This is a genomic window from Campylobacter sp. (genome assembly GCF_052169515.1).
GTDB lineage: Bacteria > Campylobacterota > Campylobacteria > Campylobacterales > Campylobacteraceae > Campylobacter_A.
The window spans coordinates 57,672-114,424 of sequence record NZ_JBQNCH010000001.1 but is presented as its reverse complement, the minus strand read 5'-3'; the positions used below and the strand labels follow the sequence as shown (position 1 = coordinate 114,424).

60 protein-coding genes and 1 other RNA gene (2 of these 61 cut by a window edge) are annotated in these 56,753 nt (G+C 37.2%); 38 read left to right on the top strand and 23 right to left on the bottom strand.

What is annotated here, in order from left to right:
• Positions 1-225: the end of a phosphoribosyltransferase family protein gene (locus ACTTKV_RS00520; RefSeq protein ID WP_442548732.1), read on the top strand. 345 nt of this gene lie to the left of the window's left edge; 225 of the gene's 570 nt are visible here — the last part of the coding sequence; its start codon lies off the left edge, out of view; it ends in the stop codon at positions 223-225.
• A 96-nt stretch (positions 226-321) separates the two neighbouring features.
• Here the strand turns inward: ACTTKV_RS00520 and ACTTKV_RS00515 are convergent, their stop codons facing one another.
• The 11 genes from ACTTKV_RS00515 to murJ form a co-directional block, all read right to left on the bottom strand.
• The gene (locus tag ACTTKV_RS00515) at positions 322-960 is read right to left on the bottom strand and encodes a YggS family pyridoxal phosphate-dependent enzyme (RefSeq protein WP_442548731.1); all 639 of its coding nucleotides are present in this window, start codon (positions 958-960) and stop codon (positions 322-324) included.
• Entirely contained in the window at positions 957-2,066 is a 1,110-nt protein-coding gene (gene rseP / locus ACTTKV_RS00510) for an RIP metalloprotease RseP (RefSeq protein ID WP_442548730.1), read from the bottom strand. Before rseP ends, ACTTKV_RS00515 begins: the two co-directional genes overlap by 4 nt.
• Before the next feature lie 69 nt (positions 2,067-2,135).
• Positions 2,136-3,032 (bottom strand): hypothetical protein, encoded by an 897-nt coding sequence (locus ACTTKV_RS00505; RefSeq protein ID WP_442548729.1) that lies wholly within the window; start codon positions 3,030-3,032, stop codon positions 2,136-2,138.
• Between the two features lie 2 nt (positions 3,033-3,034).
• Positions 3,035-3,634 carry a CDP-diacylglycerol--glycerol-3-phosphate 3-phosphatidyltransferase gene (pgsA, locus tag ACTTKV_RS00500; RefSeq protein WP_442548728.1) on the bottom strand — a complete coding sequence of 200 codons (600 nt, stop codon included), beginning with the start codon at positions 3,632-3,634 and terminating at the stop codon, positions 3,035-3,037.
• Entirely contained in the window at positions 3,612-4,400 is a 789-nt protein-coding gene (locus ACTTKV_RS00495) for an enoyl-ACP reductase (RefSeq protein WP_442548727.1), read from the bottom strand. The genes pgsA and ACTTKV_RS00495 overlap by 23 nt, the downstream gene beginning before the upstream one ends.
• Positions 4,400-5,269 carry a 4-hydroxy-tetrahydrodipicolinate synthase gene (gene dapA / locus ACTTKV_RS00490; RefSeq protein WP_442548746.1) on the bottom strand — a complete coding sequence of 290 codons (870 nt, stop codon included), beginning with the start codon at positions 5,267-5,269 and terminating at the stop codon, positions 4,400-4,402. Before dapA ends, ACTTKV_RS00495 begins: the two co-directional genes overlap by 1 nt.
• Positions 5,270-5,295: 26 nt before the next feature.
• The gene (locus tag ACTTKV_RS00485; protein WP_442548726.1) at positions 5,296-6,537 is read right to left on the bottom strand and encodes a M16 family metallopeptidase; all 1,242 of its coding nucleotides are present in this window, start codon (positions 6,535-6,537) and stop codon (positions 5,296-5,298) included.
• A gap of 11 nt (positions 6,538-6,548) precedes the next feature.
• Positions 6,549-7,622 (bottom strand): quinone-dependent dihydroorotate dehydrogenase, encoded by a 1,074-nt coding sequence (locus tag ACTTKV_RS00480; RefSeq protein WP_442548745.1) that lies wholly within the window; start codon positions 7,620-7,622, stop codon positions 6,549-6,551.
• 53 nt (positions 7,623-7,675) lie between these two features.
• A complete protein-coding gene (locus tag ACTTKV_RS00475; RefSeq protein WP_442548725.1) occupies positions 7,676-9,400 on the bottom strand; it encodes an ABC transporter ATP-binding protein in 1,725 nt (574 codons plus the stop codon).
• Positions 9,393-10,787, bottom strand: a complete 1,395-nt coding sequence (cysS, locus tag ACTTKV_RS00470) for a cysteine--tRNA ligase (protein WP_442548724.1) — start codon at positions 10,785-10,787, stop codon at positions 9,393-9,395. Before cysS ends, ACTTKV_RS00475 begins: the two co-directional genes overlap by 8 nt.
• Positions 10,774-12,174, bottom strand: a complete 1,401-nt coding sequence (gene murJ / locus ACTTKV_RS00465; protein WP_442548723.1) for a murein biosynthesis integral membrane protein MurJ — start codon at positions 12,172-12,174, stop codon at positions 10,774-10,776. The genes cysS and murJ overlap by 14 nt, the downstream gene beginning before the upstream one ends.
• A 123-nt stretch (positions 12,175-12,297) precedes the next feature.
• Here murJ and ACTTKV_RS00460 point away from each other — a divergent pair, with 123 nt between their 5' ends.
• The 7 genes from ACTTKV_RS00460 to ACTTKV_RS00430 all read left to right on the top strand — a co-directional run bounded on the left by ACTTKV_RS00460 (position 12,298) and on the right by ACTTKV_RS00430 (position 18,762).
• Positions 12,298-14,229 carry a flagellar assembly protein A gene (locus ACTTKV_RS00460; protein ID WP_442548722.1) on the top strand — a complete coding sequence of 644 codons (1,932 nt, stop codon included), beginning with the start codon at positions 12,298-12,300 and terminating at the stop codon, positions 14,227-14,229.
• Positions 14,229-14,783, top strand: coding sequence for a Holliday junction branch migration protein RuvA (gene ruvA, locus ACTTKV_RS00455; RefSeq protein WP_442548721.1), 555 nt, complete (start codon positions 14,229-14,231; stop codon positions 14,781-14,783). Before ACTTKV_RS00460 ends, ruvA begins: the two co-directional genes overlap by 1 nt.
• 10 nt (positions 14,784-14,793) lie before the next feature.
• Positions 14,794-15,834, top strand: coding sequence for a D-alanine--D-alanine ligase (locus ACTTKV_RS00450; RefSeq protein WP_442548720.1), 1,041 nt, complete (start codon positions 14,794-14,796; stop codon positions 15,832-15,834).
• 64 nt (positions 15,835-15,898) lie between these two features.
• Positions 15,899-16,129 carry a type II toxin-antitoxin system Phd/YefM family antitoxin gene (locus ACTTKV_RS00445; protein WP_442548719.1) on the top strand — a complete coding sequence of 77 codons (231 nt, stop codon included), beginning with the start codon at positions 15,899-15,901 and terminating at the stop codon, positions 16,127-16,129.
• The gene (locus tag ACTTKV_RS00440) at positions 16,119-16,904 is read left to right on the top strand and encodes an alpha/beta fold hydrolase (RefSeq protein ID WP_442548718.1); all 786 of its coding nucleotides are present in this window, start codon (positions 16,119-16,121) and stop codon (positions 16,902-16,904) included. Before ACTTKV_RS00445 ends, ACTTKV_RS00440 begins: the two co-directional genes overlap by 11 nt.
• Positions 16,901-18,325, top strand: coding sequence for a Mur ligase family protein (locus ACTTKV_RS00435; RefSeq protein WP_442548717.1), 1,425 nt, complete (start codon positions 16,901-16,903; stop codon positions 18,323-18,325). The genes ACTTKV_RS00440 and ACTTKV_RS00435 overlap by 4 nt, the downstream gene beginning before the upstream one ends.
• Positions 18,322-18,762 (top strand): hypothetical protein, encoded by a 441-nt coding sequence (locus tag ACTTKV_RS00430; protein ID WP_442548716.1) that lies wholly within the window; start codon positions 18,322-18,324, stop codon positions 18,760-18,762. The genes ACTTKV_RS00435 and ACTTKV_RS00430 overlap by 4 nt, the downstream gene beginning before the upstream one ends.
• 12 nt (positions 18,763-18,774) lie before the next feature.
• Here the strand turns inward: ACTTKV_RS00430 and ACTTKV_RS00425 are convergent, their stop codons facing one another.
• A complete protein-coding gene (locus ACTTKV_RS00425; RefSeq protein ID WP_442548715.1) occupies positions 18,775-19,788 on the bottom strand; it encodes an HdrB C-terminal domain-containing protein in 1,014 nt (337 codons plus the stop codon).
• Positions 19,789-19,850: 62 nt separating this feature from the next.
• Here ACTTKV_RS00425 and ACTTKV_RS00420 point away from each other — a divergent pair, with 62 nt between their 5' ends.
• The 4 genes from ACTTKV_RS00420 to rnpB all read left to right on the top strand — a co-directional run bounded on the left by ACTTKV_RS00420 (position 19,851) and on the right by rnpB (position 22,953).
• On the top strand, positions 19,851-20,672 hold the full coding sequence (locus ACTTKV_RS00420; protein ID WP_442548714.1) for a thiamine-phosphate kinase: 822 nt from the start codon (positions 19,851-19,853) through the stop codon (positions 20,670-20,672).
• Entirely contained in the window at positions 20,650-21,774 is a 1,125-nt protein-coding gene (gene truD / locus ACTTKV_RS00415) for a tRNA pseudouridine(13) synthase TruD (protein WP_442548713.1), read from the top strand. The genes ACTTKV_RS00420 and truD overlap by 23 nt, the downstream gene beginning before the upstream one ends.
• A 60-nt stretch (positions 21,775-21,834) precedes the next feature.
• Entirely contained in the window at positions 21,835-22,452 is a 618-nt protein-coding gene (locus ACTTKV_RS00410) for a Type 1 glutamine amidotransferase-like domain-containing protein (protein WP_442548712.1), read from the top strand.
• Between the two features lie 174 nt (positions 22,453-22,626).
• Positions 22,627-22,953, top strand: an RNA gene (gene rnpB / locus ACTTKV_RS00405) — RNase P RNA component class A.
• Between the two features lie 14 nt (positions 22,954-22,967).
• Here the strand turns inward: rnpB and ACTTKV_RS00400 are convergent.
• Genes ACTTKV_RS00400 through ACTTKV_RS00385 form a run of 4 tightly spaced genes read right to left on the bottom strand, consistent with a single transcriptional unit; the run spans position 22,968 to position 25,727 of the window.
• Positions 22,968-23,195 carry a hypothetical protein gene (locus ACTTKV_RS00400; protein WP_442548711.1) on the bottom strand — a complete coding sequence of 76 codons (228 nt, stop codon included), beginning with the start codon at positions 23,193-23,195 and terminating at the stop codon, positions 22,968-22,970.
• Complete coding sequence (gene fliS / locus ACTTKV_RS00395) at positions 23,188-23,559, bottom strand: flagellar export chaperone FliS (RefSeq protein ID WP_035167483.1); 372 nt, start codon at positions 23,557-23,559, stop codon at positions 23,188-23,190. Before fliS ends, ACTTKV_RS00400 begins: the two co-directional genes overlap by 8 nt.
• A gap of 9 nt (positions 23,560-23,568) precedes the next feature.
• Positions 23,569-25,329: a flagellar filament capping protein FliD gene (gene fliD, locus ACTTKV_RS00390; RefSeq protein WP_442548710.1), complete on the bottom strand. Its 1,761-nt coding sequence runs from the start codon at positions 25,327-25,329 to the stop codon at positions 23,569-23,571.
• Between the two features lie 2 nt (positions 25,330-25,331).
• Complete coding sequence (locus tag ACTTKV_RS00385; protein ID WP_442548709.1) at positions 25,332-25,727, bottom strand: FlaG family protein; 396 nt, start codon at positions 25,725-25,727, stop codon at positions 25,332-25,334.
• Positions 25,728-25,846: 119 nt separating this feature from the next.
• Here ACTTKV_RS00385 and ACTTKV_RS00380 point away from each other — a divergent pair, with 119 nt between their 5' ends.
• The 14 genes from ACTTKV_RS00380 to ACTTKV_RS00315 all read left to right on the top strand — a co-directional run bounded on the left by ACTTKV_RS00380 (position 25,847) and on the right by ACTTKV_RS00315 (position 37,362).
• Positions 25,847-26,191, top strand: coding sequence for a hypothetical protein (locus ACTTKV_RS00380; RefSeq protein ID WP_442548708.1), 345 nt, complete (start codon positions 25,847-25,849; stop codon positions 26,189-26,191).
• Positions 26,188-26,754 carry a 16S rRNA (guanine(966)-N(2))-methyltransferase RsmD gene (gene rsmD, locus ACTTKV_RS00375; RefSeq protein ID WP_442548707.1) on the top strand — a complete coding sequence of 189 codons (567 nt, stop codon included), beginning with the start codon at positions 26,188-26,190 and terminating at the stop codon, positions 26,752-26,754. The genes ACTTKV_RS00380 and rsmD overlap by 4 nt, the downstream gene beginning before the upstream one ends.
• Before the next feature lie 69 nt (positions 26,755-26,823).
• Positions 26,824-27,876 carry a flagellar basal body P-ring protein FlgI gene (locus tag ACTTKV_RS00370; protein ID WP_442548706.1) on the top strand — a complete coding sequence of 351 codons (1,053 nt, stop codon included), beginning with the start codon at positions 26,824-26,826 and terminating at the stop codon, positions 27,874-27,876.
• Positions 27,876-28,175, top strand: coding sequence for a rod-binding protein (locus ACTTKV_RS00365; RefSeq protein ID WP_442548705.1), 300 nt, complete (start codon positions 27,876-27,878; stop codon positions 28,173-28,175). The genes ACTTKV_RS00370 and ACTTKV_RS00365 overlap by 1 nt, the downstream gene beginning before the upstream one ends.
• Positions 28,176-28,233: 58 nt before the next feature.
• A complete protein-coding gene (locus ACTTKV_RS00360; protein WP_442548704.1) occupies positions 28,234-28,437 on the top strand; it encodes a flagellar biosynthesis anti-sigma factor FlgM in 204 nt (67 codons plus the stop codon).
• Positions 28,438-28,450: 13 nt separating this feature from the next.
• Positions 28,451-28,882, top strand: a complete 432-nt coding sequence (gene flgN / locus ACTTKV_RS00355; RefSeq protein WP_442548703.1) for a flagellar export chaperone FlgN — start codon at positions 28,451-28,453, stop codon at positions 28,880-28,882.
• Positions 28,883-28,885: 3 nt separating this feature from the next.
• Positions 28,886-30,757 carry a flagellar hook-associated protein FlgK gene (gene flgK, locus ACTTKV_RS00350; RefSeq protein WP_442548702.1) on the top strand — a complete coding sequence of 624 codons (1,872 nt, stop codon included), beginning with the start codon at positions 28,886-28,888 and terminating at the stop codon, positions 30,755-30,757.
• Positions 30,754-31,521, top strand: a complete 768-nt coding sequence (locus ACTTKV_RS00345; RefSeq protein WP_442548701.1) for a TIGR02757 family protein — start codon at positions 30,754-30,756, stop codon at positions 31,519-31,521. The genes flgK and ACTTKV_RS00345 overlap by 4 nt, the downstream gene beginning before the upstream one ends.
• 66 nt (positions 31,522-31,587) lie before the next feature.
• A complete protein-coding gene (locus ACTTKV_RS00340; RefSeq protein WP_442548700.1) occupies positions 31,588-32,139 on the top strand; it encodes a superoxide dismutase family protein in 552 nt (183 codons plus the stop codon).
• A gap of 153 nt (positions 32,140-32,292) precedes the next feature.
• Entirely contained in the window at positions 32,293-33,054 is a 762-nt protein-coding gene (locus tag ACTTKV_RS00335; protein WP_442548699.1) for a TSUP family transporter, read from the top strand.
• Positions 33,055-33,119: 65 nt separating this feature from the next.
• Positions 33,120-33,803 carry a F0F1 ATP synthase subunit A gene (locus tag ACTTKV_RS00330; RefSeq protein WP_442548698.1) on the top strand — a complete coding sequence of 228 codons (684 nt, stop codon included), beginning with the start codon at positions 33,120-33,122 and terminating at the stop codon, positions 33,801-33,803.
• 163 nt (positions 33,804-33,966) lie between these two features.
• Positions 33,967-35,388: an Asp-tRNA(Asn)/Glu-tRNA(Gln) amidotransferase subunit GatB gene (gene gatB, locus ACTTKV_RS00325; protein WP_442548697.1), complete on the top strand. Its 1,422-nt coding sequence runs from the start codon at positions 33,967-33,969 to the stop codon at positions 35,386-35,388.
• A 31-nt stretch (positions 35,389-35,419) separates the two neighbouring features.
• Entirely contained in the window at positions 35,420-36,310 is an 891-nt protein-coding gene (locus tag ACTTKV_RS00320; RefSeq protein ID WP_442548696.1) for an NAD(P)H-dependent glycerol-3-phosphate dehydrogenase, read from the top strand.
• Complete coding sequence (locus ACTTKV_RS00315; protein WP_442548695.1) at positions 36,307-37,362, top strand: glycoside hydrolase family 3 N-terminal domain-containing protein; 1,056 nt, start codon at positions 36,307-36,309, stop codon at positions 37,360-37,362. The genes ACTTKV_RS00320 and ACTTKV_RS00315 overlap by 4 nt, the downstream gene beginning before the upstream one ends.
• A gap of 41 nt (positions 37,363-37,403) precedes the next feature.
• On the opposite strand, the gene ACTTKV_RS00310 is transcribed toward ACTTKV_RS00315, so the two are convergent.
• From ACTTKV_RS00310 to rarD (ACTTKV_RS00290), 5 genes are read right to left on the bottom strand one after another with little or no spacing between them, the layout of a single operon-like run.
• Entirely contained in the window at positions 37,404-38,627 is a 1,224-nt protein-coding gene (locus ACTTKV_RS00310; protein ID WP_442548694.1) for an McrC family protein, read from the bottom strand.
• A 2-nt stretch (positions 38,628-38,629) separates the two neighbouring features.
• Entirely contained in the window at positions 38,630-40,312 is a 1,683-nt protein-coding gene (locus tag ACTTKV_RS00305) for an McrB family protein (RefSeq protein ID WP_442548693.1), read from the bottom strand.
• A 53-nt stretch (positions 40,313-40,365) separates the two neighbouring features.
• The gene (locus ACTTKV_RS00300) at positions 40,366-40,818 is read right to left on the bottom strand and encodes a hypothetical protein (RefSeq protein ID WP_442548692.1); all 453 of its coding nucleotides are present in this window, start codon (positions 40,816-40,818) and stop codon (positions 40,366-40,368) included.
• Positions 40,811-41,698 carry an EamA family transporter RarD gene (gene rarD, locus ACTTKV_RS00295; protein ID WP_442548691.1) on the bottom strand — a complete coding sequence of 296 codons (888 nt, stop codon included), beginning with the start codon at positions 41,696-41,698 and terminating at the stop codon, positions 40,811-40,813. Before rarD (ACTTKV_RS00295) ends, ACTTKV_RS00300 begins: the two co-directional genes overlap by 8 nt.
• Entirely contained in the window at positions 41,682-42,569 is an 888-nt protein-coding gene (rarD, locus tag ACTTKV_RS00290) for an EamA family transporter RarD (protein WP_442548690.1), read from the bottom strand. Before rarD (ACTTKV_RS00290) ends, rarD (ACTTKV_RS00295) begins: the two co-directional genes overlap by 17 nt.
• A 144-nt stretch (positions 42,570-42,713) precedes the next feature.
• Here rarD (ACTTKV_RS00290) and ACTTKV_RS00285 point away from each other — a divergent pair, with 144 nt between their 5' ends.
• The 12 genes from ACTTKV_RS00285 (at position 42,714) to lpxD (ending at position 55,145) form a co-directional block, all read left to right on the top strand.
• Entirely contained in the window at positions 42,714-44,054 is a 1,341-nt protein-coding gene (locus tag ACTTKV_RS00285; protein WP_442548689.1) for a class II 3-deoxy-7-phosphoheptulonate synthase, read from the top strand.
• Between the two features lie 25 nt (positions 44,055-44,079).
• Entirely contained in the window at positions 44,080-45,042 is a 963-nt protein-coding gene (locus ACTTKV_RS00280; RefSeq protein ID WP_442548688.1) for an NAD(P)/FAD-dependent oxidoreductase, read from the top strand.
• On the top strand, positions 45,039-47,291 hold the full coding sequence (locus ACTTKV_RS00275; RefSeq protein ID WP_442548687.1) for a hypothetical protein: 2,253 nt from the start codon (positions 45,039-45,041) through the stop codon (positions 47,289-47,291). The genes ACTTKV_RS00280 and ACTTKV_RS00275 overlap by 4 nt, the downstream gene beginning before the upstream one ends.
• A complete protein-coding gene (locus ACTTKV_RS00270) occupies positions 47,288-47,995 on the top strand; it encodes a tRNA1(Val) (adenine(37)-N6)-methyltransferase (RefSeq protein ID WP_442548686.1) in 708 nt (235 codons plus the stop codon). The genes ACTTKV_RS00275 and ACTTKV_RS00270 overlap by 4 nt, the downstream gene beginning before the upstream one ends.
• On the top strand, positions 47,992-48,357 hold the full coding sequence (locus ACTTKV_RS00265; RefSeq protein ID WP_442548685.1) for a YkgJ family cysteine cluster protein: 366 nt from the start codon (positions 47,992-47,994) through the stop codon (positions 48,355-48,357). The genes ACTTKV_RS00270 and ACTTKV_RS00265 overlap by 4 nt, the downstream gene beginning before the upstream one ends.
• A complete protein-coding gene (locus tag ACTTKV_RS00260) occupies positions 48,336-49,601 on the top strand; it encodes a tetratricopeptide repeat protein (RefSeq protein ID WP_442548684.1) in 1,266 nt (421 codons plus the stop codon). Before ACTTKV_RS00265 ends, ACTTKV_RS00260 begins: the two co-directional genes overlap by 22 nt.
• Complete coding sequence (trpC, locus tag ACTTKV_RS00255) at positions 49,598-50,383, top strand: indole-3-glycerol phosphate synthase TrpC (protein ID WP_442548683.1); 786 nt, start codon at positions 49,598-49,600, stop codon at positions 50,381-50,383. The genes ACTTKV_RS00260 and trpC overlap by 4 nt, the downstream gene beginning before the upstream one ends.
• The gene (locus tag ACTTKV_RS00250) at positions 50,383-50,865 is read left to right on the top strand and encodes an HIT family protein (protein WP_442548682.1); all 483 of its coding nucleotides are present in this window, start codon (positions 50,383-50,385) and stop codon (positions 50,863-50,865) included. Before trpC ends, ACTTKV_RS00250 begins: the two co-directional genes overlap by 1 nt.
• Complete coding sequence (gene mnmH / locus ACTTKV_RS00245; RefSeq protein ID WP_442548681.1) at positions 50,852-51,853, top strand: tRNA 2-selenouridine(34) synthase MnmH; 1,002 nt, start codon at positions 50,852-50,854, stop codon at positions 51,851-51,853. The genes ACTTKV_RS00250 and mnmH overlap by 14 nt, the downstream gene beginning before the upstream one ends.
• Positions 51,854-52,030: 177 nt before the next feature.
• Positions 52,031-53,725, top strand: coding sequence for an acetolactate synthase large subunit (locus ACTTKV_RS00240; RefSeq protein ID WP_442548744.1), 1,695 nt, complete (start codon positions 52,031-52,033; stop codon positions 53,723-53,725).
• 5 nt (positions 53,726-53,730) lie between these two features.
• Positions 53,731-54,192 (top strand): acetolactate synthase small subunit, encoded by a 462-nt coding sequence (gene ilvN, locus ACTTKV_RS00235; RefSeq protein ID WP_223154204.1) that lies wholly within the window; start codon positions 53,731-53,733, stop codon positions 54,190-54,192.
• Complete coding sequence (gene lpxD / locus ACTTKV_RS00230) at positions 54,192-55,145, top strand: UDP-3-O-(3-hydroxymyristoyl)glucosamine N-acyltransferase (protein WP_442548680.1); 954 nt, start codon at positions 54,192-54,194, stop codon at positions 55,143-55,145. Before ilvN ends, lpxD begins: the two co-directional genes overlap by 1 nt.
• Positions 55,146-55,217: 72 nt before the next feature.
• Here lpxD and ACTTKV_RS00225 read toward each other — a convergent pair whose 3' ends face one another.
• Together ACTTKV_RS00225 and pta are read right to left on the bottom strand one after the other, a co-directional pair.
• Positions 55,218-56,411 carry an acetate kinase gene (locus ACTTKV_RS00225; protein WP_442548679.1) on the bottom strand — a complete coding sequence of 398 codons (1,194 nt, stop codon included), beginning with the start codon at positions 56,409-56,411 and terminating at the stop codon, positions 55,218-55,220.
• A gap of 1 nt (position 56,412) precedes the next feature.
• Positions 56,413-56,753, bottom strand: partial view of a phosphate acetyltransferase gene (pta, locus tag ACTTKV_RS00220; RefSeq protein WP_442548678.1) — the final stretch only. Its footprint extends 1,027 nt past the window's final position; the window shows 341 of its 1,368 coding nt (coding positions 1,028-1,368); its start codon lies beyond the right edge, outside the window — the gene reads right to left on this strand; it ends in the stop codon at positions 56,413-56,415.

The following is a 56,753-nucleotide window of genomic DNA, read 5'->3' as shown; positions in this document are numbered from 1 at the left end:
CACGCACTGCATGCAACCAGCAAGACCAGCTATAGTGGCAGGGATTTACAATTTAGACAAAATAACCCAAGAAATTTTAAAATCCTAAAAAAGATCACTACTCCAGTTATTTTAGTAGATGATATCGTAACTACTGGCACTACGATACTTGAGGCTAGAAATACTCTAGAAAAAGCTGGCGTAAAAGTACTTTTTGCCTTGGTTTTGGCTGATGCTAAACATTAAATTTTAATTTTTTCTCAAGTCTCTTTGGGCAGAAATTTACATACCTCCAGTAGTAATCTATTTCGTTAGCAGTAGGAGCATGCAAAAGTGATAAATTTATAGATAAAGCATAGTGCCAAGGCGAATCATATTTGAGCCGCATTTTATCGCTAGCTCGAAGTCACTACTCATGCCCATCGAGCAGATAGTTGCACCTTTTGGCTTTAGGCTCTCGTAAATTTTATAAGTTAGCTCAAAGCTCTTTTGAATCTCTTTTGGCTCATCCACATGCGCTCCGATACTCATCACGCCTCTTAGATTAATATTTTTGCACTCGCTTTGGATGCGCTCGTAAATTTCTAGCGCATTTGCTACGCTTACACCTTGCTTTGTATCTTCATTAGCCGAGTTTATTTGAAGCAATGTATCGAGCTTATAGCTGAGCCTTTTATCGACCTCTACTGCCCTTTCAAAGCTATCGCAGCTTTGCCAAAGTGTGGGCTTTAGACTTATCATTTGATTTATTTTGTTATTTTGCAAGCGGCCGATCATATGCCATTTTATATCAGTAAAATTTTGCAGTTCTAGCTCTTTTTTGGCTAGCTCTTGGACTCTGTTTTCGCCAAAATTTCTCTGTCCTTGTGCGTAAAGCTCTCTTACTTCAGCGCTTGTGACATTTTTGCTAACGGCGATTAGCGTCACGTCTTTGCCTAAATTTTCGATCTTTTCTAATAGCTCGTTTAAAACTATCATCATAAACCTCCGCTTAATCTCATAATGTCATTAAAAGTTGCAAGTACCATTATGCCAAGCAGCAGTGCCCAGCCGCAGTAGGTGAGCATGATGAGCACTCGCTCATTTACCTCGCGTCTAAAAATCAGCTCATATAGGTTAAAAAGTATGTGGCCGCCATCAAGTGCTGGGATAGGGAATAAATTTAAAACACCTAAATTTACTGAGATTAAAGCGACGATCGTCAAAAGCACGCCAAGACTTATTTTTGCGGCTTTTGAAGTGACATCAGCGATCTGCACGATGCCTCCCACCTCTTTTAGTGGTACGGCTCCACTTACTAGTTTGGTAAAGCTTTTAAAGATAAGCTTTGAGGCTTCGAGTGTCTCGTCATAAGCAAATTTTAGACTATTTAGGCCTGTATGATAAATTTTTACTACTTCGCCATTTGGAGAGATCCCGATCAATGGACGCTGCACCTTTTCATTAAATAGATTTACCGTCTCGCCTATCTTTGGTGTTAAATTTATGCTTAAAATTGAGCCGTTTCTATCTATCAAAATGGTGCTAGGCTCAAGTTTTACATTTTTACTGATCTCATCCCACTCGTTTATTTTTACGCCATTTATCTCTAAAATTTTATCATTCTTAGCTAGACCAGCATTCGCAGCTGCCGAGCCATCCGCTATATGACCGACGCTTGGTGCAAGCCTCTCAACGCCGATAAATCCAAGCAAAATGTAGATAAAAAAGGCCAAGATAAAGTTGAAAAACGGTCCTGCAAAAAGGATGTAAATTCGCTTTAGTGGACTTAGCACATTGTAGCTATCGGCATCGTAGTTTTTGGCCTTTGGGTCGGTGTCGTCTTGACCTTTTAGTTGTACGTATCCACCAAGTGGGATCGCGCTTAGACAGTAGTCGGTGCCGCCAACATTTTTGGTGTAAATTTTCTCGCCAAATCCGATACTAAAGGTGTTTACCTTTACGCCAAGCATTCTTGCTGCCAAAAAGTGTCCAAGCTCGTGAAAAAATATGAGAAAACTAATGGCTAAAACAGTCACTAAAAAATAAAACGAATACGCATAAAGCCCAAGGCAAAGCAGGGCCAGCGTGAAAAAAATGCCTTTCAAAACTTACCTTTTTTTGAAAAAATTGATGAGATTTTAGCCAAAGTTTATAAATTTACTCTCAAATGGTTTTTAGCTAAAAATTTCCCTTAGCCAAGATGTGACTTTACCTTTATTTAGACCTTTGCTTGCGCTTATATTGGTCATGTCTTTGTTGTCTATGTCAAAATTTATATGAAAATAAGACTTCACTTGGGTGATAAATGGCTTTAGATTTAAAATATCAGGGCGGAGCAAAGCATCACTTGGCAACTCTTGCAAAAAGCTCATACCGTCATCGTTAAAATTTATTCTAGCCCTTGGCACAGCGTCGTTTCTAAGCTCTATCTCAAATGTATGGTCATTTATAAAAGGGGCAAAAAGGCGAATTTCTAAGTGAAATTTACCGGCTAGCTCATCATCGCTTAGTCCTTGATTGCTAAACCAGTAGCCAAAATTTACAGCATTTAGTGAGATATTAAAATCATAAGGATCAGCAGGGCTTACGCCTATACTGCGCAAAAGCTCATATATAGGCAGTTTTGCTTGCAAGCCACCATAATAGTCATAAAGCTTGGCAAGTAGCGGATGTGTGCGGCCAGCCTTCTCTTGCAAGCGTAAAATTTCAAAGATGTATCTGTGTGCAAACGAGCGGTGCGATACCGAGCGAGTAGCTTGCATATTTAGATAGTCTAAAATGTCAAGGCTTTTTGAAAAGCTCATCGCACTCCAAATGCCACGCAAAGTCTCTACGTCGTTATCAAACGTATCAAATTTATCCGCATGGGTTTTGTCGTATTCTAAAGCGCAGCTTAATAAAAATTCATTTAGCTCAGGGCTGATTACAGCGCCAATTTTTTCTAAATTTTTAGCATCGTGATAAAAATTTGTGTTGATGATCTTTTGATTTAGTTTTTTAGCTTGTTTTTGCAGTGCTGGCTCTAATTTTGCAGTGCGTTCTAAAATGATCTCTTTTAATTCGTAGCTCAAATTTAGCTCTTTTTCATCGCTTTTATGTAGGCAAAAATGTACTCAAATCCAGAATAAAGCGTAAGCGCAACAGCTATCCAGAGCAAAAGCTCTCCACAAGGCCAGCTCATCAGTAAAAATCCAACCGCAAACATCTGCGAGACGGTTTTTACTTTGCCAGCCATCGAAGCTGCGACCTCGACGCCATCACTTGCCATCACGACACGAAAGCCGGTTATAAAAAATTCTCTTACTAAGATAAGATAGACAGCCCAAGCACTAGCCCTTCCAAGCATCATAAGGCCTAAAAATGCAGCAAGAATTAGCATCTTGTCTGCCAGTGGATCAAGGATCGCCCCAAGCTTTGTCTTTTGATCCCAGCTTCTTGCGATGTAACCGTCAAAAAAGTCAGTTACCGAGGCGATAACAAAAATAAGAGCTGCGAAGTAGTTTATCCAGCTCATGTGAATTTGCGTAAAAATTCCTGGCGCATTTACGAGCATAAAAAACATAAGCGGAGCCAACAGTATCCTAAAAAACGCTAAAGAATTTGGTAAATTTAAACTCACAAATATGCCTTTATGCTTAGAAATTTCACTCTCATTTAAAAGTCGTGCCACCATCTATTATAAATGTGTGCCCAGTCACCCAGCTAGCTTTTGGTGAACACAAAAATAGACATGCTCCGGCTAGATCGGTCGGCTGTCCCATGCGGTTTAGTGGGCTAAGTTTTGCTGTCATATCGCGCACCTCTTCGTAGTTGGTAAAGGCTCTTAGTGCGTCTGTCTCGATAGGGCCGCCACTTACGACGTTTACACGGATATTTTTCTCGCCAAGCTCGGTCGCAGCATATCTTGCCATCGCCTCAACGGCTGCTTTTGCTGTGCCGTGGCCTGCATAGTTTTCGATATAGACTAAATTTCCAGTAGAACTTAGGCTGATGATGCTACCACCACCCACTTTTTCCATGCGTTTTGCAGCTTCTTGAGTGCCTACGACAAAGGCATTTACTGTTGCTGTAAAGATATTGTTTATACCTCTTGGTTTTAGCTTCATAAATTTAGTGTATCCACCAGCTACCGCACGACCTGAAATGATCGCGTTTGAGATAAAAAAATCAATCCTATCAAAGTCCTCGTCTATCTTTAAAAATAGCTCTTTATAAGTTTCTGGTTCAAGGATATTTAGCGCATAGGCTCTGGCTTTTATCTTAAAATTTGCCTCAAGCTCTCTTGCTTGCTCATTTGCAAGTTCTTCGTTTGAGTTATAGGTAAATGCTATGTTTACGCCAGCTTTTGCAAATTCTTCAACTATGGCTCTACCAATACCTCTAGTGCCGCCACTGATAACTAGCGTTTTACCTTTAAATTCGTTTAGTGTGTCCTTCATTAAAATCCCTTTATTTCATAATTTTTTATTACTTCTTCGATTTTTTTAAAATTTTCTTTACTTGGTTTACAAAGTGGCAAGCGATACTCTAAAGAGTCGATGAGTCCAGCTAGATACATCGCCGCTTTGATCGGTATCGGATTGCTTTCGCAAAAGAGTGTTTTATTTATCGTGTATAGATTGTCGTTTATTAGTTTTGCTTTTTTGTACTCTTCGTTCATTGCAAGGTGCGTTAGCTGAGAAATTTGATCTGGTAATAGGTTTGCAGTGACTGAGATGACTCCCTTACCGCCGTTTGAGAGGATAGGGTAGTTGATTGCATCTTCGCCGCTGATGACTACTAAATTTGGCTCGTGAGCCAGTAGATCGACGCATCTATCGATACTGCCTGTAGCCTCTTTGATACCATAGATATTTTTGCACTCTTTAAAAAGTCTAAAAACGGTCGCTGGCAAGATATCCACGCCAACTCTGCCAGGGACATTATAAAGAAGTACAGGAATTTCAATGCTATTTGCAATGGCTTTATAATGCTCATAAAGTCCTTCTTGTGTTGGTTTGTTGTAATAAGGCGCAACTGAGAGGATGCCATCAGCTCCATGAGCTTGGGCAAATTTAGCGATACCAATAGCCTCGTGAGTGGCGTTGCTACCAGCACCAGCAAGCACTTTAACGTCTGTGCCCTTACATGCATCAACGGCTATTTCTATACAAATTCTATGCTCATCATGAGTTAGAGTTGCGCTCTCGCCAGTGGTTCCTACTGGTACGACTACATCGATGCCATGTTTTATCTGTCTTTTTATCAGTTTCTCAAAGCCAGCTTCGTCTAATTTTTGATTTTTAAATGGCGTAATGAGTGCCGTCATCGCACCTTGAAGCGAATTTTCCACATTTATTCCTTTTTTAAAATTATTGTCGTGCTAGTTTTTTCATTAAAATATCTATTTGCTATATCTTTTAAAAGTTTTGCATCAATTTTATCGATATTTTTTTCAAGTTCATAAAGTGGCTTTATGTCGCCTCTAGCAAGATACGAGCCGTATAAATTTGCAACCTTACTTGCACTTTCAAACGAATAGATAAAGTCGCTTTTGATTAAATTTTTAACTCGCAAAACATCGTTTTTGTCGATAGGTTTGCTTTTAATATCCTCTATAATCTTTAAAATTTCAGCCTCAACCGCAGTTGCCTCGACATCTGGGTTGCAAACTGCTAAAAATATAAATAAATTTTCATCGACACAACTCATATTGTAGGCGTAAATTTGATTTACAAGCATGAGCTCATCGACTAATTTTTGCTGTAAAACCGAGCTTTTGCCGGTAGCTAGATATTCACTTATCGCATTTAGACCTACTTGATCAGCATGCCTAAAGTCTGGAATTTTATAAGCGATCGCAAGCATTTGTGTTTGGCTATCTTTGTAGATAATGGCTCTTCTAGCTCCATCTTGTTCAGGTTCTTTACAGTGGGATTTTGGGATGGCTCTTTTGTTTTTTATTTTGGAGAAATTTTTCTTGGCTAGCTTAAATGCCTCATCCTTGTCGATGTCGCCACTTATCATTAAAATCGCATTTTTTGGTTGATAAAAAGTAGTGTGAAATTCTTTTATATCGTTAATATTCCAGTTTTCTATATCTTTTATAAAACCTATCGGAGTCCAGTGATATGGATGATAGATAAATGCGTGATTGTAGAGTCTAAAGTAGAGGTATCCCATAGGGTTGTTGTCTGTTCGCCACCTACGCTCTTCATGCACCACGTCTCGCTCTGGCTGAAATTCTTTGTCTTTTAGGCTTAAATTTTTCATAAGCTCAGCAAAAAGGCCAAGCGTTTTATCTAAATTTTCATTTGAAGCTTTTATAAAGTAGTGGGTGTAGTCAAAGCCCGTACTTGCGTTATTTACGCCACCAAAGCCCTTTACTATCTCGTCAAATTCGCCAGCACGTAAATTTTTGGTTGACTTGAAATTTAGATGCTCTAGCATGTGAGCTATGCCACTTTTGCCCATCACTTCATTTCTTGAGCCAACTTTATAAAAGACATCTACACTTATCACTTTTGAGCCAGGATTTACCGGCACGTGATAAATTTCAAGTCCATTTTCTAATTTTGTTTTATTAAATTTTATCAATCTTTTACCTTTTATTTTTTAACATCTATGCCGACTGCTTCGCTGATAGAAGCAAAGCCATCTCGCCTTAAAAGCTCTAAAATTTCTAAATTTATATCTCTTGCGATCATTGGCCCTTTAAAGATAAAACTTGTAAAAATTTGCACTAAATTTGCTCCCATTTTTATGCGCTCATACGCCTCTGCTCCGCTATCTATGCCACCACATGCTATAAGTGTGGTTTTGCCGTAAAGCTCATCTGCTATGGCCTTAAACATCTCTTTTGATTTCTGAGCGATCACTTTACCGCTTAATCCGCCAAAGTCTTTTAAATTTGACGAGTGAGAAAGCGTATAATCAACGCTTGTATTTGAGATAAGCACGCCGCTAGCGCCATTTTCTACTGCGCAGCTACAAAGCTTAATCGCATCTTCTTGGCTCATATCTGGAGCGATTTTAAAGATAATTGGTTTTTTAGTAAGTGGTAAAATAACGCTAAAAAGCTCTTTTATAAAATTTTCATCTTGTAATGCTCTTAAATTTGGTGTATTTGGTGATGAAACATTTATGACAAAAGTATCGCAAATTTCACTAAATTCTTTTACTAAAATTTCATAGTCTTTTATTGCATTTTCATTTGGAGTAATTTTATTTTTGCCGATGTTTGCCCAGATTGGTATGGTGAAAGGATATAGCTTTTTAACTCTATTTTTGATAGCTTCGCAGCCATCGTTGTTAAAACCCATCGCATTTTGGATACTCTCTTCGTCTATGAGCCTAAAAAGCCTTGGTTTATCATTGCCAGGCTGCGGTTTTGGTGTAAATGTGCCAAATTCTAAATACCCAAAGCCAAGTGCGGTAAGCGCCTCAAACATCGTGGCGTTTTTATCAAAGCCGCCAGCTATGCCAACTGGATTGTGATAGGTGCTTGAAAATAAATTTTGTTTTAATGCATTGTTGTCTATCACGCATTTATGTGCTAAAAAGCTTAGCGAGCCAGGAAAAATTTTATTTGCTCCGACCATTGCGACTTCAGCGATCTTGTGGGCAGTTTCAGGATCAAATTTAAAAAATATAGATTTTAAAGTATCGTAGTTTAAGCTCATTTTAACCTCTTTAAAATGCCTAAAAATTTGTGGAAATCTTAGCAAAAATCGCCTTAAACTAAGGCTTTACCTTTAAGTTTTGCATAAATTTCATTTCTCTTGCTAAGCTCTTCATCACTTCCAGTATCAACTATCCTTCCGTTGCTTAAAACCGCGATCTTATCAGCACTTTCAACCGTGCTTAAGCGGTGAGCGATGACAAAGATTATCTTTTTGCTTCGAAGGTTGTTTATAGCTTTTGTGATCTCTTTTTCGCTCTCATTATCAAGTGCTGAAGTAGCCTCGTCAAAGATGAGAATTTGTGGATTTTGATAAAGTGCTCTAGCTATAGCGATGCGCTGTCTTTGTCCGCCTGAAAGGTTTGTACCAAATTCGTTTAAAATGGTGTGGATACCATCATCAAGCTTACTCACAAACTCATAGGCATTTGCCATTTTTAGAGCATTTGCGACCGCTTCTTCGTCAAATTCTCTGCCATAAGCTACATTTTTAGCAATCGTATCATTAAAGATATAGACACGCTGTGTTACAAGGCCTATGTTTTGGCGAAGTGAGTGGATCTTGATATCTTTTAAATTTGTATCATTTATTAAAATTTCGCCGCTATTTACGTCGTAAAATCTCATAAGCAGGTTCATAAGTGAGGTTTTTCCACCGCCACTTGAGCCAACAAGGGCTATAAATTCTGACTTATTTGCCTCTAAATTTATCCCTCTTAAAACTTCTTTTTCGCCGTAGTTTAGGTAGACGTTGTTAAATTTGATATGTTTTATCTCTTCGTTTAGCTCTTTTTCGCCATCTTTTATCTCACTTACTTTATCCATCAAGAAAAAGGTTCTCTCGCTTGCAGCAACGGCGTCTTGCATTTTGTTGTATATATTTACTATGCGTTTTAGCGGAGTGTAGAGCATAAAAAGTGCAGTTAAAAATGAAAAGAAAGCACCCATGTTTATGTTACTGTCGATGACATCTTTGCCACCCACTATGATAACGGCTGCAACTCCGATAGAGCCTATAGTTTCCATTAATGGGCTTACTAGCTGCTCGATTTTTACGGTTTTAAGATTTAGTTTAAAAAATTTATTATTTTCTTCAACAAAGCGTGAATGCTCGTATTTTTGGGCGTTATTTGCCTTGATTATCTCGATATTTGTAAAAATTTCGCTCAAAGCTGAAGTGATATCAGACGTCTTTTCTTGTGACTTTTTGGAAATTTTCTTCATCTTTTTTGCAAGACGAGAAATCGGATAAATCGCTATTGGCATAACTACAAGTGCAAAAAATGCTAGCTTTGGGCTTTGATATATGACTACACAAAGTAGGCCAATAATTGTTATAAATTCCCTTGCAAACTCAGGTATCATGCTTGAGACTATCGATCTTATGCGGTCGATGTCGTTTGTGGTTCTACTTATTAGCTCGCCTGTTCGAAAATCATTAAAAAATTTCATATCCAAAGTTAGTAAATTTTCGACCATCTTCTCACGAAATCTTCTAATCGTATCCTGTCCGATATATGCCGTAAAATAAGCCTGCATAAATGTGCCTATATTTTTTAGTACATAAATGGCAATGATCGCACATGGCAGCATATAAAGCAGTGTTTCGTTTTTTTCAACAAAAATTTTATTTAATACAGGCTCTACTAGATACGCACTAACCGCTGTTCCACCACTTGCAAGGGCCATACCGATAAAGGCTAGGATAAAGTGTGGAATGTAGTCTTTAAAATATGGGCCAAAGCGTTTTAGCACATCTTTTAAGCCAAAGTTATTCATTATTTCTCTCCCAAACTGCGCCATTTGGCGTATCCATGATAGAGATGTTTATCTTTGCTAGCTCATCTCTTATCTCATCAGCCCTTGCAAAATTTCTCTCTTTTTTGGCTATCGCGCGCTCATCAAGAAGGCTTTTGATTTGCTCTTTTTGCTCGTCACTTACACCAAACTGAAAATACTCAACATAATTTGTACTAGCAATGCCTAAAATTTCACTTATTAGCTCTAAATTTGCCACTATTTCGGACTTATAGACTTTATCTTTTGGGTTTGTATCAAGCCTTTCATTTGCCGCTTTTACAAATTCATCAACACTTGCAAGTGCTTTAGATGAGTTTAGATCATCACTTAGTGCTTCAAGTAGCTCATTTTTAAAGCTCTCATTTGCTGTGCCTGCTTGCACACCGTCAACTCTTTTTTTGAGGCGGTAAATTTTATCAAGCCTCTTTTTTGAAGCGCTTAGATCCTCGTCTGAATAGTTAAAGTGTGCTCTGTAATGGCTTGTTAACAAATAAAATCTAAGTACCTCGCCGTGAACGTGTCTAAGTGCATCTTTTACGAAAAAACTATTATTTAAGCTCTTGCTCATCTTTTCGTTATTTACTTTTATAAAGCCGTTGTGCATCCAGTATTTGCTTAAATTTTTATGATATGCACATCTGCACTGACTTGCTTCATTTTCGTGGTGCGGAAAGAGTAGATCGATGCCTCCAGCATGGATGTCGATCTCAAATTCTTCATTTTCTTTATCACTTAGAAATTCTCTTATCATAGCCACACACTCAGTGTGCCAGCCTGGGCGACCCTTGCCAAATGGACTCTCGTACCATTTCTCGTCAAATTTCCAAAGCACAAAGTCTTTTTCATCTCTTTTCTCACCAAAGCTCGCCACGCGCGCGATTAGATCGGTATTGTTATCCTTGCCACTAATGCTAAAATAGCCGCTATCCTTGCTCGTATCAAAGTAAATTCCATCGCTGGTCTTATATGCCGCCCCTTTTTGCATAAGTAGCTCGATATAGCTAATGATCGCCTCCAGACACTGCGTAGCCTTTGGTTTAAAGTCTGGATCAAGCACGTTTAGAGCCTTCATATCGCTTTCGTAATGTGCTATATATTTGTTTGTGATCTCTTCTAGGCTTTGGCCAGTTTGTGCCATTTTGTTTAAAATTTTATCGTCTATGTCAGTGTAGTTTCTTGCAAATTTTACCTTGTAGCCAAGCGCTTTTAAAACTCTTCTTAAAAGATCAAAGCTAACGGCTGATTTTGCGTGCCCCAAATGTGCGTCGTCATATACCGTTGGGCCGCACAGATAGATGCTAGCTTCACCTTCTTTTATCGGGCTAAATTCTACTTTTTCTCTTTTAGAAGTATCAAAAATTCGCATTAAATATATCCTTTAAAAATATTAAACCAAAATAGAGCAAAACCGCTGAAATAGTGATAGCGGCTATAAATTTAGGCTCGATTATAGCTAAAAATCTCTTAGCTCCAAAGGCTCTTATGTATAAAATAAGCTGTAAAAACCCTCCAAGCGAGCTTGCAAATGCAAGACCAGAAGCTCCAAATTTTTGCATTAAAATGACCGCCAGGATCAAATTTATCACAAGGCAGATGATGGAAATTTTGGCTGCCTCTTTTTGCTTCATATTTGCGTAAAGCCAAAGTGAGAAAATTTTAGCTAGGCCAAATGGTGTGAGTCCCACGAGATAGGCACTTAGCACCTTGGCGCACTCAAGCGTGTTTGCCCTTGTGAAATTTCCTCTCTCAAACAAGAGCCAAATGATAAAATCGCTTAGCACAACACCTGTGATCGTGGCGGCAAGCAGGGCACAAAGTAGCAGGTAAAAGCTCTTTTTTGTCCAAACTAGGGCGTTTACTTCATCTTTTTGCTTTAAAAGCCTGGTGATCTTTGGAAAGAGTGCCTGAGAGAGTGCGATCGCAAAGATGGCAAGCGGAAGCTGAAAAATTCTATTTGCATAAAAGAGATAGCTTATCGAGCCACTTACCAAAAAGCTCGCTAGCCAAGTGTCCATAAATGCGCTTATCTGCATCGCACTTGAGCCAAGTAATCCGTGATAGAAATTTATAAAAAAGCCTTTTGTCGAGGCTCTTTTGCCTTTTATATATCCTTTTAAACCGCCCCAAAATGCTCTATTTAGGCTGTTAAATTTCATGGCTAGCAGATGCACGATTACCTGCAAAACGCCACCAGCAACGACGCCAAAGCTAAGATAAAGTGCCACCACGCTCTCGCTCTTGCCACGAGCCAAAAGTAGCGAAGCTATCATGGCTAAATTTAGCAGTGTAGTCGAAAAGGCAGTCGTGGCAAAGTGTCCTTTGTACTGAAGCAGCGCACCCATGAAAGTGACGATATAGACAAGTGCTAGGTAGTAGAAATTTATACGCACAAGCGGCACTGCGTCAGTGATATTTTGCTCACTAAGTCCGCTTGCGATGATCTTTATAAAGTAAGGTGTAAATAAATTTACAAGAAGCGTCAAAACGCCTATAAAAAGTAGAAATTTGATAAAAATTTCAGCTTGAAAGACAGCTTTTTTCTTGCTATTTGTAAAATTTGGTAAAAAGGCTTGAGTAAAGGCGCCCTCGCCAAAGATACGGCGAAATAAATTTGGGATTTTAAAAGCTATAAAAAAGAGGTCGCTAAATATGCCAGCACCAAGAATAGAGGCCGTAAGAAGATCTCTAACTAGCCCTAAAACCCTTGAAGTCATGATGCCAACCGAGTTTGAAAAAAAACCTTTTATAAACATCGCTCGCCTAGTAAAAATTTAAAACGCAATAGTAACAAAAGATGCTTTAAAGCTTACATAACCCAAATTTAATAAAATTTTAGAGATAATAAGAGCCAAAAATTTATGTGAAATGGATCAAATTTGAGCGAAAACGTGCAAGAAAACGAGAGATTTTTACCACCAACACAAATTCAAACTTCAACACCTTACATATCGCTTAAAGAGCTAAGTAAACAATATAACATACCGGTGGAATTTATAGATTTTAAGATTTTAAATATCCTAACTTATTACAAAAATAAAGACAATGACGAACCAGTTTATGTACCTGAAGAAAATTTAAACATTTTTGATGACAGCACATTTTATCTTGATGAGACGCTAGAGATCGAGCAAGTCTATGATGTGGAGTTTTTTGACGTAAGGCTAAATGCTACACCAAAGATTCCAAAGATAGATATTGGCGTAAATTCAAATATTACGAAAGTTATAGCAAAGATCAAGGCCACGAAAGAGTGCGAGTATGAGCATCATTACGAAGATATACTTTTTGAATACATTTCCAAGCAGCTTATAAAAGCTCAAATTTTAATAGGAATAAGAATCGGAAAACTAAAAGACGAACTAAAGCAAATTTCCTCAGTTATCCACGTAAAAGGCGAATTAGACAAGGACTATACGTTAAATTTAACATATGGCATTAATCCAAAAAAATCAGTCGATGCAAAAATATTTTATTATTACAAAGATAAGCTTGATGGCATAAAAGATGAAGATAAGATCGATTACGCTGATAGAGGATTTGTCTTTGGTGTAGCAAAAGATGAAGTAATAATGGAAGAAAAAAAATCTCACGAAGGGCAAAATGGCCGTGATGTGAGAGGCAAGTTGATAGAAGTTGCTAAACCAAAAGAAGAAGCCGGCAAAGAGATAAGCGTAAGCGACAACATAGATAGAGTAGAAAATGATGAGAGCATAACATATATCGCTAAAAAATCAGGATATGTTGTAGAAAAAAATGGCTCATTTGATATCGAAGAGCGCATAGAGATAAATGAAGCAAATTTTAAAACTACTGGTTCGATTCAAGCGGGAACAGACACAAATGTAACTTTGGTTGTTAGGGAAACTGACACGATAAAAGATGCGATCGGCACTGGTATAATCGTCGAAGCTGACGAGATCGAAGTAAAAGGAAATGTCGGTGCAAATGCAATAGTCAAGGCAAACGAAGTCATAATCGGTGGGCAGACTCACCAAAAGGCTAAAATTTATGCAAAGAGTGCAAAAATTTCTATCCACATAGGTAAAGTTGAGGCCGAAAATGTCGAGATAGATAGGCTTGAGGGCGGAAGTGTTGTGGCAAAAAGGGTCAAAATAAATAGTGTAGTTGGCGGCTCGATAACAGCTCAAAGTATCCAAATAGACACGCTTGGCTCAAACTGCACCATCACAGCATCGCACTTAATAGACGTGAGATATCTAAGGGGCACTGATAATAAATTTATTATTGATGCTAGCAAGATGCCTGAGAGTGCAGATGCCACACAAGATCAGATAAATAAGATAGAAAGCACCAAAACAGAGCTAGTAACACTTCTAAAAAACATAGAAACAAAGAAAAATGTTATAAATGAAAATAAGGACTCGATCTATACTATAAAAGCAAAGGTAGAAGAGCTCTCAAAAGCTAAGGTGATACCGCCTGTTACATTTATGAAAAAGCTAAAAGAGTATCAAGGACTTGTAAACGAGTACAACACCTTGCTAAAAATTTTTAAAGAGAAAAAAGAGCTTTTGGCTGATCTAAAAGATGAGCTTGAGATCATGCAAAGCGGTATATTTTCTGCAAAAGTGATAAATAGAGGCAACTGGATCGAGTTAAACGAAATAAGATTTGTCATCGTCGATCCTTCGCAAAATGTCACCTATGTCTCTAAACAAAACGAGACAGCTCACGTCATCACTTTGGAGAAATTTGACAAAGGTGGTGAGGCTGATTATAAGATCAAAAAGTCAAATAGACTAGAGGACTACGCGGATATAAATTTCATGGAACAAAAGGTTAAGTGATGATAAAAGCAATCGAAGGCATTGTTAGTAAAAAAGACCCTGCATTTGTGATATTAAAGACAAATAGCGGTGTAAGTTATGGAATTTTTATATCACTTTTTTGCTCGGCCAAACTTAATAAAGGTGAAAAAGTTGAACTTGCTATAACACAGATAATAAGAGAAGATGCAAATTTACTCTACGGATTTTTGGATGCAAATGAGCAAAAGATGTTTGAAATGTTAATAAAGCTAAATGGAATAGGGGCAAGTACGGCAATGGCAGTTTGCTCAAGCCTTAGCTCACAAGCATTTACAAACGCCATAATAAGTGGCGATGCAGATACTTTTAAAAGTGTACCAGGTATCGGACCAAAGACTGCTAGGCGTATCATAGCTGAGCTAAGTGATGCAAAACTTATCAGTGACGAGAGCGTGCCAAGCTATCAAAATGAAGCTCTCATGGCGCTTGAAGCGCTTGGCTTTAAACGTGAGAAGATAGTAAAAATTTTGCCAGATTGCAAGAGTGAAAACACGAGCGATCTTATAAAAGAAGCATTGAAAAAATTAGGATAAGGATTAAGAAATGAGTTTAGGTGTGGTATTTGGAGCTAAAAGTTTTGAACATGAGATAAGTATAGTTAGTGCGATAGTTTTAAAAAACGTCTTAAAACAGAAGCTAAAATTTATATTTTGCGACGCAGACAGGAGCTTTTATCTCATTGAAGAGAAAAACATGAGAGCAAATTTCTTTAGCTCTGGCAAATACAAGAACTCAAAAAAGGTATTTTTATCTAAGGGTGGTTTTTTTACGCACTCGCTTTTTGGCATAAATAAAGTCGATTGTGATGTGGTTATAAATTTGATCCACGGCATGGACGGCGAAGATGGCAAGATGGCGGCACTTTTTGACTTTTACGGCATAAAATATATAGGCCCAAGGCTTGAGGTAAGTGCGCTTAGCTACAATAAAGAATTGACCAAATTTTTAGCGCAGAAAGCAAATGTAAAAGCGTTAGATTATGAAATGCTAACTCGCCAAAGCGAGCCAAAGATACACTATCCTATTATATTAAAGCCAGCAAGGCTTGGAAGTAGCATCGGCGTAAATATAGTGCATGACGCTAGCGAACTAGCTTACGCAAAAGATGTGGCATTTGAGTTTGATAAAGATGTGCTTGTGGAGCCTTTTATAAAAGGTGTAAAAGAGTACAATCTAGCAGGATGTAGGATAGATGGAAAGATCAAATTTTCTATCATCGAAGAGCCAAAAAAGAAAGAATTTTTAGACTATGAGCAAAAGTACCTTAGCTTTTCAAACGAGAGCAAGGTCAAAGAGGCTGATATTTCTGAGGAATTAAAACAAAAGCTTAAATTTAATTTTTCTAAAATTTATGATTGCAGTTTTGATGGAGCGATCATTAGATGCGATTTTTTTGTGATCGATGATGAGGTCTATCTAAACGAGATAAATCCAAATCCAGGAAGTCTTGCAAACTACCTATTTGAGGACTTTGAAAGCACACTAAATGCCCTTGCAGGCTCACTTCCAAAAGAGCGTGATATAAAGATTGATTATAGTTTTATAAACTCTATCACATCAGTAAAAGGCCGTAATAAGCTATAAGCTTTTTAGTGAAATATAAAGTAGTTTGTGATATTTTACGTAAAATTTTACATAAAGAGTGACAATGGTAACTTTTACTAAAGATGAAATTTATACTGCAACTGAAGTGGTCAGAAATTTTAGCTCGGTGCTATCACGCGTAGGAGAAAATAAACTAAAGCGTGCTGTCATCGTTAAAAACAATAAATTTGAAGCAGTTCTTTTAAATATGGAAGAGTATGAGCGTCTTTGTGAGGCTGTAAGCGTGCTTGAGAGTATTTATGCTGCTAAAAAAAGAGAAAATGATGGCGATTAGAACAGTTAGATGCGACTCTAGCGAGTTTGAGATCAGCTACGAGACCATAAATCCAAAGTGTAAAAAAACGGTGCTTTTTCTGCATGGTTGGGGCGCAAATAAAGAGATAATGAAAAAGGCTTTTGGCCCTTATTTAAGTAATTTTTGCCATATTTATATCGATATGCCAGGCTTTGGCAAAAGCTCTATTTTAGATCCTTTAAAAACAAGTGACTATGCTAAAGTCGTTGCAAATTTTTGTGACGAGCTAAAAGTCAAGCCAGACATCATCGTAGGACATAGCTTCGGTGGTAAAGTCGCAACACTACTTAAGCCAAAAATTTTAGTGCTTTTAAGCTCGGCTGGCATAGTTGTAAAAAAATCTTTTTCTGTGCGTGCAAAGATCGCTATTTTTAAAATTTTTAAGCTTTTTGGTTTTGGTAAATTTTATAAATTCTTTGCCACAAAAGATGTGAGCGGCATGAGTAGAGTGATGTATGAAACCCTAAAAAACGTTGTCGATGAGGATTTTACAAAGCATTTTGCTGACTTTGACGGCAGGGCTTTAGTTTTTTGGGGCGAAAATGACAAGGCAACACCTGTAAAAAGTGGTGAAACGATACATAAGCTCATTAAAAATAGCTCATTTTTTCCACTTAGCGGCGATCACTTTTTCTTTTTACTTCACGCTAAATTTATAAGCGATGAGATAGAAAAAGAGATAAATTTAGAGCAAAATGAAGCTAGAAATTTAATACTTGACGATGATGAAAGCGGTATCGAGGAGATAAAATGAGTCTGTTTTTAAACATAAGCACAGTTTTTTTTATTTTTGCACTTGCATTTTATGCGATAACTTGCTTTCAGTGGTTTTCATATAGGCCTGAGCGTGTGCTTTTTCACTTTACAAAACCAGCATGGCATGTCTTTTTTTTTATTGTGCCTTTGGTTTTATTTTACACGACTGATAAGTGGTTTTTTATCTACTTTTATTTTGCGCTTTTGCCGGCACTCTATCTTTGGCATAAAAAACTTGACAAAAAGTTAGTTTTTACTGCTAGGATCAAACATTTTTTTATAATACTTGCATGTGCGATTATTTTAAATTACACTTTAAATTTCATCATCCATAAAGCATTTTTGATGCCGATGCCACTTTTTGTTTTGGTTGCAAGTTTATTTTTTAGTGATATTTTAGAAAAGATAAAATTTCAAGGCTTTAAGAACAAAGCTCTTAAAAAAATAAGTGAGAATAAAGACCTAAAGATCATATTGATCACTGCAAGCTACGGCAAAACGAGCATAAAAAATTTTCTTTTTGAAATTTTAAAAGATAACTTTGTTTGCTATAAAACGCCGCGTAGTGTAAATACAATGGCTGGCATTATCAAGGATATTAATGAAAATCTAAGTGAGCAAACGCAAATTTACATTGCTGAAGCAGGTGCTAGACTGAGGGGCGACATCCTAGAGATCACAAAATTTCTAAATCCACAAATTGTTATAGTTGGTGAGATAGGTGCTCAGCATATAGAATACTTTAAAACTCTAGATAACATACGTGCTACAAAGCTTGAAGCGCTACAAAGCACTCGGCTGGAAAAGGCATTTTTGCATAGCTCAACAAATAAAGAGCCAGGCGAAAATATAGAAATTTATGATAAGAATCTAAAAGATATCAATGCAAATTTAGATGGAATTTCATTTACGCTTGATGGCAAAAGCTACTCCTCGCCACTACTTGGTAAATTTAATGCCACAAATTTAGCCGTTTGCGTCAAGGTCGCAAGCTATCTGAAGATGAGCGAGGAGATGATAAAAAAGGCGCTTTTGAAAATGAAAAATGTTGAGCACCGCTTAAATAAGATCGAGGCTGGTGGCAAGCTGATAATAGATGATAGCTTTAATGGAAATTTTTCCGGAATGAGTGCCAGCTACGAGCTAGTAAGCACATATGCAGGCAGGAAAGTATTACTAACTCCTGGTATCGTGGAAAGTGATGCGGAGCAAAATACAAATTTGGCTAAGATCATCAACGAAATTTTTGATCTTGTCATTATCACAAGTTCGTTAAATGCAGAAGTGCTGCTAAAACACATCATAAAGCCAAAAATAATTATCTTAAAGGATAAAAATAAAATGCAAGAAATTCTAGCCCAAAACACACGTGCTGGCGATCTCATACTATTTTCAAATGATGCACCGAGCTTTATATGAAAAAGATAGTTTTTGCTCTGCTTGCTTTGAACTTGGCTTTTGGTTTTGATATTGATGATTTTGATAGAGGCAATGAGGCAAGAAATGCCGAAGACTATATAACTGCTTATGAAATTTTTTATGACGGCTGCGAGCAAAAAGATGAGCTCTCATGTGAAGCACTGGGCGATATGTTTATAAACGAAGAGATAAATGAACAAATGGATGGCGATCTAAAAAAGCACTCAAATATCGATCTTGCAGTGAGATATTTTATGAAAAGCTGCGATCTTGGCTATCAAAATGCATGTGATGATGTGATTAATTTAAAAGATGATTTAAATATTAGCTTGCCGGCTGGAGTTTATGAAAATGCCAAGGCAAGATACGATGAGATAAGGCAAGAGGACGAAAAACAAGAGGCTATAAGTGAGCAAAATGCAACCCTAGAAAAGTAGGGCTGCTAAAGCTTAGATTAAATTTACATTTAGCTTGTGCTCTTTTAAGCTACTTGGTATCTTTGTATTTTCAAGATCTATAAGCTCGCCAACTCTTAAAATATAAAAATCCTGTAAGCTTCTATTTGCAAATTTCTCAAGCTTTTTTGCTAGCGTGTCAAACATATAAAACTCAGCTTCATCGCTAGCTAGCAAAAAGTCAGCTCCACTATCAAAGGCTGCAAAAACTATTTGACTCGCAAGATTTAGGGCAAGTTTTTCATTAGTGTTAATGAGCCCAAATCCACAAGGAAATTTGATATTTAGCTCTATAAAATTTGATTTAAAGCTATTTAAACTTACTGGGATTTTGTCTTTAACGGCTATTTTAAAGTTTTTAAATTTGCTTAGGTTTTGGATGTTGCTAAGTTCGTTTTCTAAAATTTTGGGCTTGTCTACTCCCAAAATTTCTTTAAAAAAATTAATCGCTTTGGTATAAATTTCACTCCCATCAAATATAAAATCATCTAGCTCACAAGCTATTAATAGAGCGTTTTTGCCAGCAATTAGTTTTATGATCTCATCATTTTTTTCTTTTTTGCAAAGATGACTAGCCAAGATAATCGCAGCTACCCCTATAAAATCTGACTCATAGTCTTTTACAAAATCAGCGTAAAAATAAGGCTTTAGACTCGCATAAAATTCTCTATCCATTTTTCCACAAAACTTAGCAAATGGCTTAAATTTATCCCAAAAATCATCATCATTGATCTTTAGATCCAAAATAGCCCTTTGCTCGCTAAGAGGGGTTATTTTAAGTTCATCTCCAAATTTTTCATATAATTTTATAAGTGGCTTAGTAGTACTTGTGACCATGCCATTTACCTTTACAAAGCCGTCCACTGGGTGAAAATATGGATCTATTTTTTTTATGTGAGTGAAGAGCTCATTTAAATTTGCAAAGTCTGAAATTTCTAAAAAATATGGTTTAAAATATGCCAAAACATCTTTTTTTGGATCAAATCTAAAAATTTCTACTTTTTGCATTTATCTCCTTTTTTAGGCTTATTTTATCCTAAATTTAAAAGGAGTTTCATTATAATGGCTCAATGGATAAAGAAAATTTTACGATCAAATGCTTTAGCAACTCCTATATCGGCGATGACGCAGCTGTGCTTGGCAAGCATGTCTTTAGCAAGGATATTTTTGCCCAAAACTCGCACTTTAGGCTTGATTGGTTAAGTCTTGAGGAGATCGGCTATAAGGCTATGATCGTAAATTTTTCAGATACGATTGTGATGAACGCTAGACCAAAATTTGCACTTCTTGGACTTAGCTTGCCAAGAAATTTCACACCGCAACAAATCAAAGAGCTAAGTAGCGGTATAAATAGAGCGTGCGAGGAGTTTGGCGTAAAGATTATTGGTGGAGATACGATAAGTAGTGCGCTTTTAAATATTAGTGTAAGTGTGGTCGGCGAGCTAAATGGCAGGGCTGTGATTAGAAAAAATGCTAGATTTGGCGATTTGGTTGCCTTTACAGGCAAGCTTGGCGGTAGTCAAAAAGGGCTAAACTCACTTCTTAGGCTTGGCCAAATTTCAAAAAACTCACGATTTAAAAAGCCTATCTTAAGAGATAAATTTTTTTACGAAGCAGCTCATCTTATAAACTCTGCTATGGACATCTCAGATGGACTAAATGCCGATCTTGTTAAGCTTTTAAAAGCTAGCAAAAAGGGCGCTAAATTTACAAAAAAACTAAGCAGATCTGAGCTTAGCAGCGGCGAGGAGTACGAGGTTTTATTTACCTTTAATCCTAAAAATTTAAATGCTATTAAAAGGATTGCCGCAAAAACTAGGACAAAGATCAATATTTTTGCAAAAATTTCACACAAAAGGTTAAGACAAAATGCAAGAAGCCACCACTTTTAAGCCACTTTACGCACTCACTCATGCGCCTATCGAGGCCTACTTTTCTAAAAATTCAGATGATTTTGTCGTACGCGAGATACCACTTTATGAATTTAGTGGCGACGGCGAGCACTTGATCGTTGAAATTTCTAAAAAAGATATGACGGCAAGCGATGCTTTGCATGTTCTTAGTGAAGTTACAGGGGCTAAAATGCGCGACTTTGGATATGCTGGACTAAAGGACAAGCAAGGCATGACGACGCAGTTTATCTCGATGCCACGCAAATTTGAGAGCGCGCTTGCAAGCTTTAGCCACGAAAAGATGAAAATTTTAAGCCTTAACGTGCATAAAAATAAGCTTCGAATAGGACATTTAAAGGGAAATAGTTTTTTTATTCGTCTAAAAAAAGTGCTACCAAATAATGCCAAAAAGCTAGAGCAAGCATTTATTAGTATTGATAAAATGGGCTATGCAAACTACTTTGGCTACCAGCGTTTTGGTAAATTTGGGGACAATGCTGAAACTGGGCTTGAGCTACTTAAAAATGGAACGATAAACGGCAAAAAGAGTAAAAATCCAAAGCTAAACGACTTTTTGATCTCGGCATATCAAAGCGATCTTTTTAACCGCTGGCTTAGCAAACGCGTGGAGATTTCTAGGTTTGCACAGGATTTTAGCCTAGGCGAGCTATCTCAAATTTATCCATATCTTGACAGCGCGATTTTGAAAAATTTAAAATCACAAAAGAGATTTTTTAAGCTGATAGAGGGCGAAGTTTTGGGACACTACCCTCACGGCAAGTGCTTTTTATGCGAGGATTTGGACGCGGAGGGCCCGCGCTTTGATGCTAGGGATATCACTAGCTGTGGGCTAATCGTGGGCACGAAGGCGTACGAGGCGCAGAGCGCGGCGAAGGTAGTAGAGGATCAAATTTTCGCGCAGGCAAATGAATATAAAGCTAAAATGACGGGATCTAGGCGCTTTGCGTGGTGCTATTTGGAGGATGCAAGCTACAAATACAACGAGGAAAAGGCGCACTTTACGATGAATTTTACACTACAAAAAGGAAGCTACGCAACCGTGGTGCTGGAAGAAATCTTGCACAAAAATATCTTTGATTAAGATAGCTATTTTTGTTTACACATATACCTAGAAACATTTAAATCATGAAAGGCTTTAAAAATGGAAAATATTTTTCTTTGTTCTTATTTTGCAGAGGTTGCAAGCAAGATCAATGAATTGGTAAAATTTAGTAGCAAGAAAGTTGCTTTTATCGACACGGCAGCAAAATTTGAAGAGGTGAAATTTTACGTAGATGAAGCGGTAGAAATTTTGGAAAAATTTGGTGCAAAACTGACTCGTGTTGACCTTTCTTGCACTCAAAATTTGGCTGCACAAATTTCTGAATGCGACGAGTTTTTTGTTGCAAATGATATTTTGACTACCATCAATGAGTGCGATATCATTTATATAAGCGGTGGAAATACATTTTATCTTCTTAGTGAGTTACGAAAGTCGCATGTTGTACAAACCATCAAAGATGCAGTTCAAATAGGGAAAATTTATATCGGCGAGTCAGCAGGTGCGATCGTAGCGGCACCAGATACGAGATATGCTACGCTTATGGATGAAAATAGCGTAAATATGAGCGATTTTACAGGATTAAATTTGGTGGATTTTTTCATAGTACCACATTTTGGTTGTGAGCCTTTTGTGGAGGCTACGCACGAGATAATAAAGAAATTTGGGGACTTATACGATTTACGACCTATAAATAATGCTGAATTTATTTCACTTTGAGATAAAAATTTATGCGATCTTTGATAAAACATACGCCAAATATTTACTCAAAGCATTTTCCCTACAGAATCGCTTTTTGTCTGCAAATTTGCCTTATAAATAAAAGACGTAAAGTTTTAAAATCTAAGGCTTTTTAAGGCTAGAAATTTAAGCCAAAACCGCTATAATTTTATCCTGGCACGGTAAGCGGTCGCTTTTGCACCACGCAAAAGAGGAAAGTCCGAGCTGCGATAAGACAAGGTTCCATCTAACGGATGGCTAGGGAAACCTAAGGGATAGTGTAACAGAAAGTAAACTTCCGTTTCGGCGGTAAAGGTGAAACGGTGGGGTAAGAGCCCACCGGCACGCTTGGTAACTTGCGTGGCCATATAAACCCAACCTGCAGCAAGAAGGGATGGTTTTGGTCTTATATTAAAACCCTTCGCTAGAGTTTGTTTGTAAAAGCAAGCGTAGATAAATGATCGCTCAAGACAGAACTCGGCTTAACGCCGTGCCTTTAAATTTATAAAAATTGATTAGTTTGTTACGTATTTTTGAGCTTTTTGTAGTTTTATAAGCTCATTTTGAATATGTGAAGACTTGCTTTTTAAAAGCTCTATTGCTCCGCCGATTAATGCTTGTGCTTCTTGTACTGAAGCTAGGCTCGTAAACATATCCTCACTAAAATTTTGTGATAAAGCAGCTATCTTGCTTGTGTCTTCGTTTATCAATGCTAACTTAAATTCATTGATCCAACTATTCACCTGATGTTACCTCTCTCCATGCTTCAGATAGTTGTTTTACGACATTGGTTACTTCATTCAAAGCTGCGATATCATTTTGTATATTTGCCATAGCAAGAAGCTGCATCTGTCTTGTATAAAGTCCGCTAAGATAGTGAGCTACATCGCCTTGAGAATAATCAAGCGAATTTAAAAGCTCAACAAAAATAGCGTTTGTTCTATTTATATAATAAACTTTTTTCTCTATATCTCCAGCTTCTATTGCTTTTTTGGTACGAAATATAAATTTTAAAATTCCGTCATAAAGCATCTCTATTAATTTAGTTGGGGACTCGATGCCCCCAAAACTAGACTGTGCGTATGCACTATATGCACTTTGATTCATCTTTCTCTCTTACTTCTTGCTATTTATTTCCGCGTCGATCATTGATTTTAGTGTTGAGAACTGATTTTCTAAACTCGCGATGATAGCGTTGTACTTGATAAAACGCTCTTGCATTGTTGTGTATTTCTCATCTAAAAGCTTTTGTGTGCTCTCTTTGTTTTTTGTGATCGACTCGTTTTCGTCTTTTAACTGATTTTGCATAGCAACCATCGTGCCACTTTTGCCAACGACACCATCAAGCATTGTTGCTAGCTTTGTAAATAGCCCATCTGTTTTTTTAGTTACTGAATTTACAGTGGCTTCGCTCATACCTAGTGCTGTTAAAGCTGGAGCTTTGCCTTTTACTTCGATATTTTCACCATCACTTCTTTTTAAAATGATCCTTTTGCCGCTTTGATCAAGGCTAGCTGTCACTCCGTTGATACCAGCATCATTTATAGCTTGTTGAAGTTTTAGCGCATTTTCTTCGGCTGAGGCACCAGCAGTCGTTGAGAAAATAACCGACTTGCCATTTATAGTGAGATCACCAGCTTTTATGTCTAGTGCTCCAGCGCTAACAGTCGATGCTCCCATATAGCTTATTGGCTCGATCTTGCTTGATCCCATGAAAAATTTCTGAATCTCTTCAGGATCTTTGCTAAGTGCTGCGTTAAATTTATTTAGATCAAGTTGAAGCTGACCATCTTTGTCAGGCACTATGCCATATTTACTTAATGCTTTACCTTCGCTGTCTTGTCCATTTATAAGGCGGCTGACACTTGATCTAAGGCTTGAAATTTCACTAACGCCTTGAAATGTTCCAGCGCCTTTCTCTTCGTCGTAGCTTGTAGCGATGCCAAGGTTCATTGTCATTAGGTTGTAGTCTTTTATAAATTCTTCAACTGCTTTTATGACTTCTTCTGTATTTTGAGAGACGCTTACGTTTGTTTTGCCAGTCTCATTTAGTGTAATAGAAATTCCTGGTCTTAGATCATTAAATGTATTTTTATCCCTTTTTACATTTACACCATTATAAGTAAATTCAGCATCTTGTGCTTTTAAGATTCTATTTTTTTCAAAATTTGATGTCATCTTTGGTGTGCCATCAGAATTTGTTAGTGGAGTGCCATTTTCATCTGTATCTTGAAACTGTGTACTATCCCAGCCAAGCTTATCTAAAACACCAGCGGTATCATTTGAAAATTTAATAGTCTGCGTTGCACCAGTGTTGCCTGATTGAAGCATGATTTGATTTGGTTTATCTCCGCCAACATTTAAAATTCTAGCTTGTAGCTTGCCGCCACTTACGTCATTTATTTTATCAACGATATCTTGATATGTGGTAGATCTTGTTACGCCAATAGAAAATTTTTGTCCATCAATCTCGACATCAAATGATCCAGTACTTGTCGCGCCTACCAAGCTTGAAGCATTTTTAAAATTTTTGCTTTGAAATGTATCTTTTTGAGCAAGCTTTTGTACGTCTATGGTAAAGTTTTGCACGCTAACGCCATTTGCTGCAGAGGCTGTGACACTCTTGCCAGCGTTATTTGTATTTCGCTTTAAGTACAAAGCCTCGCCACCAAGTGTCTTGCCACTTACATTTACGTTGCTAACAAGAGTTTTTAGGGCCGCAAGGTCTTTTTGCTTTAGATCGTTTTTCTCTAGCCTTGAAGTTAGTGGCTTGATCTGTCCTGCTTCATCAGCATCTTTTAATTTTTTGATAAGTTCGTCATTTAGGCCGCCATTTTTTGTACCTAAGCCCAAATTTGTTATATTACCTACTGCCATTATTAACTCTCCTTGTCAAAAAGTATTCCTATGCTTTCTTTGAAATACTCACTTATTCTTATAGCCTCTTTGCTTGGAAGCTGTGTTATCTCTTCGCCAGTTTTGGCATCTTTTACCTGTACGACCATTAAATTTAATTTTTCGTTATAAGCAAATCTAACATTAGTATCAAGCTGTTGCATTTGATAGTTTAGCTTGTCAGTGACCTCTCTTGTTCTTCTCGCAAGATCTTCGTTGCTAAGTCCATCTAGCTCGTTCATATCTTTTGATTCGTTGTTTTTATCAGCATTTAATTTTATATCAGAATGCTCGATAGGTCTGCTATCTATTTGACGCTGAGCCGATGTACTCATGCTTGTGTCTAGTACTTGATTTGCTGCTGCCTTGAAAATTTCCATAGTTTTACTCCTTAAAACTTACGCTAGCTTCTACATCGGTAAAATTTTAAAATCCTTTAGTATTTATATAAATTTTTGATTATTTAGGCTAAAATCGAGCAAAATTTATAGGAAGAGATATGAAGATTTCATTTGAATGTGAGTGTATTTTACTTCAAAAAACACTACTGCTTTTTTGTGGAAATTTGGCTGCTCATCATAAGGACTGTGATTTTATAGTGAGCGATCGCGAAATAGCAACAAAAAAACCGCTATTTATAATAGGAAAGAATGCTCATCTTTCTCATCCTTTCACCAAGGCGACACTTCTTGATACGCTTGAAGAATTTTACTCAGCTATGCAAATTTCAAAAGCAAATGAGCTTAATGAAGCTAAAAACGAAATAAACGTAGAAGAAAAAATTTCGCTTTTAATAGATAAATTTAAAGCTGATCTTCTTGAAATTTTAAGGGCAAACCAGTGAAGCTATACACTAAAATCTCAAGTGGAAAGTTTAAAGGCAAAAGACTTGAGTTACCAAGCTTAAGTACGACAAGAATTACAAAAAGTATCGTAAAAGAGTCATTTTTTAACGTCATTAGAGATGAAATTTATACTCTTACATTTATAGAGGGCTTTGGTGGAAGCGGCGTAATGGCTAGTGAGGCTGTTAGCAACGGAGCGCATGAAGCGATAGCTATCGAAAAGGATAGGGCTGCTTTTAAGATCACACAGAGTAATCTTGCCAGCCTTGAAGCCGCAAATTTAAAAGCAATAAATGGGGACACTTTCGCCATTTTGCCCGATCTTGTAAATTCTCAAAATGGCAAGGTCTTGCTATATCTGGATCCGCCATTTGACATAAGAGCTGGCTTTGATGATATCTACATCAAGCTTGTAAATTTAATCTCGCAGCTAAAAAAAGAAAAAATTTATATGATAGTTTTTGAGCACAACAGCGACTTTAAATTTAGTGATGAAATTTCTACTTACAAGCTCGTAAAATTTAAAAAATTTGGAGCTACTTCGCTCTCTTATTTTCAATAAATTTTTTATAGTAAATTTGGAACGTCTTTTGCTTTAAAAACCTAAAATAGCTAAATTTTAGGAAAAAATATGAAAAAATTTTTATCTTTTGTGGCAGCTTCAGTGATGGCTACTTCAGCCTTTGCTACGCAGATAAAAGATCTTGCAAATATCGTTGGCGTAAGAGATAACCAGCTAATAGGCTACGGCTTAGTTGTCGGACTAAATGGTACAGGCGATGGCTCAACGTCAAAATTTACGATCCAGTCTCTATCAAACATGCTTCAGGGTGTAAACGTAAAGATAAATCCAGATGATATCAAGTCTAAAAATGCAGCTGCTGTTATGGTTACGGCAAAGCTTCCAGCATTTGCAAGGCATGGCGACAAGCTTGATGTGGTGATCTCATCTATCGGTGATGCAAAAAGTTTGCAAGGCGGTACACTTCTCATGACACCATTAAAAGGCGTTGATGGCGATATTTATGCTTTGGCTCAGGGTGCTTTAAGCATCGGTGGTAAAAGCATGGGTAGGTCAGGTGGTAACCACCCAACCGTTGGCTCTATCCTAAATGGAGCTTTAGTTGAGCGAGAAGTGACTTATGATATTTACAACCAAGACACTATAAGACTAAGCCTAAAAGATACAAATTTTAAAATCGCTCTTGATATCCAAAATGCCATAAATGCAAACATCTCCGATGATGCTGCAAAAGCGATTGATCCAAGAACGGTTATCGTTAAAAAGCCAGATGATGTTAGCATTATCGAGCTTGCAAGTGCTGTGCTTGATCTTGATGTAGAGTACAAGCCAGATGAAAAGATAGTGGTTGACGAAAGAACCGGCACAATAGTAAGTGGTATAAATGCTGTTGTTAGCCCAGTTGTATTAACTCACGGTGCAATTACAATAAAAATAGAGCCAAATAGCTATGATGAAGCAGCGCAAAATGATGTAAACATAGGAAGTGATACGTCTGTCGCACCTAGTCAGAATTTACTCAAAATTTCAGGCGAAAAAACAACTGTTGCAAATGTAACAAGAGCTTTAAACAAGCTTGGAGCAACACCAAGTGACATCATCTCGATACTTGAAAATTTAAAGCGAGTTGGTGCGATACAAGTTGATCTGGAGATAATATAATGCAAATAGACAACACATTAGCACTAAATTCATACAATGAAATTTCAGCAAATAAGATAAAAAATGCAAATGCCAAACAAGACGAGCTTTTAAAAGAGCAAACCGATGCCTTTGAAGCATATATGGTAAAAGCAGTGCTTGACATAGCTTTAAAAGAAGATGAGCACAACTCGCTATATCCAAAGGCTGCTGGTAGCGACATATATAGATCAATGTATAACGATGCAATGAGTAAAGCACTGAGCGGAAATCTTGGTTTTTCAGAACTTTTGTACGATTTTTTAAAGAGAGACTCTTAAGTAAATTTATATTCTGCCGATGTAGTGATATAAACATTTTATTTTAAGAGGTATGAATATGATAACACCTTTGAACCAAAGACCAAATTTCCAGGCAAACACGCTAAATAAAAATGGCGATACCAAGGTCGAAACTCAGAGTAAAGAAGTAAGAACAAACGAAAACGCAAAGCTAAAAGAGATAGCTGATGCCATAGCAAATGGCACTTATCAGGTTGATATCTCAAAAACGGCTAGGGCTGTGGCTGATGCGTTGCTGTAATTAAGGAATCTAAATGATAAAGAAGCTTTTGGACGAGGCTATAGGCGAGCTTGATGAGCTCATAAATTTAACTATACAAGATATCGCAAATATAAAAGAAGCTAAACACTCAAGTGTTGATGAGAGTGTAAAGAAAAAAAATGCCTTAGTTCGTGCATTTGAAGATACAAAAAGAGCATTAGATAAAGAGCTTTTAAAGGTATCAAAAGATAGCGGTACGACTACACTCGCGAGTGTTTTGGACGACGAAGTGAAGTCAAAGCTTGTAATTATGCGTTCAAAGCTTGAAAATTTACATAAAGTTAATAAAGAATATGCAAGACATGTTGTTGCCGTTAAAGAATTTTTTGACTCACTTAATAAAAAAATTTTTGGCACTAAAATAAACGAATACGGACAAGACGGCAACAATACAGATAATAATTTTTATAAATCAAGGGTTTAAAAAATGGCTAATATCTTTATGTCATTAGGCACCGGCGTTTCAGGGCTAAATGCAGCTCAAATTCAAATAAGCACGACCGGAAATAACATTACAAACGCTGATAGCAACTACTACACAAGACAACGTGTTGTCCAGTCTGCTTCTCCAGCGATGAATACAGTCCCTGGTGGTGTTGGCACGGGCACACAAGTAGATACTATCACAAGACTTCACGATGAGTTTGCCTACTCAAGACTAAAATACTCGTCATCAAATTTAGAAAACACTGCCTATAAACAAAGAATTTTACAAGAAGCTACAAAGTATTTTCCTGATCTAAAAGATAATGGTATGGTAAAGGATATTCAGGAGTATTTTGCTGCATGGAACAACTTCGCTTCAAATCCAAACGAAGGTGCCCAAAAGGTAAATTTGATAAATAAAGCAAGTGTATTAACTGCAAGTATCAACCGCTCATCAAAGATGCTTTATTCGATGCATGAAGAGATTGATGAGACTATAAAAATAAATATCAATGAGATAAATTCGCTTGGTAGACAAATAGCAAATATAAATAAACAAATTCAAAGAGTAGAGTCAGGTGCTGACGCTGGTATAAAAATAAATGCAAACGATCTTCGTGATAAACGTGATGAATTAGAACTTGCTATGTCAAAGCTAGTAAATACAGCCGTTTACAAAAGTGATCTAAAAAGCGACTCTAGAATAGACACAGGAATAACCGATCAAGGCAGATACTATAATCTAAATATCGGCGGTGTTAGTATTGTCGATGGTGTAAATTTTCATGAAATTTCTATGAGCTCAACTGAAAGCGGAAAATATACAAAAATTTATTATGAGAGAGAAGACGGTAGAAGAATCCCAATGGAAGATAAGATCACAAACGGCAAAATAGGAGCTGCACTTGATCTTAGAGGACGAAATTATGAGCCAGATAATGATAAATTTAGCGACGGAATAATCCAAAAATATATAGACAACCTAAATACATTTAGCAAAACTTTAATCACAAGCACAAACAATGTCTATGCTGAGTCTGCGGTAGAGATCTCAAATTCTGATCCGATAAGCTATCTTGAAGATGATAAAACGCTTATGAATCATAATAATAGTATAAGAAATGGAAGTTTTGAGGCTATTGTTTACGATAATAAAGGCAATGTGGTGGCCAAAAAAACTATTCAGGTAAATGGCACGACAACTATGAATGATACGAGATATGGAAACTCTATCGTCAAAGACTTTAACTCAAATTCAGACGACAACAACGATAACAATATGTTAAATGATGTTGATGACTTTTTTGAGGCATCATACTTTTATGATAAAAATACAAAGCAGGGTACTTTTGCACTCATACCAAAGCAAGCTCAAGGCCTTTATAGTATCTCGATAGTAGATCACGGCACAAATTTCCCAGGAGCTGTTGGTATAAATAGATTTTTCTCAGGTACTGACTCAAATAGCATCGGTGTAAATCAAAATTTTGTCCAGGATCACACAAAGCTTAGAGCTTACTCAAAGCCAGTTGTTGGCAATAATGAAGTAGCAAACAAAATGCTTCAGCTTCAATATCAAAAGCAGACATTTTATTCAAGCGGTGTCGCACTTGATAGGGATGAGACTATAGAGGGCTATTACCGCTATTTCACGACCGACATGGCGAGCGATACTGAGGCAAATAATACAATCCACGACACAAATACATCTTTACAAAAGACGGCTGAGGCAGAATTTCAGTCAACAAGTGGCGTAGATACCAACGAAGAGCTTACAAATTTGATCCGTTTTCAAGCTAGCTACGGCGCAGCCGCCAAGATCATCACGACAGTTGATCAGATGCTAGATACTCTTCTTGCACTAAAACAATGAGCGATCTAAAAAACCTTTTAGACTCGCACGTACTTAGCAAAAATACAAATCTGGGGCTATTTGAGGCCCCAGATCCACTTCAGGTAGCGACTAAATTTAAAGAGCCAAATATAGCACTCATTTGCGCGTTATTTGCCTATGGCAACGCAAAGATGATAGTAAAATTTCTAAATTCGCTTGACTTTAGCTTACTTGATGAGAGCGAGCAAAACATCAAGAAAAAATTAGCAAATTTTAAATACCGCTTTCAAAATGAAAACGACGTGCGAGAAATTTTTATCACGCTCTCACGTTTTAAGAAAGAGGGAGGTATAGAGGAAAATTTACGTCGTGGTTTTACTAAAAATGGCGAGATGATAGATGGCATAAATGAGCTTATTAAATTTATATATGGATTAAATTCTTACCGCTCAGATGGATATGAGTTTTTCTTTGGTAAGAGCTTTGACAAAGAGCCACAAAGCCCATATAAGCGTTACAACATGTATCTTCGCTGGATGGTAAGAGATAGTGACATCGACCTTGGACTATTTAGAAATTTGCCAAAAGATAAGCTTTTGATGCCACTTGATGTGCATACTCACAGGGTTTCGTTAAATTTAGGGTTAATTAGTAGAAAAAGCTACGACTTTAAAGCAGTTATGGAGCTTACAAGAAAGCTTAGAGAATTTGACGAGCTGGACCCGATAAAATACGACTTTGCACTTTATAGAATAGGGCAGAGTAAAGAGCTAGAAACTATCATAAAAAATCTCAAAAAATAAAAATTATTGCTAAATTTTTAAATTTAGGGTAGACTTTCCATACAATTTTATCCATAAGGAGCTTGTATGAAAAAAATAGTTTTACTAAGTGCTGTTCTAGGAACGCTACTTTTTGCTCACGAAGGTCATCAGCACGATGGTCATCATTTTAATGCAAAAGCTGGCGAGCATCTTGTTATCCCAGTTAATGAGCTAAGCCAAAATGGTGATAAGAGTGTTGGTGAAGTAGTTGCTGTTAAGACACACTACGGTGTTGCGTTTTTTCCTAATTTAAAAGGTCTTACAGCAGGACTACATGGTTTTCATATTCATGAAAATGCAGACTGTGGTGCGACTGAAAAAGGTCTTGGTATGAAAGCAGGCGGTCACTGGGATCCAGCTGGCACAAAAATGCACTCATTTGCATGGGACGACAATGGACATAAAGGCGATTTACCAGCGCTTTATGTAGATGCCGAGGGCAATGCAAACTATCCAGTTTTAGCTCCAAAGATCAAAAATCTTGACGAGCTAAAAGGTCACTCACTAATGGTTCACGTTGGTGGCGACAACCACAGCGATACTCCAAAGGCACTTGGCGGTGGTGGTGCTAGAATGCTTTGCGGCGTTATTAAGTAATTTTTTAACACTCAAAAAGTCTTTAAATTTATATGTTTAAAGGCTTTTTCAATTTTTACACTTCAAAATCAAAATTTACTCTCATTTCTAAGATAAAATTTTAAAAATTTAAACTAGAATTCGCTTCTAACTTAAATTTTTAAAAGAGTAAAAATGGAATTTGACCTACTTAGCTACGCAGTCTTTTTTGTGGCTGCATTTTTGGGCGGTTTTATCGATGCGATCGCAGGAGGAGGCGGACTTATCACTTTGCCCGCAATCATGGCTATGGGCGTTCCTCCACACCTCGCACTTGGTACAAACAAGCTTCAAGGTGTATTTGGTAGTTTTACGGCAACGCTAAATTTTACAAAAAAGGGGCTAATTAACTACAAAGAATGCTTTATCGGTATAGTTTTTACGTTTATCGGAGCTGCCATCGGAGCAACACTCATCTTGTTTTTGGATGCAACTTTTTTAAAGATTATTATTCCATTTTTACTAACAGCTATATTTTTCTACACACTTTTTATGCCAAAGATCGGCGAAAACGATAGGGCCGCAAAGATAAATGAAAAATTATTTTATGTGATATTTGGCTTAATATTGGGTTTTTATGATGGCTTTTTTGGGCCAGGAGCAGGATCGTTTTGGATGTTTGCGATCGTAGCTTTGATAGGACTAAATTTAAAAAAAGCGGTCGCTCATACAAAGGTTTTAAATTTTACCAGTAACATCGTAGCTCTTGGCGTTTTTATAGCTGATGGGCAGATACTTTGGATGGTCGGCTTTTTGATGGCTGCTGGACAAATTCTAGGAGCCTATTTTGGATCAAATTTGGTCATTAAAAAAGAGGTAAAATTTATTAGAACGATGTTTTTAATGGTTGTTGCAATGACTATTTGTAAACTACTTTTTGACTATTTCAAAGCTTAAAATTAAAAATGTTTTAACAATAATTTTGTTACAATCACGCAAAATTCTAAATCTAAGGTAAATAAATGAAAGATTTGTTTTTGTTTTCAAATTTTCTAAACAACTCTCACGCCTTTGTCTATGCGTTTCACTTTTTGCTTGTAGCTTTGATTGTTGTCATTGTTGCTTATATTGCGAGGAGCAAAATGCAGCTTGTGCCAAGAGGCCTTCAAAATATAGTTGAGGCTTATTTGGAAGGAGTTGTCTCTATGGGAAGAGACACTTTGGGTAGTGAAAAGCTAGCTAGAAAATACCTTCCACTTGTTGCAACTATCGGTTTTATCGTATTTTTCTCAAACGTTGTAGGTATTATTCCTGGATTTGAGTCACCGAGTTCAAGCTTAAATTTGACACTAGTTTTAGCCTTGGTTGTATTCTTTTATTATAACTTTGAAGGTATTAGAGAAAATGGCTTTTTTAAATATTTTGGACATTTTATGGGACCAAATAAATTCTTGGCTCCAATTATGTTTCCAGTTGAAGTCATCTCACATCTTTCACGTGTAGTTTCGCTCTCATTTCGTCTTTTTGGTAATATCAAAGGCGACGATTTATTCTTGCTAGCGATGCTTACACTTGCACCTTGGTTTGCTCCGCTTCCAGCTTTTGCACTTCTAACGCTTATGGCTGTTTTGCAAACATTTATTTTTATGATGTTAACTTATGTTTATCTAGCTGGTGCTGTTGCTATTAGCGAGCATGAGCATTAAAATTTAAGCCATATTTTTATATGGCTTTTTCTTTTTTAAAAACCCTTAAATTTATAAATAAATTTCTTCTATTTTAAAACCCAAATCCTTGTTTTTAGATATTTTAAAAGAAAGTATCGCTAAAATACGCCTTAAAAATTTGTATAAATTTAAAGGTAAAAATATGTTTGAAGTTGTTATCGGTTTAGAAGTTCATACTCAGCTTAATACAAAAACTAAAATTTTCTGCTCTTGCTCTACTAGCTTTGGTGACGAAGCTAACACTCATGTTTGTCCGACCTGCCTAGCTCTGCCTGGAGCGCTACCTGTGCTAAACAAAGAAGCTGTTAAAAAGGCGATAAGTTTTGGTACGGCGATAAACGCTAAAATAAACAAAAAGTCAGTATTTAATAGAAAAAACTATTTTTACCCAGATCTTCCAAAAGCCTATCAAATTTCACAGTTTGAAATCCCTATCGTTGAAGGTGGCGAGCTTATTATAGATGTAAATGGCACTAAAAAACGCATCGGTGTAACCAGAGCCCACCTTGAAGAGGACGCTGGAAAGAACATCCATGAAGAAACCGAGAGTTTGGTTGATCTAAATAGAGCCGGTACGCCACTTCTTGAGATAGTTAGCGAGCCAGATCTTAGAAGTAGTGATGAAGCGGTGGCTTATCTTAAAAAACTACACTCGATCCTTCGCTTTTTAAATATAAGTGATGCGAATATGCAAGAGGGCAGCTTTCGCTGTGATGCAAACGTCTCTATCCGTCCAAAAGGCGACACTAAACTTTATACAAGAGTTGAGATAAAAAACCTAAACTCATTTAAATTTATCCAAAAAGCGATCGACTACGAAGTAGAGCGTCAAAGTGCAGCTTGGGAAGATGGTAAATACGACGAAGAGGTCTATCAAGAGACGAGGCTGTTTGATACGACAAATTTGGTGACAAGATCTATGCGTGGCAAAGAGGATAGCGCGGAGTATAGGTACTTTCCTGATCCAGACTTGCTGCCAGTTGAGATCCCAGAAGAGATGTATAATGAAGCGATAAAAATTCCAGAGCTTGCCGAGCAAAAAGTGGCAAGATATGTAAGCGAGCTTGGTGTTAAAGAGAGTGATGCACTAAATTTAACTCAAAGCGTTGAAATGGCTAGATATTTTGAAGAGCTGATCGCCGCTGGAATTGCTCCAAAGCTTGCTACTACGTGGCTTATAGTCGAGCTTCTTGGTCGCTTAAATAACGGCGTAACGATCGAGACAAGTCCAGTTGATAGTACTAAAATGATAAATTTACTAAAACGCATAGAGGATGGCACGATAAGCGGCAAGGCTGCAAAAGAGGTTCTGGATTACCTAATGGAAAATGATGCGGACGTTGATAATGTCATCGAAAAGCTTGGCTTAAAACAAGTGAGTGACGACTCAGCGATCATAGCGATCATAGATCAAATTTTGGCTGCAAATACTGACAAAGTTGAAGAGTATAAAAACGGTAAAGAGAAGATGTTTGGTTTCTTTGTCGGTCAGGTGATGAAAGAGGGCAAGGGTGCCTTTAACCCAGGCAAGGTCAATGAGCTTTTAAAGGCTAAAATAGGCTAAAATAGGCTAAAAAGGGCTAAAAAGGGCTAAAATGAGCATAGCAGTCATCGGAGCTGGCAAGTGGGGCAGTGCGCTATTTCACGCATTTAGTGAAAATAACAAGTGCGTCATCAGCTCAAGAACGCCAAGAGAGATGCTAAATTTTGTAAGCTTAGAAGAGGCTCTGGAATGCGAATATCTAGTCTGCACGATCCCAACGCAAGCTACAAATTTATGGCTAAAGCAAAACTACAAAAACAAAGGTCAAAAGATCCTAGTTGCTAGCAAGGGTATAGACACGGCAAATCTTAAATTTTTAAATGAAATTTATGAGGATTTTGTGGATAGAGAAAATTTAGCCTTTCTCTCAGGACCGACATTTGCAAAAGAGATCATGCAAAAGTTGCCTTGTGCTTTGGTTGTAAATTCTAAAAATGAAAATTTGGCTTTAAAATTTGCTTCATTTTTTCCAAGCTATATGAAAGCCTATACCTCTGATGATGTGATCGGAGCTGAAGTATGTGGGGCGTATAAAAACGTGATCGCCATAGCTGGTGGTATCTGCGACGGACTTGGTCTTGGCAATAACGCAAGGGCGAGCCTCATTTCGCGCGGGCTTGTCGAGATGGCTAGGTTTGGCAAATTTTTTGGCGCAAAAGATGAGACTTTTATGGGGCTTAGCGGTGCGGGTGACCTTTTTTTGACCGCCTCATCGATACTTTCTCGCAACTACCGCGTGGGTCTTGGCATCGCAAGACACGAGAGGCTAGAGAAAATTTTAAATGAGCTTGGCGAAGTGGCCGAGGGCGTGGATACTGCAAGAGCCATTAGCAAGATCGCTAAAGAGAGGGGTATATATGTGCCGATTGCCAGTGAGGTTGAAAATATGCTAAATGGCAAAGATGTTTTTGAAAGCGTTAAATCGCTTTTGGGAAGAAGATGAGAGCTTTAAAATTTATACTTTTTGTGGCCATTTTTGCTCTGGAGCTAAGCGGTGCAGAAGTTAGCCTAAGAGCTAAGGTCTCGCAGATGATAATGGTCGGCTTTAACGGAGCTGGTACAAAAGACGCTGCGTTTCGCGCGATGTTAAGCGACGCTGGATATGAGAGATTCGGCGGTGTGATGCTGCTTGGCAGAAACATCACCAACAAGGCCCAGCTAAAATCTAGTATAAAAGCGATCAAAGAAAAAAATCCTAAAATTTTCATCGCCATCGACGAAGAGGGCGGCAATGTAAGCCGTATGAAGGATAAAAGCTTTGACGGCCCGTATCCTAGCGCATACGAGGTCGCAAGCACGCTTGATATCAAAAGCGCTTATGATCTCTACTTAAAAATGGCTATAAATTTAAAAGAGTGTGGCATAAATCTAAATTTTGCGCCAGTAGTCGATCTACACGATGAAAACTCGCCGATCATCGCCGCTAAGCAAAGGGCGTTTAGTGAGTACGCAAGCAAGGTGGTGATCTACGCTGATGCCTTTATGGACGCATTTAAAGAGCAGGGCGTGATAACTACGATCAAGCACTTTCCAGGGCACGGCAGCTCAAAAGAGGATTCGCATAAAAATAAGAGCGAGGTCACGCTAAGCAAAGATGCGCTGCTACCATACAAAGACGCTATAAGTACCGGTAGAGCGCAGATCATCATGGTCGGGCACCTTTTTGTAAAGGGCATCGACGAGGACAATCCAGCCACACTTTCTAAAAAAATAATAACTGATCTGCTTCGCAATGAGCTTAAATTTAATGGCGTAGTTATCAGCGATGATATGCTGATGAAAGGCGTTGGCGACGAAGCTTTGGCGCAAAAGGTGGTGAAATTTATAAATGCCGGAGGCGATATCTTACTTTTTAGTGAGTTTAAGATAAATAACCAAAGAACGGCTGATCTAGTCACTCAGATCATAGTCGATGCCGTAAATGAGAAAAAGATCAGCAAAGAGCGAATCGATGCTTCATACAAGAGGATAATGGCCCTAAAAGCGAAGCTTTAAACCTGGCTTGTGGCTAAAATTTAGCTTGATAACAAAATAGTTTATGCTAGTAAATTTTCAATAAGTTTATCGTTTTCGGAGTCGTTTTCTAGATCAAAGTATAAAATTTCAAGTTGCATATCTTTTTCATATTTAAATTTCATAGACTCTTGTTCTATGCCGTCTATCTTTGGGTAAATGAGATAAAGCTCGCCACACTCGTATTTTTTGCCGTAGGCATAGAGCTGATATAGGTCGGCTTGTGAGATTTTATACTTTTTCTCGCTTTCATTAATATCTTGCCTGATGATTTTCCACTTTGTGTCGGCTATAAATTTGCCTTCTAAGAATATATCTGGTTTTAACTTAAATTCTCTTGGTTTTTCAATAAGATATTTTTCCTGGTGTTGCAATATGGTGCCGGGAAGCTTTTTCTTAATAAAATTTCCAACATAGCTTTCAAAAAGCGCGTTCATATCAAAAAGCAATGCAAGGGCCAAGTCGTCGCCCTTGTGCGGAGTAAAAGAGTTTCCCAAAAGAAAGATCTTGCACCATAAAAGCGTTTGTTCGTAGTGTCTTACTTGGCGGTTTATAGTGTAGTTTGTAAAGAAATTTTTATAATCGTTACACATAGAAACTTCATCAAATATGAATAAAAGCTCACGTATTTTTTGCTGATTTTTGCTGGAATTTGACTTTTTGTATAGAAATTTAAGCGTTGTTTTTATGATCTGGTTTATCTTTATATCGCTTAAGAATTCGCTGTATTCTACATAAAATCGCTCTTTGTGGATGCTATTTCTTTTGATCTTCTCGTTTATATTTAGCTTTCCTTTTAGAAACTTTAGGTTATTTTCTAGCGTTATGTAGTCGCTTTTTATTCCCTTTTTTACAAGAGTTTCAAGCTCACACAAAAACATAGAGATGAAAATTTCCAAAAGCGGTAAATTTTGGGTTTTTAAACTGGCTAAATTTGAGCTTTTAAATGGGAAATTTTTTAGCATCCTTAGCATTTTTATAAAAACTACTTTTGATTTTTCGGCGTCGTTTTTGTCTGCTATTTTTGGCAAAATCTCTATCGTTAAGCCACTTTTTGTCTGCAAGACGCCGACATAGTTCCTCGCCTGTATAAATTTCCCGCCACTTCCGCTTGCTATCCTTAAAAACGGCGCATTTTCATCGCTATTTTTAAGGATAAAATTTTCTATATCAGCAAAGTCTTTTTTGCTTATACTGTGCTGATATATACGCTCAAACTCAGTAATCGTTAGCTGGCTTTGCTTCATCTTTAATTTACTTGGCTATAAATTTTTATGTAACTTTGCGGATCGTTAAAGGCTTCGTGATTTATCTCATATAAGACTTTATCATCTATATCATCTATTTTTCCTCCAAATAGTTTTTCTGTGTCCATACTGCTCTTGACTTTAATAAACTGCAAATCCTCATTTTTTTGACTATCGCCCAAAACTAGCCTTATTTTCTCCCAGTCGTCGTAAAAATACTCTTGTAGTAGCGGTAAAATTTTGTTTTTAAAGACATTTGCAAGTGTTTCCATGTCTGACACATTTATAAAATAAGCATGCCCTATCTTATGATCTCTGTCGTAAAGATACTCTATACGTTCGTTTATCGTTTTTAGCATTTGTCCAATATCTATGCCGGCAACTTCTTTTAGATTATTGTATTCTGGCATCATCTCCACAAACTCAAACCTTCTTCTAAGTGCCGTATCCATAAGGGCTATGCTTCGATCTGCTGTATTCATCGTGCCTATTATGCATAAATTTGACGGCACTCCAAATTTCTCTTTTGAGTATGGTAGCTCTACTATTATCTCGTCATCCGCACCTAGTCTTTTTGATGGCTCTATGAGCGTTATTAGCTCGCCAAAAATTTTGGATATATTTCCGCGGTTGATCTCGTCGATAAAGATGGCATATTTTGGAGTGCTGTCATTAAAAAACTTTTGTCGCTCCTCTTTTGGCAAATCGCAAAAATCACTAAGCTTGCCTTTGTATCCACTAAGAAGCAGGGCATTTTCGCAGCACTGATAAAAAATTCCTTTTGATATCTCATAAGTTATATCGCCATCTTCATTTTCGCTATCAAATACAGGCTTTATGCCCTCAACAAATTCCTCATATCCATAGCTTTGGTGAAATGTTATAAATTTTATTTGTCCACTTCGTATATATCCATCAAATTTCTTTTTTAGATCATTTTTGTTTTCGCTTATATCAACTTTTCTTTCTTCTATTATCTCGATAGCTTTTGTCACTGTACTGTATGTCTTTCCAGTTCCTGGAGGGCCATATAAGATTTGATTAAGTGGATAAGTTGATTTTTTGTCATCATCGGTCATTTTATATCCTTCACTATCACTATTGTTTTGTTGATTGTTTTCTGTATTTTTATAAAATTTCTCATACGTTAGATGATATACATTTGTTAGTGTATTAAGTAAGCTTGTGTAGTCAAGAGTTGTAAAAGTATCTACATTCTCTATAGCAAAAAATATATTTTTTTCAAATTCAAATTCAAATTTATCAAGCTTAAAACCATCAACATGTATCTTTTTGCATTCTGACTCCAAGAAGTTATATATTTCATTTTTTAGTTTTTTTTCTGCGTCGCTCAGTTTTGTATCGATTAGTCCTATGGATACATAAAAATTGCTAGGTTTTGCTAAAACGGCAAAATAAATAACTAAATGAGATTCATTTTTAAAGGGCTTATATCTATTCCATATATATTCTGAAATATTTCCACTATTTTGCCACATCCCATGATCTACAGTCTCAAATCCACTAAATATATCTTCAGAAAAAGTTATTAAATTTTCACGAAAATTACTTAACTTATCACGTGTTATTTTTTCGTTTTTGCTGTATTTTGTACCTTGTTTGTATCTATTTATAAAATACTTAAATCCATCCAAAATTTCATTTTTTAAACTATCGCTTATCATGCTTCTATCCTTAGTTTTTTTATTTTATAGCTTCAGACCTTTTAAGTATCTTTTCACAACTCATCAAATTCTCTTTTGAATTCGTCTCTTAAACTCTCGGCCTTGTTTTCGCCGTCTTTGAAATTTACCCTTACAAACCCATCAAGCTCGTCCAAGATCGCAAAGAGCTCGCTCTCCCAGTTTGCATTTTCTTGTTTTGCTAAAGTCTCTATCTTTTCTCTTGTTTGCTCAAGCTCGTTTAGTGCCTTGTCTTTATCACTTGCATCATTTAGTGCATCTTCAAATAAAATATCCTGTCTTAAGCCATTTATCTTTTTTAGGATAATGCCGCAAAATTTAGGATATTTTTCACTGTTGCTTAAGCTCTCTAAGGCTTCTTGTGCTGCTTTTTGGTAGGCTGGTACTGCTCCTTCTTCATCTAGCTTTTTGGTGAGTTTTTGTATCTGAAAATATAAGATGAGTGCTGCAAAAAATGCCAAAAGCAAGTAGATTGTTATGTTATTCATTTTTATTCCTTTTTGTAAATTTATTTATACTGATTATCGCAAGTGCAAGCCAAATAAGGCAAAATGAGACAATCTTGTAGCCGTCTAATGTTTCGCCAAAAATAAAGACTGCACAAAGGATCGCAATGGTTGGCGAGATGTATTGTAAGTAGCCGATAGTAGTTAAATTTATTCTCGTAGCAGCCGCATTAAAAGAGATAAGTGGCACAATGGTAACGATGCTTGAAGCGATCATTAAAAGGGAGTCGTTGTTTAGTCCAAAGTGACTTTGTGAGTTAAAAACTAGCCATAAAACGTAGCCAAACGCAAATGGAAATATAAAGAGTGTTTCGATGAAAAGTCCGTTAAATGCACTAATCTTTGCTTTTTTCCTAACAACGCCGTAAAGTCCAAAGGATAGTGGCAAAATGATAGAAACTAATGGTAAGCCGCCTTGAAAATAAATTTGTATGCAGACAGCTATCAGCACAATGCAAATGGCTATTATGCCACTTTTACCAAGTCTCTCTTTAAAGACGATAACACCAAGTAGCATGTTTATTAGAGGATTGACAAAGTAGCCAAGGCTAGTATCAAGAATTTTACCATTACCAACTGCATAGACATAAACGCCCCAGTTTATAGTGATAAAAGTGCCGCTTAAAAATAGTGCTTTTAGTGAGCCTAGGTCTTTTAGTAATAAAAAAATTTCACCCATTTTGCCACTAAAACAAAGCATCGCACCCATTAAGAAAAATGACCAAATGATCCTGTGAGCTAAAATTTCATAAGCATCGATCTCTTTGCTAAAAAGATTAAAATAGACCGCCAAAAATCCCCACATAAAAAATGCACTAAGTGCAAAGATGATGCCTTTTTGGTTTTCATTTAGCTTTTGCATTTTTGCTGCTTTTTATGGAATTTATACTGTCGATCATTAAAAGTGCAACCGAAATAGCAAGGCATATCATCAAAAAGTATGAGCTTTGCTCCAGTTTCTCACCTATGGCAAATGAGACAAAAAGCATCATTATTGGCTCAAAATAAGTAAGTAGTCCAAGAACGTTTATAGGCACAAGCGTGCTTGACATTATCTGAGAAATGAGAGCTGCACCGCTGATAATGCCAAGCAAGATAAGTAGATAGTAAATGTTTGGATTTTTACTCACGACAAAGTCCATATCAGCTGTAAGTGCGAAATAAAATGAAAATAAAAACATAAAAATTATCTCAATGACAAAGCTTGAGAAATTTGCAAGATTGTAGTGCTTTCTAAGCACAAAATATATTGGATAAAGGCAAAATACCCCAGCACTCTCCCATGAGATGCCGCCACTGATTATAGCTGTACTAAAGACGCCAAGAGCAGCAAAAAAGATAGAAGCGAGCTTTGTTTTTGAGAGGTGTTCTTTAAAAAATAGTCGTCCGCAAAGAACCATGACTATTGGCATGATGAGGTAGCCGATCGAGACCTTTAGTGCTGCGCCGTTGCTTGGTGCCCAGAGATAAAGCAACATCTGAAATGAGCTTAACAATGATGTGATAAACAAAATCAATAAAATTTTTGGCCTAAGTCTAATTTTTAAAAGCAAAAACTGAAAATTTCTTTGTTGTTTTAGTAAAAAAATAGCTGCGATCACGATAGGCAAAGTAAATATCATGCGGTAACCAAAAAGAGCTTGTGTACTAATTGGATTCATGAGTACTGACATGTAGTATATGCAGTTAAATAACACTGATGCCAAAAGTGAATAAAAAATGCCTTGGATCATTAAAAATTTATGCTCTTTTTCGTCTAAATTTAAACTACTGATTTTATGTAAAATATCTTTAATAGCCCTTTAATAGCTTTTATTTTTTTAAGTTTGCCGTGATATAATCAGCGTTTAATTAAGGCAAAAAAGATAGGAAAATAAATGACTTGGAACCGCGATAGCTGGAGAGAATTTAATATCTTGCAACAGCCAAATTATCCAGATTTGAAAGAACTTAAAGAGGTTGAAGAAAAGTTAAAGGGACTTCCTCCTTTGGTGTTTGCTGGTGAGGCTAGAAGTTTAAAAGAAGAGCTTGCAAAAGTTTGTAACGGTGAGGCATTTTTGCTTCAAGGTGGCGACTGCGCTGAGAGTTTTACAAATTTTAATGCAAACAACATCAGAGATATGTTTAAAGTCCTACTTCAAATGGCGATAGTTTTGACATTTGCAGGTGGCTATCCAGTGGTCAAAGTGGGCCGAGTGGCAGGGCAGTTTGCAAAGCCAAGAAGTAGCGATTATGAAGAGATAAATGGCGCCAAACTTCCAAGTTACAGAGGCGACATCATAAATGGCTTTGAATTTGATGAAAAAGCTAGAGTACCTGATCCTAAACGCATGATAGAAGCCTACTATCAGAGTGCATCGACAATGAACTTATTAAGGGCATTTTCAAGAGGTGGTTTGGCTGATCTTCATCAAGTACATAAATGGAATTTAGGCTTTGTTAAAAAGCCAGAGATAGGCGAACAATACGCAAAGCTAGCTGACGATCTAACTAAAACTCTATCTTTCATGGCAGCTTGCGGTATCACTTCGGCAAACACACCAACGATAAATCAAACTGCAGTTTATACATCTCACGAAGCACTTTTGCTCCCTTATGAAGAAGCGCTAACTAGGGTTGATAGTCTTAGCGGTGAGTGGTATGATTGCTCGGCTCATATGCTTTGGATAGGTGAGAGAACACGTGGTATAAACGACGCTCACGTACATTTTTTAAGTGGCGTGAAAAATCCTATTGGCGTGAAGATCGGACCAAGTGCAAAAGCAGAAGATGTTATCGCACTTGCAAATAAACTAAATCCAGAAAATGAAGCTGGCAGACTAAATGTGATAATTAGAATGGGTGCTGATAAGATCGGTGAAAATTTACCAAAAATTTTAAGAGAACTAAAACGCGAGGGACTAAATATCGTTTATAGCATCGATCCAATGCACGGCAACACAGTCAAGACATCAAATAACTACAAAACTCGAGAATTTGACAAGGTCATAAGCGAAGTTAGAAGCTTTTTTGAAATTCACAAGGCCGAGGGTACAAGAGCTGGCGGCGTGCATCTTGAGATGACAGGTCAAGATGTGACAGAGTGTACTGGTGGGGCATTAAAGCTTACTGAGAGCTCGCTAGAGCAAAGATACGAGACGCAGTGTGACCCAAGACTAAATGCTGATCAGGCGCTTGAGCTTGCATTTTTGATGGCTGATCTGGTTAAGAAGGCTTAAGAAATTTATAAATTTTGGAGAGAAAATGGCAAATGTTTATGATTTAATTGTCGTTGGTGGCGGACCTTGTGGGATCGCTAGCGTTGTTGAAGCCAAAAGAAATGGCTTAAATAATGTTTTGCTCCTTGAAAAAGGTGACAATCATAGCCAAACGATCAGAAAATTTTACAAAGATAATAAGCGTGTAGATAAAGAGTATAAAGGACAAGATAGTACGATCCATGGGCTAGTTTCATTTGAGGATGGTACTAAAGAGAGTACGCTTGACTATTTTGATAAGCTGCTTGACACTGAAAAAATTGAAGCTTTTTTTAATTCTGAAGTTGAGAGTGTAAAAAAAGACGGAGAAATTTTTAACGTAACCACATCAAAAGCAGTCTATAAAACTAAAAATGTGATGATTTCTATTGGTAAAATGGGACGTCCAAACAAGCCTGATTATAAAATACCGCCATCACTAAATTCAGTGGTAAATTTTAACCTTGACAGCTGTACAAATGGAGAAAAAGTACTTGTTGTTGGCGGTGGCAACTCGGCGGTTGAGTATGCAATAGAACTTTGCCAGTATAATAAAACGACTATTGCTTACAGAAAAGATAACTTTAGTCGTGTTAATGAGACAAATTTAACTGCACTTTGGGAGCTTGAGAAACACAACAAGATAAAAGTAAGGCTAAATCACGATATAACCGAGATAGACAACGAGTCTGGTAAGGTTAGAGTACATTATGAAAATGGCAAAATTCGCGTATATGACAGAGTTGTTTATGCGATCGGTGGCTCAAGTCCGGTTGATTTTTTACAAAAATGCCAAATCAAAACTGACGATAAAGGCACTCCAATAGTCGATAGTAATTACCAAAGTAGCGTACCAGGGCTTTATGTTGGCGGTGATATTGTATTAAAAAATGGCGGTTCGATCGTAGTGGCCCTAAATCATGCTCATAGTGTCATTAAAGACATTTTAAAAGGCAAGGCACAAGCTTGATAAATAAATTTTTACTAGCTTTTTTTTGTTTGATTCTTGGCTTTTGCCTCTCATTTTTAAGATCTCAAAAATATGAGGAAAAGCCAAACGATATAAACAAGACTATTTATTCTATAAATTTTGACAACCTTTCAGAAGAAGAGAAACAAAAATATATCAGTAAGGACGATCTATACGAGTATGGTGGTTATATAACACCAAAAAGCTATATGCAAAATTTTACTGAAATTAGTGACTTAAATTTATCAAATAATGTAAATGAACTCAAAGAGCAAGTTCGTGAGCTGAGCAAAAAAAATCAAATTTTAGCTGCTGATAATATCGATATTAGTGAGAAAAATTTAGATTTTATAAGCAAGATTTCGGAGTTGAAAAAAAATATTGAAAATGAAAAGAACGAGATAGTAGAGAAAAATCAAAAGACTCTAGGCGAGCTTGAGATGCAGCACTTCGAAAATATCCAGACTTTAACAAAACGTCTAAATGAGGCTCAATCCGATATGATAGAGAGCTCAAAGGCATATGAAAAAAAGATAATCGATCTTGAAAACGCTATAAGTGAAGCCAAGAATGGCGATGAAAATAAGATAAAAGAGATCGAGGCAAATTTTAATAAATTTAAAGAAAATCTTGATGCAAATTTTACTGCACTAAAAGAGCAAAATATTGAACTAAATGCGTCTTTGAATCAAAGAGAAGCGATAATAAAAGAGTATGAAAATGCTCAAAAAGAAAAAGAGAAAAACGAAAAAAAGGAAATTTTGATCTTAAAAGAAGAGATCGAGCGAGTCAAAAATGATGCTAATGCTCAAAAATTTAGCTATGAAAAAGAGATAAATGCACTAGCTGATGGCTTTGAGACACAAAAAAGTGTTATGGAAGATGAGCTTTCAAAAAAAGCAAATAAAATAATCGATCTTGAGGAAGCACTTGAGTCAAATAAAACCGCTTTAAAAGATAGAATTTATGAGCTTGATGAGATAAAGAAAAATCTAAACTCAAAAGATCTAGCAGTTGAAAACTACAATGGCAAAAATTTAGAACTAAATGCCTCATTAGCAGCACTTCGTAAAAGTTTCGATGATCTAAAACAAAAAAATCTTAAAAACGAGCAAGAAAATAAACTTGCAAATGAAAATATCGGCTTGCTTAAAAAAGAACTCGAGCGAGCAAATGCAGCAAACAAAAGACTTGATAAGCAAAATTTAGATGCAAATGCAAGCTTGGATGAGCTAAATAAAAAGCTAAAATTAAGCGAAGAGAGCCTTAAAAATGCGCGAGATGAGTTAAGAACGCTTGATGCAAAAACGAATAAATTTTTAAAAACCTTGTTTGAACAAAATCAAACCCTCTCTTTACAGTTTCAAAAACTTAGCTCAAATGAGAGTGAGCTGAAAAATTTAAATACAAAGATAAACTCAAAAGATGAAAAGATAAAAGAGCTGGAAAATAATCTTACGCAAACTAGTCAAATGTTAGCTTCAAAGCAAAATGAGCTTGAGGTGCAAAAAAGGACGCTAAAGATCGATATGCAAAACTATGAAATTTTGCGTCAGCAAATAAATATTTTGCAAAAAAAGATAGTTGACACTTCGACACTTTTGGTAGACAGCAACAACAGTGGTAGCAAAAATTTGCTAAGCTTGCAAAACGAGCTTGAAAGCGCAAAACAAAAGCTAAACGAGAGCAATAAGACTATCGAGCGGTTAAATTCTAAGATAAGCGAGCTTAGTTCATCCGGCGCAAAGGGCAATACAGTAAATGCTCAAATCATTGAGCTTCAAAAGGATATTGAGCAAAATTTAAATAGGCAAGATGAGCTCGAAAATGAAAATGTAAATTTAAAAAATATTTTACAAGCTACGACAAAACCTGAAACTCCAACAAAACTCGTTTTGATCTCTAGCCTAGAGTGCGACGATATGGACGCAAACGATAAGGTCAGCGTGATGTGCAAGAATAGGGTGAGTGAATTTTTACAAAGATTTAACTCAAACTACCTCTACGAGATAATTCCAATCGTAGATAAGAAAAATTTTGTCATCCCATCAAATGTGGCTCAAAGTATCAAAAAAGACGACCTTGGTAGGCTAAACAACTATGTAAATTATGGTGTTGGCAAAGAGCGTGCGAAGGCAGCAGCTGGACTTATAAAAGAAGAATTTGGTGATTTTGCTAGGATCAGTTTTAGCTCCGAAGTGATCGTAAAAGATGTTACGCGTGGCTTTATAATCAAGGTTTATAGATGATCTTAGCCCAGCTTCAAAGTGGCTATCGCTACAACAGCGATACGCTGGTACTTTATGATTTTATAAGCTCAAGTTTGAAAAATTTTTCAGGTAGGATTTTAGATGTTGGCGCAGGGTGCGGGATACTAGGACTTTTGCTTAAGCGTGACTTTGAAAAAGCAACTCTTTGCTCGCTTGATATATTGAAAATAAATGGTGAAATTTCTAAATTTAATGCTCATCAAAATGGCTTGGAGGCAGAATTTATAAATGCCGACTTTGCAAAATTTAAAGATAGTGAAAAATTTGACCTCATCGTCTCAAATCCTCCATTTTATCACGAGGGTACAAAGCAGAGTGAAAACGAGCATATAAAGGTTAGTAGATATGTGAGTTCTTTGGGTCTAAAAGACTTTATAAAAGGCATAAGTGTAAATTTAAAACCGCACAAAAGGGCGTTTTTTTGCTACGCTCCTGATGATATTAGTGAGATCGTAACGTGTCTAAAAGAGTTTAAGCTAAATTTAGTAAGCCTAAAATTTATTCATACAAAGGCTGATAAACCAGCAAATTTAGCCCTATTTGAGATAAGAAATAATTCAAACTCAAAGTTAAAAGTTTTGCCACCTTTAGTGATGAGTGAAAATGGCTCGCATACAAAAGAGGCGATTGAAATTTTTAAAAAAGCTAATACAAACAGCGTTGATTATCAGGAATTAGCGTGAAAGTACAAGGTTTTAGTTATGAGTTTGATGCTAGCTTTTGCGAGAGCTGCGGTGGCAAGTGTTGCACTGGTGATAGTGGGTATATTTGGATAAACGAAGAAGAAATTTCAAAATTTTGCACAGCTTTTGAGATGAGTAAAGATGAGTTTGAAAAGCAGTTTTTAATAAGAGTTGGGCTAAGGTGTAGTATAAAAGAAAAGCCTTATGAGGATGGCTTTGCTTGCATATTTTTTGATGAAGCCAATAAAAACTGTTCTGTTTATGAGCTAAGGCCGCAACAGTGCAGGACTTTTCCGTTTTGGGATTATTTTAAAAAAAATTTAAAGGAGTTAAAAGCAGAATGCGTTGGCGTAAAATTTTAGTAATTTTTATAAGCATCTTTTTTAACTCGCAGCTACTTTTGGCTGAAGATAATAAAAGTATAAATTTACGTCTAATGCAGGCTTTGTTGTTTCAAGATAGTGGAGATGTGAACGCTAGCATTCAAGCCTACATAAACATTTTTAAAGATACAAATCAAAAAACTTATCTAAAAGAGGCTATCAAACTTGCCTTTGCGACTAAGAATGAAAATTTAAACGCTCTTATGAGTGAAGGAGAAAAAAATTTAAAAGATGATAGTGACTTTATCCGTATAAAGATCGCAAATTTAGTAAATTTCTCAAAGCTAAATGAGGCTAAAAATTTGATGCAAGAGCTAGCCACAAAAGAGCCAAATGCTCAAAATTTACTCATGCTTGGCACGATTTGTATGATGCAAAATGAGGCAGCAACAGCCTTAAAATACTTTGAAGAGGCGTATTTGCTAAAGCCAGAAGAAGAAAATTTACTCCGTATCGTTGATATTTTGATAAATCGCATGGATAAGATAAAAGACGCTACAAAGTATCTTGAAAAATTTAAAGAGGATCAAGGATGCACGCTAAAGACTTGTGAACTTTTGGCTGAAATTTACTCCCAGCAAAGAAATTTTCCAAAAGTGATCGAGCTTTTTGAAGAGCTTTATGACCTAAGCCATGATACCTCGTATCTTGATAAGATCGTGCAGTTTTTTATCTATGAAAAAAATTACAAAGCAGCCATTGAAATTTTAAAAAAATATAGCTATAACGATACAACACTTATAGATCTTTATGCTGCAACGAATAATTTTGGCGATGCGTACATACTTGCTGTTAAAATTTATAATGAAAGTAGGGATTTAAATTTTTTAGCAAAGGCTGCCATTTACGAATATGAGATGAATAAAGACAGCTTAGATGAACAAAAAATGACTGAAATTTTAGATAAATTTGAAGCTAGTGTGCCAAAACTAGAAAATGATATGTTTTTTAACTACTATGGCTACTTGCTAATAGATCATGATATAGATCCTAGAAAGGGTGTAGAGCTTGTGCAAAAAGCACTTGATATCTCGCCTGATTCGCCTTATTACGAGGATTCGCTAGCGTGGGGTTATTTTAAGCTAGGTGAGTGCAAAAAAGCAAAAAGTATCATGCAACATGCAATGAAAGATGTAGATTTTAGAGCTTCAAAAGAGGCAAAAGAGCACCTACACCTAATAGAACGCTGTATAATAAATTTAAACAAAAGGCTTAAAAAATGATACTTGACGAGATAATAAAAAAGACAAAAGAAGACCTTAAAAAGAGAAAAGCCGAGTTTCCTATGGAGTGGCTTGGTCGCTCACTAGCATATAACCCATATGTGCCAAGAGATGTTTTGAACGCACTTAGATCAAGTGAGAATGAGCCGATAAAAATCATAGCCGAGATCAAAAAAGCTAGCCCAAGCAAGGGCGTGATAAGAGAGGATTTTGAACCGATAAAAATCGCGCAAGAGTACGAGCAGTACGCAAATGCCTTTAGTATATTAACTGAACCACATTGGTTTAAAGGCGATATTGAATACATCACTCAAGTTCGCCGCTACGCCTCAAGGCCGATCCTTAGAAAAGACTTTATCATTGATAAATATCAAATTCTTGAAGCACTTGTTTACGGAGCAGACTTTATCCTGCTTATTGCCAAAGCACTAACGCAAGGCGAGCTAAAAGAGCTTTTAGACTACGCTCATCATCTAGGACTTGAAGTATTGGTGGAGACCCATGATGCGAGCGATGTGAAAAAAGCGATCTTTGCAGGAGCAAATATAATAGGGATAAATCACAGAAATTTAGATGATTTTACGATGGATATGAGCCTTTGCGAAAAGCTAATACCACTTTTGCCAAATGCCAAGATAATAGTAGCCGAAAGTGGACTATATGAGCACGAGCAGCTTAGAGAGCTAAGTAAAATAGGTGTAGATGCTTTCTTGATCGGAGAGCACTTTATGAGACAAGATGACATAAAAAATGCCGTCAAAAAGATAAAGGAGGGTGAGTAATGCAGCACCTTTGTGCCCCTTGGAGAAGTGAATACTTTAGTGCCAAAAAAGATAGTTGCGTTTTTTGTGATGTTATAAACTCAAACGATGATGAGAAAAACGGCGTACTTTTTCGAGCCAAGCATTGCTTTGGGATTATGAATTTATATCCGTATTCTCCAGGGCATTTCATGATAATACCAAATCAGCACACAGATAAGATCGAAGAGCTTAATGAAGAGACTTGGTTTGAGATGAGTAAATTTGTAAGACTTGGTGTTAAAATTTTAAAAAAAGAGCTTCATGCTCAAGGTGTAAATATCGGTATGAATTTAGGCAAGGCAGGCGGAGCTGGCATCGCTGAGCACGTACACTATCATCTTGTTCCAAGGTGGAGTGGAGATACAAATTTCATAACGACAATCGCCGATGTGAGAGTGAATGGAACGCCATTTCATCCGCTTTTTGAAAAGCTAAAAAAGGCTTTTAGTGCCACTATATGAGCTTGATGTAAGCGAGTGGTTAGAAAAAAGAAGCTCGTTTGAAATTTTAATAGACGCTAGATCACCTCATGAGTTTAGCTATTCACATATAAAGGACGCCATAAATTTATACGCATTAAACGATGCAGAGCATAAAGAGGTAGGCACTATCTACAAAAACGATAGAGCTCTAGCCAAGAGCCTTGGCGCAAAATATATCTGCAATAATCTGCAAAATATCATTGATGAAGTCTATAAAAGATGCAGGGTTGGCTCAGCTATTGGCATTTACTGCGCAAAGGGCGGACTTAGGTCAGGATCAGTAGCTTTTGTGCTAAGTATGATTGGATATAGGGTTTTTAGGCTAAATGGTGGCTACAAGGCTTATAGAAATCATGTTTTGGAATTTTTAAAAGGCCCTTTAAGTACGAAATTTATAACACTTTTTGGAAATACTGGCTGCTACAAAAGCAAGCTTATAAGAGCTCTAAGTCCGGCAATAGATCTTGAAGTCATGGCAAATCATTTAGGCTCGGTATTTGGAGAGATAAACGGTGCCCAACCTAGCCAAAAGAGCTTTGAAGATGCATTATTTGAAAAACTTATCACGCTAAAAGATGAAATTTGCTTTATCGAGGGCGAGAGTAGAAGGATCGGCTCACTCACGCTTCCAAAGAGCCTTTATGAGGCAATGCGTAGTGGCATTAATGTTGAAGTGAGTGCAAGTTTAGAAAATAGAATTTCGTGCATCACGAGCGATTATAAAAGTGTGGATAAGGCCTTTTTTGATGAGTGCATAAGGAAAATTTCGCCGTTTATAGATAAAGAAGCTAGAGATGAAGCTGTGGCTAAATTTAACCAAAACGACATTGCCAAAGTAGCTGAAATTTTACTTACAAAGTACTACGATAAAGTCTATAAGAAAAATGAAAATATTAATGTTTTTATAAATTCTGATGACTTTGACAAGGCTATAAAAACCTTAAACGAGATAAGAGATAAAGCTTAAAATACTAAAAATAATACATTAAATTTTATGTAAAATATTTTGTACTATTTTTATAAGATGGTAAAAATTTTTTCAAGAAAATCAAAGTAACACCTAAAATTCGCTAGAAAGTTAAAATGGATTTAAAATGCTTTGGGATATAATTTGCAATAAATTTATCAAAAGGCTAAAGTGATGATAAAACAAATTTCTGGTTCACAGATGATAAGCGAAGCCTTGCACGAAGAGGGTGTCGATATAGTCTTTGGCTATCCTGGTGGTGCAGCTTTAAATATCTACGACGAGACATACAAGCAAACTTACTATAGGCATATTCTGGTTCGCCACGAGCAAGCAGCTGTACATGCAGCAGACGGATATGCAAGGGTTAGCGGTAAAGTGGGTGTTGCTTTTGTGACGAGTGGCCCTGGTTTTACAAATGCAGTCACAGGCCTTGCCACAGCTTACAGCGATAGCATACCGATTGTGCTTATAAGCGGTCAGGTACCGACATTTATGATAGGCACAGATGCATTTCAAGAGATCGATGCGGTTGGAATTTCACGCCCATGCGTCAAGCACAATTTTTTAGTAAATAGCGTCGAGGAGCTGCCTCGCATTATAAAAGAGGCCTTTTATATCGCAAGATCAGGCCGCCCAGGACCAGTTCATATCGACATTCCAAAAAATATTACATCAAAGCTTGGTGATTTTGTATATCCAAAAGAAATTTCTATCCCAAGTTACAAGCCGACCTATAAAGGCAATTCAAAACAGATAAAAAAGGCGGCAGTTGCGATAAATGAAGCAAAAAGACCGCTTTTATACATAGGTGGTGGTGCGATCGCATCAAATGCTAGCGATATCATCCGTAAATTTATGCAAAAAACAGGCATTCCAGCGGTCGAAACTCTAATGGCTCTTGGCGTTCTTGACGCGAAAGATAAGCTAAATTTAGGCATGGCAGGTATGCATGGTAGCTACGCTTCAAACATGGCTTTAAGTGAGTGTGACCTTCTTATCTCACTTGGAGCTAGATTTTGCGATAGGATCACTGGCAGAACGGACGAATTTGCAAAACATGCAAAGATAATTCACATTGATATAGACCCAAGCTCTATTTCAAAGATCATAAACGCCCATTTCCCAATAGTTGGAGATCTTGCAAATGTGCTAACAGAGCTTTATGACGAAGTAAAAGGAAAACCTGATAACTACGCACCTTGGAGAGAAATTTTAGATAGATATTCAAAGCTAAATCCTCTAAGCTATACAGATAGTGACACAGTACTTAAACCACAATGGGTTATCGAAGAGACTGCGAAGATAGCTGGACCTGATGCTATCATCTCAACAGACGTTGGCCAGCACCAAATGTGGGTGGCGCAGTTTTATCCATTTAATAGAGCAAGGCAGCTTGTAACAAGTGGCGGACTTGGTACGATGGGATACGGCCTGCCTGCAGCGATTGGCGCAAAGTGTGCGATGCCAGATAATCTAGTTATAAATTTTACAGGTGATGGTTCGATACTCATGAACATCCAAGAGCTGATGACTGCCTGTGAGACGAAGGCTCCGGTTATCAATATAATCCTAAACAATAACTTCTTAGGCATGGTTCGTCAGTGGCAGACATTTTTCTATGAAAAACGCTATTCGTCGACTGACCTTAGCCTTCAGCCTGATTTTACAAAGATCGTTGAGGGTTTTGGCGGTGTTGGCTTTGTTTGTAAGAGTAAGGACGAGTTTAGAAAGGCTTTAAAAGAGGCGATCGATAGCAAAAAATCAGCGATGATCGACGTTAGGATCGACCGTTTTGAGGATGTGCTTCCTATGGTTCCAGCAGGGGCTGCGATTTATAATATGATATTAAAGAGCAAGGAAGAAAAATGAGCAGTATAAGAAGAACGATATCGGTTATAGTTTTAAATGAACATGGCGTCTTGGCTAGAATTTCTGGACTTTTTGCTGGCAGGGGTTATAACATCGACACGCTTACAGTTGCTCCAATACCTGAGAGCAACTTCTCAAGACTAAGCATCGTAACTAGTGGCGACGAGAGGGTCTTAGAGCAGATCGTAAAGCAGCTTCATAAGCTCATACCAACATATAAAGTCATAGAAAGTGGCGAATTTGTCGAAAAAGAGATGGCTCTTGTTAAAATTCCTCTTGGTGAAAATTTTGCAGGCCTTGAGGCCATACTAAAGTCATACAACGGCATCGTGACAAACACAAATGAAAACTATATAGTCGTCATGGTGGCTGACGATGCGAGTAGGATAGAGAGCTTTTTAAAATCTATAAAGAAATTTAACCCAGTTGACGTCGTACGCGGCGGATCTGTGATAATGGATATATGATGAAACTAAGTGAAATAGCTTTAAAAGTAAACGCTACTTTTAGCGGAGAAGATATAGAAATTTTTGCCTTAAATTCTTTAAAAAATGCAAATAAGGCCGAGCTAACATACTGCGATGGCGAGAAAAATGCTAAATTTATAAGTAACTCAAATGCTGGAGCTATTTTGGTCACAAAAGCCCTTTTGGACCTGGTGCCAGCTGGCATGGTCGCACTTGTCTGCGACAATCCACATCTTGCATTTGCCTTGCTTAGTAAAGATTATGCAAAGCCATTATTTTGCGAGCCAAAGCCATCAAATATAGCTCCAAGTGCTACTATCATGCCAAATGTCTACATCGGCTCAAACGTGAGCGTGGGCGAAAACACGATAGTCATGGCTGGGGCATTTTTGGGCGATAATGTGACTATTGGCAAAAACTGCATCATCCATCCAAATGTTGTCATTTACAACGACTGTGTGGTTGGAAATGAGTGTCACCTGCTAGCAAGCTGCGTGATTGGAAGTGATGGCTTTGGCTATGCACACACAAAAACTGGCGAGCATGTGAAAATTTATCACAATGGCAATGTTGTTTTGGGCGATTATGTCGAGATCGGTGCTTGCACGACGATAGATCGTGGAGTATTTGAAAGTACCGTGATCGCAAACTACACAAAGATAGACAACCTCGTTCAAATAGGGCACAACTGCGAGCTTGGAAACGGCTGCCTTATCGTCTCACAAACTGGCCTTGCTGGCTCAACGATACTAGGCAGAAACGTCGTCATGGGCGGGCAAAGCGGCTCGACTGGACATGTGAGTGTGGGTGACTTCGCACAGATCGCAGCACGTGGTGGTGTTAGTAAAAATTTACTAGGTGGTAAAAAATACGCCGGAGCTTATCCGATAATGGAGCTTTCGGAGCAGTTTAAATTTCAAGCAAAAATTTTGAGATTTTTTAAGAAAAATTAATCATAAGCTTTTGTGGGATTTACCTACAAAAGCTCTTTTAAAATATACAAATAAGTCGTCAAAGCAATTTATCTAAAGTATTCTTTCTTTGATCACTCTAGCTGTTTCTATCGCTATTTCTAGCTCTTCGTTTGTTGGGATGATGAGCGTTTTTATTTTGGCATCTTTATCATCTATGCACCTTTCGCCTATCTCGTTTGAGAAATTTAGATCGTGATTTATGTGAATGCCAAGATGCTTTAGATCATCACAAATTTTTTGCCTTGTATTTGGTGCATTTTCTCCTATGCCGCCAGTAAATATGAGCGCATCTACGCGTCCCAAAATGGCATAATACGAACCAATATATTTTTTAACTCGGTAGCAAAACATATCAAATGCAAGCCTTGCGCGCTCGTCATTTTCCATTTTAGCTACGACATCTCTCATATCACTTGAGCCACAAATTCCAAAAAGTCCGCTTTTTTTGTTTAAAAAGTTATCAATCTCGTTCCATTTTAAAACACCGATATTTAGCAGGTAGATGACTACAGCTGGATCCATATCGCCACTTCTTGTACCCATTATGAGCCCTTCAAGTGGACTTAGACCCATTGATGTGTCGATACTTTTGCCGTTTTGCACCGCGCAGGCTGAGGCGCCGTTGCCTAAATGAAGCGAGATGGCGTTAAATTTATCAAACTCTATGCCAAGCATTTTAGCCGCTTGCTTGCAAACATATCTATGTGAAGTGCCGTGAAAGCCGTACTTTCTTATGTGATGAGTCTTGCAAACATCGTATGGTAGGGCATAGCGGTAGGCATACTCTGGCATGCTTTGGTGAAAAACGGTGTCAAAAACAACCACGTGAGGCACGTTTCTACTCTCTTTCATCGCATTTTTGATGCCAGCAAGGTGCCCTGGGTTGTGAAGAGGGGCAAGTGGGCTTATCTCCTCGATCTTTTTAATAACGCTCTCATCAACGATCATCGAGCTAAAAAAGCTCTCTCCGCCGTGCACTATCCTGTGTCCTATGCCGTCAAGCTCACTTAGATCGTGCAGAGTGTGTGAGGTAACAAAAAGCTCGTTCATAGCTTCAAGTCCGTCATGGTGGTCTTTTATAAAGCGGTTTATCTCGTATATTTCGCCATTTGCTTTTAGTATGGCCCTTGAGCTATTGCTGCCGATCTGTTCGACCAGACCGCTTGCTAGGCTCGTTTTGGTATCCATTGCAAAAAGTTGAAATTTTATCGAACTACTACCTGAGTTTAAAACCAAAATTTTCATATTATTCTCCTGCTTGTATAGCGCTGATTAGGATAGTATTTACCACGTCTTCGACAAGGCAACCGCGGCTTAGGTCATTAACTGGCTTTTTTAGCCCTTGAAGTATCGGACCCACAGCTAGAGCGTTTGCGCTTCGCTGAACTGCTTTATAGCAGATGTTTCCGCAGTTTAAATTTGGAAAGATAAAGACATTTGCATGCCCAGCTACATCAGAGCTTGGCATCTTTTTGCTAGCGACACTTGGCTCGATAGCTGCATCAAACTGAATAGGTGCTGCAATTTTTAAATTTGCATCGAGCTCGCTAGCTTTTTTAGCAGCTTCTTTTATAAATTCCACATCAG

Excerpts from the sequence above, each read along its gene's own strand:
- ACTTKV_RS00515 (WP_442548731.1), bottom strand. The coding sequence starts at position 960 with ATGATGATAGTTTTAAACGAGCTATTAGAAAAGATCGAAAATTTAGGC.
- pgsA (WP_442548728.1), bottom strand. The coding sequence starts at position 3,634 with ATGGTGGCACGACTTTTAAATGAGAGTGAAATTTCTAAGCATAAAGGC.
- ACTTKV_RS00495 (WP_442548727.1), bottom strand. The coding sequence starts at position 4,400 with ATGAAGGACACACTAAACGAATTTAAAGGTAAAACGCTAGTTATCAGT.
- dapA (WP_442548746.1), bottom strand. The coding sequence starts at position 5,269 with ATGACGGCACTCATTACGCCATTTAAAAATCAAAAATTAGACGAAGCT.
- ACTTKV_RS00480 (WP_442548745.1), bottom strand. The coding sequence starts at position 7,622 with ATGAGCTTAAACTACGATACTTTAAAATCTATATTTTTTAAATTTGAT.
- ACTTKV_RS00475 (WP_442548725.1), bottom strand. The coding sequence starts at position 9,400 with ATGAATAACTTTGGCTTAAAAGATGTGCTAAAACGCTTTGGCCCATAT.
- cysS (WP_442548724.1), bottom strand. The coding sequence starts at position 10,787 with ATGCGAATTTTTGATACTTCTAAAAGAGAAAAAGTAGAATTTAGCCCG.
- murJ (WP_442548723.1), bottom strand. The coding sequence starts at position 12,174 with ATGTTTATAAAAGGTTTTTTTTCAAACTCGGTTGGCATCATGACTTCA.
- ruvA (WP_442548721.1), top strand. The coding sequence starts at position 14,229 with ATGATAAAAGCAATCGAAGGCATTGTTAGTAAAAAAGACCCTGCATTT.
- ACTTKV_RS00450 (WP_442548720.1), top strand. The coding sequence starts at position 14,794 with ATGAGTTTAGGTGTGGTATTTGGAGCTAAAAGTTTTGAACATGAGATA.
- ACTTKV_RS00445 (WP_442548719.1), top strand. The coding sequence starts at position 15,899 with ATGGTAACTTTTACTAAAGATGAAATTTATACTGCAACTGAAGTGGTC.
- ACTTKV_RS00440 (WP_442548718.1), top strand. The coding sequence starts at position 16,119 with ATGGCGATTAGAACAGTTAGATGCGACTCTAGCGAGTTTGAGATCAGC.
- ACTTKV_RS00435 (WP_442548717.1), top strand. The coding sequence starts at position 16,901 with ATGAGTCTGTTTTTAAACATAAGCACAGTTTTTTTTATTTTTGCACTT.
- ACTTKV_RS00430 (WP_442548716.1), top strand. The coding sequence starts at position 18,322 with ATGAAAAAGATAGTTTTTGCTCTGCTTGCTTTGAACTTGGCTTTTGGT.
- ACTTKV_RS00425 (WP_442548715.1), bottom strand. The coding sequence starts at position 19,788 with ATGCAAAAAGTAGAAATTTTTAGATTTGATCCAAAAAAAGATGTTTTG.
- ACTTKV_RS00420 (WP_442548714.1), top strand. The coding sequence starts at position 19,851 with ATGGATAAAGAAAATTTTACGATCAAATGCTTTAGCAACTCCTATATC.
- truD (WP_442548713.1), top strand. The coding sequence starts at position 20,650 with ATGCAAGAAGCCACCACTTTTAAGCCACTTTACGCACTCACTCATGCG.
- ACTTKV_RS00410 (WP_442548712.1), top strand. The coding sequence starts at position 21,835 with ATGGAAAATATTTTTCTTTGTTCTTATTTTGCAGAGGTTGCAAGCAAG.
- fliS (WP_035167483.1), bottom strand. The coding sequence starts at position 23,559 with ATGAATCAAAGTGCATATAGTGCATACGCACAGTCTAGTTTTGGGGGC.
- fliD (WP_442548710.1), bottom strand. The coding sequence starts at position 25,329 with ATGGCAGTAGGTAATATAACAAATTTGGGCTTAGGTACAAAAAATGGC.
- ACTTKV_RS00385 (WP_442548709.1), bottom strand. The coding sequence starts at position 25,727 with ATGGAAATTTTCAAGGCAGCAGCAAATCAAGTACTAGACACAAGCATG.
- ACTTKV_RS00380 (WP_442548708.1), top strand. The coding sequence starts at position 25,847 with ATGAAGATTTCATTTGAATGTGAGTGTATTTTACTTCAAAAAACACTA.
- ACTTKV_RS00370 (WP_442548706.1), top strand. The coding sequence starts at position 26,824 with ATGAAAAAATTTTTATCTTTTGTGGCAGCTTCAGTGATGGCTACTTCA.
- ACTTKV_RS00365 (WP_442548705.1), top strand. The coding sequence starts at position 27,876 with ATGCAAATAGACAACACATTAGCACTAAATTCATACAATGAAATTTCA.
- ACTTKV_RS00360 (WP_442548704.1), top strand. The coding sequence starts at position 28,234 with ATGATAACACCTTTGAACCAAAGACCAAATTTCCAGGCAAACACGCTA.
- flgN (WP_442548703.1), top strand. The coding sequence starts at position 28,451 with ATGATAAAGAAGCTTTTGGACGAGGCTATAGGCGAGCTTGATGAGCTC.
- flgK (WP_442548702.1), top strand. The coding sequence starts at position 28,886 with ATGGCTAATATCTTTATGTCATTAGGCACCGGCGTTTCAGGGCTAAAT.
- ACTTKV_RS00345 (WP_442548701.1), top strand. The coding sequence starts at position 30,754 with ATGAGCGATCTAAAAAACCTTTTAGACTCGCACGTACTTAGCAAAAAT.
- ACTTKV_RS00340 (WP_442548700.1), top strand. The coding sequence starts at position 31,588 with ATGAAAAAAATAGTTTTACTAAGTGCTGTTCTAGGAACGCTACTTTTT.
- ACTTKV_RS00335 (WP_442548699.1), top strand. The coding sequence starts at position 32,293 with ATGGAATTTGACCTACTTAGCTACGCAGTCTTTTTTGTGGCTGCATTT.
- ACTTKV_RS00330 (WP_442548698.1), top strand. The coding sequence starts at position 33,120 with ATGAAAGATTTGTTTTTGTTTTCAAATTTTCTAAACAACTCTCACGCC.
- gatB (WP_442548697.1), top strand. The coding sequence starts at position 33,967 with ATGTTTGAAGTTGTTATCGGTTTAGAAGTTCATACTCAGCTTAATACA.
- ACTTKV_RS00320 (WP_442548696.1), top strand. The coding sequence starts at position 35,420 with ATGAGCATAGCAGTCATCGGAGCTGGCAAGTGGGGCAGTGCGCTATTT.
- ACTTKV_RS00315 (WP_442548695.1), top strand. The coding sequence starts at position 36,307 with ATGAGAGCTTTAAAATTTATACTTTTTGTGGCCATTTTTGCTCTGGAG.
- ACTTKV_RS00310 (WP_442548694.1), bottom strand. The coding sequence starts at position 38,627 with ATGAAGCAAAGCCAGCTAACGATTACTGAGTTTGAGCGTATATATCAG.
- ACTTKV_RS00305 (WP_442548693.1), bottom strand. The coding sequence starts at position 40,312 with ATGATAAGCGATAGTTTAAAAAATGAAATTTTGGATGGATTTAAGTAT.
- ACTTKV_RS00300 (WP_442548692.1), bottom strand. The coding sequence starts at position 40,818 with ATGAATAACATAACAATCTACTTGCTTTTGGCATTTTTTGCAGCACTC.
- rarD (WP_442548691.1), bottom strand. The coding sequence starts at position 41,698 with ATGCAAAAGCTAAATGAAAACCAAAAAGGCATCATCTTTGCACTTAGT.
- rarD (WP_442548690.1), bottom strand. The coding sequence starts at position 42,569 with ATGATCCAAGGCATTTTTTATTCACTTTTGGCATCAGTGTTATTTAAC.
- ACTTKV_RS00285 (WP_442548689.1), top strand. The coding sequence starts at position 42,714 with ATGACTTGGAACCGCGATAGCTGGAGAGAATTTAATATCTTGCAACAG.
- ACTTKV_RS00280 (WP_442548688.1), top strand. The coding sequence starts at position 44,080 with ATGGCAAATGTTTATGATTTAATTGTCGTTGGTGGCGGACCTTGTGGG.
- ACTTKV_RS00270 (WP_442548686.1), top strand. The coding sequence starts at position 47,288 with ATGATCTTAGCCCAGCTTCAAAGTGGCTATCGCTACAACAGCGATACG.
- ACTTKV_RS00260 (WP_442548684.1), top strand. The coding sequence starts at position 48,336 with ATGCGTTGGCGTAAAATTTTAGTAATTTTTATAAGCATCTTTTTTAAC.
- trpC (WP_442548683.1), top strand. The coding sequence starts at position 49,598 with ATGATACTTGACGAGATAATAAAAAAGACAAAAGAAGACCTTAAAAAG.
- ACTTKV_RS00250 (WP_442548682.1), top strand. The coding sequence starts at position 50,383 with ATGCAGCACCTTTGTGCCCCTTGGAGAAGTGAATACTTTAGTGCCAAA.
- lpxD (WP_442548680.1), top strand. The coding sequence starts at position 54,192 with ATGAAACTAAGTGAAATAGCTTTAAAAGTAAACGCTACTTTTAGCGGA.
- ACTTKV_RS00225 (WP_442548679.1), bottom strand. The coding sequence starts at position 56,411 with ATGAAAATTTTGGTTTTAAACTCAGGTAGTAGTTCGATAAAATTTCAA.